55 protein-coding genes (2 of these 55 running past the window's edge) are annotated in these 57,454 nt (G+C 55.5%); 24 read left to right on the forward strand and 31 right to left on the reverse strand.

All coding sequences use genetic code 11. From position 1 onward, the window contains the following. From alsE to ABLV12_RS00565, 3 genes are all read right to left on the reverse strand, one after another. Nucleotides 1-375, reverse strand: partial view of a D-allulose 6-phosphate 3-epimerase gene (gene alsE, locus ABLV12_RS00555; protein WP_004115216.1) — the 5' portion only. Its footprint begins 315 nt before the window's first position; 375 of the gene's 690 nt are visible here — the first part of the coding sequence; it begins with the start codon at nt 373-375; the stop codon falls past the left edge of the window. Nucleotides 376-484: 109 nt separating this feature from the next. After that, entirely contained in the window at nt 485-1,285 is an 801-nt protein-coding gene (locus ABLV12_RS00560) for a DeoR/GlpR family DNA-binding transcription regulator (RefSeq protein WP_004105414.1), read from the reverse strand. Nucleotides 1,286-1,312: 27 nt separating this feature from the next. Then, the gene (locus ABLV12_RS00565) at nt 1,313-1,594 is read right to left on the reverse strand and encodes a hypothetical protein (protein ID WP_348866713.1); all 282 of its coding nucleotides are present in this window, start codon (nt 1,592-1,594) and stop codon (nt 1,313-1,315) included. Nucleotides 1,595-1,648: 54 nt separating this feature from the next. Between ABLV12_RS00565 and deoC the strand changes: the two genes are divergently transcribed. From deoC to ABLV12_RS00590, 5 genes are all read left to right on the forward strand, one after another. Beyond that, nucleotides 1,649-2,398 (forward strand): deoxyribose-phosphate aldolase, encoded by a 750-nt coding sequence (deoC, locus tag ABLV12_RS00570; protein ID WP_348866714.1) that lies wholly within the window; start codon nt 1,649-1,651, stop codon nt 2,396-2,398. A 53-nt stretch (nt 2,399-2,451) separates the two neighbouring features. Continuing rightward, a complete protein-coding gene (locus ABLV12_RS00575; RefSeq protein WP_348866715.1) occupies nt 2,452-3,957 on the forward strand; it encodes an FGGY-family carbohydrate kinase in 1,506 nt (501 codons plus the stop codon). 61 nt (nt 3,958-4,018) lie between these two features. After that, nucleotides 4,019-4,792 (forward strand): DeoR/GlpR family DNA-binding transcription regulator, encoded by a 774-nt coding sequence (locus ABLV12_RS00580; protein WP_348866716.1) that lies wholly within the window; start codon nt 4,019-4,021, stop codon nt 4,790-4,792. A 407-nt stretch (nt 4,793-5,199) separates the two neighbouring features. Next, the gene (locus ABLV12_RS00585; protein ID WP_016809709.1) at nt 5,200-5,931 is read left to right on the forward strand and encodes an arginine ABC transporter substrate-binding protein; all 732 of its coding nucleotides are present in this window, start codon (nt 5,200-5,202) and stop codon (nt 5,929-5,931) included. Nucleotides 5,932-6,607: 676 nt separating this feature from the next. Beyond that, complete coding sequence (locus ABLV12_RS00590) at nt 6,608-8,158, forward strand: peptide MFS transporter (RefSeq protein ID WP_160887162.1); 1,551 nt, start codon at nt 6,608-6,610, stop codon at nt 8,156-8,158. Nucleotides 8,159-8,403: 245 nt separating this feature from the next. Here the strand turns inward: ABLV12_RS00590 and ABLV12_RS00595 are convergent, their stop codons facing one another. From ABLV12_RS00595 to ABLV12_RS00610, 4 genes are read right to left on the reverse strand one after another with little or no spacing between them, the layout of a single operon-like run. Next, entirely contained in the window at nt 8,404-9,888 is a 1,485-nt protein-coding gene (locus ABLV12_RS00595; protein ID WP_160887164.1) for an MdtP family multidrug efflux transporter outer membrane subunit, read from the reverse strand. Continuing rightward, complete coding sequence (locus ABLV12_RS00600) at nt 9,885-11,828, reverse strand: FUSC family protein (RefSeq protein ID WP_348866717.1); 1,944 nt, start codon at nt 11,826-11,828, stop codon at nt 9,885-9,887. The genes ABLV12_RS00595 and ABLV12_RS00600 overlap by 4 nt, the downstream gene beginning before the upstream one ends. A 9-nt stretch (nt 11,829-11,837) precedes the next feature. Next, complete coding sequence (gene mdtN / locus ABLV12_RS00605) at nt 11,838-12,866, reverse strand: multidrug transporter subunit MdtN (RefSeq protein WP_348866718.1); 1,029 nt, start codon at nt 12,864-12,866, stop codon at nt 11,838-11,840. A 6-nt stretch (nt 12,867-12,872) separates the two neighbouring features. Then, nucleotides 12,873-13,145, reverse strand: coding sequence for a YtcA family lipoprotein (locus ABLV12_RS00610; RefSeq protein ID WP_004105391.1), 273 nt, complete (start codon nt 13,143-13,145; stop codon nt 12,873-12,875). A 269-nt stretch (nt 13,146-13,414) separates the two neighbouring features. Between ABLV12_RS00610 and yjdI the strand changes: the two genes are divergently transcribed. After that, nucleotides 13,415-13,645, forward strand: coding sequence for a 4Fe-4S mono-cluster protein YjdI (yjdI, locus tag ABLV12_RS00615; protein ID WP_004105390.1), 231 nt, complete (start codon nt 13,415-13,417; stop codon nt 13,643-13,645). 11 nt (nt 13,646-13,656) lie between these two features. Further along, a complete protein-coding gene (locus ABLV12_RS00620; RefSeq protein WP_004115198.1) occupies nt 13,657-13,929 on the forward strand; it encodes a GNAT family N-acetyltransferase in 273 nt (90 codons plus the stop codon). Nucleotides 13,930-13,976: 47 nt separating this feature from the next. On the opposite strand, the gene ABLV12_RS00625 is transcribed toward ABLV12_RS00620, so the two are convergent. The 11 genes from ABLV12_RS00625 to ABLV12_RS00675 form a co-directional block, all read right to left on the reverse strand. Continuing rightward, nucleotides 13,977-15,413 (reverse strand): EAL domain-containing protein, encoded by a 1,437-nt coding sequence (locus tag ABLV12_RS00625; protein WP_348866746.1) that lies wholly within the window; start codon nt 15,411-15,413, stop codon nt 13,977-13,979. Nucleotides 15,414-15,441: 28 nt separating this feature from the next. Beyond that, complete coding sequence (locus ABLV12_RS00630) at nt 15,442-16,368, reverse strand: fimbrial protein (protein WP_024274666.1); 927 nt, start codon at nt 16,366-16,368, stop codon at nt 15,442-15,444. Nucleotides 16,369-16,418: 50 nt separating this feature from the next. After that, nucleotides 16,419-16,919: a fimbrial protein gene (locus tag ABLV12_RS00635; protein WP_004105386.1), complete on the reverse strand. Its 501-nt coding sequence runs from the start codon at nt 16,917-16,919 to the stop codon at nt 16,419-16,421. 12 nt (nt 16,920-16,931) lie between these two features. Continuing rightward, nucleotides 16,932-17,462: a fimbrial protein gene (locus tag ABLV12_RS00640; RefSeq protein WP_004115193.1), complete on the reverse strand. Its 531-nt coding sequence runs from the start codon at nt 17,460-17,462 to the stop codon at nt 16,932-16,934. Nucleotides 17,463-17,472: 10 nt separating this feature from the next. After that, on the reverse strand, nt 17,473-20,109 hold the full coding sequence (locus ABLV12_RS00645; RefSeq protein WP_348866719.1) for a fimbrial biogenesis usher protein: 2,637 nt from the start codon (nt 20,107-20,109) through the stop codon (nt 17,473-17,475). Nucleotides 20,110-20,182: 73 nt separating this feature from the next. Then, nucleotides 20,183-20,908, reverse strand: a complete 726-nt coding sequence (locus ABLV12_RS00650; protein ID WP_004105375.1) for a fimbria/pilus periplasmic chaperone — start codon at nt 20,906-20,908, stop codon at nt 20,183-20,185. Between the two features lie 35 nt (nt 20,909-20,943). Next, nucleotides 20,944-21,483 (reverse strand): fimbrial protein, encoded by a 540-nt coding sequence (locus tag ABLV12_RS00655; protein ID WP_004105374.1) that lies wholly within the window; start codon nt 21,481-21,483, stop codon nt 20,944-20,946. A 72-nt stretch (nt 21,484-21,555) separates the two neighbouring features. Then, the gene (fimA, locus tag ABLV12_RS00660) at nt 21,556-22,101 is read right to left on the reverse strand and encodes a type 1 fimbrial major subunit FimA (RefSeq protein WP_004105373.1); all 546 of its coding nucleotides are present in this window, start codon (nt 22,099-22,101) and stop codon (nt 21,556-21,558) included. Nucleotides 22,102-22,564: 463 nt separating this feature from the next. Next, nucleotides 22,565-23,191, reverse strand: coding sequence for a tyrosine-type DNA invertase (locus ABLV12_RS00665; RefSeq protein ID WP_004115180.1), 627 nt, complete (start codon nt 23,189-23,191; stop codon nt 22,565-22,567). Nucleotides 23,192-23,632: 441 nt separating this feature from the next. Then, nucleotides 23,633-24,238 (reverse strand): tyrosine-type DNA invertase, encoded by a 606-nt coding sequence (locus tag ABLV12_RS00670; RefSeq protein WP_004105369.1) that lies wholly within the window; start codon nt 24,236-24,238, stop codon nt 23,633-23,635. A 540-nt stretch (nt 24,239-24,778) separates the two neighbouring features. After that, nucleotides 24,779-25,390: a LysE family translocator gene (locus ABLV12_RS00675; RefSeq protein ID WP_004105367.1), complete on the reverse strand. Its 612-nt coding sequence runs from the start codon at nt 25,388-25,390 to the stop codon at nt 24,779-24,781. Between the two features lie 149 nt (nt 25,391-25,539). Here ABLV12_RS00675 and ABLV12_RS00680 point away from each other — a divergent pair, with 149 nt between their 5' ends. Then, nucleotides 25,540-26,001, forward strand: coding sequence for an Lrp/AsnC family transcriptional regulator (locus tag ABLV12_RS00680; protein WP_348866720.1), 462 nt, complete (start codon nt 25,540-25,542; stop codon nt 25,999-26,001). A 268-nt stretch (nt 26,002-26,269) separates the two neighbouring features. On the opposite strand, the gene ABLV12_RS00685 is transcribed toward ABLV12_RS00680, so the two are convergent. Further along, nucleotides 26,270-26,776, reverse strand: coding sequence for a MarR family transcriptional regulator (locus ABLV12_RS00685; RefSeq protein WP_004105364.1), 507 nt, complete (start codon nt 26,774-26,776; stop codon nt 26,270-26,272). Between the two features lie 80 nt (nt 26,777-26,856). Here ABLV12_RS00685 and ABLV12_RS00690 point away from each other — a divergent pair, with 80 nt between their 5' ends. Beyond that, nucleotides 26,857-27,741, forward strand: coding sequence for an EamA family transporter (locus ABLV12_RS00690; protein WP_016808164.1), 885 nt, complete (start codon nt 26,857-26,859; stop codon nt 27,739-27,741). A gap of 207 nt (nt 27,742-27,948) precedes the next feature. Here the strand turns inward: ABLV12_RS00690 and ABLV12_RS00695 are convergent, their stop codons facing one another. Then, nucleotides 27,949-28,158, reverse strand: a complete 210-nt coding sequence (locus tag ABLV12_RS00695; RefSeq protein ID WP_004105360.1) for a YdgH/BhsA/McbA-like domain containing protein — start codon at nt 28,156-28,158, stop codon at nt 27,949-27,951. A gap of 384 nt (nt 28,159-28,542) precedes the next feature. On the opposite strand from ABLV12_RS00695, the gene ABLV12_RS00700 reads away from it, so the two are divergent. The 7 genes from ABLV12_RS00700 (at nt 28,543) to ABLV12_RS00730 (ending at nt 35,764) form a co-directional block, all read left to right on the forward strand. Beyond that, the gene (locus ABLV12_RS00700) at nt 28,543-28,854 is read left to right on the forward strand and encodes an antibiotic biosynthesis monooxygenase (RefSeq protein ID WP_004105358.1); all 312 of its coding nucleotides are present in this window, start codon (nt 28,543-28,545) and stop codon (nt 28,852-28,854) included. A 45-nt stretch (nt 28,855-28,899) separates the two neighbouring features. After that, the gene (locus ABLV12_RS00705; protein ID WP_004105356.1) at nt 28,900-29,622 is read left to right on the forward strand and encodes a winged helix-turn-helix domain-containing protein; all 723 of its coding nucleotides are present in this window, start codon (nt 28,900-28,902) and stop codon (nt 29,620-29,622) included. A 393-nt stretch (nt 29,623-30,015) separates the two neighbouring features. Continuing rightward, on the forward strand, nt 30,016-30,624 hold the full coding sequence (gene mrkA / locus ABLV12_RS00710) for a type 3 fimbria major subunit MrkA (protein ID WP_004105354.1): 609 nt from the start codon (nt 30,016-30,018) through the stop codon (nt 30,622-30,624). Nucleotides 30,625-30,913: 289 nt separating this feature from the next. Then, on the forward strand, nt 30,914-31,615 hold the full coding sequence (locus tag ABLV12_RS00715) for a molecular chaperone (protein WP_064397332.1): 702 nt from the start codon (nt 30,914-30,916) through the stop codon (nt 31,613-31,615). Nucleotides 31,616-31,626: 11 nt separating this feature from the next. Next, a complete protein-coding gene (locus ABLV12_RS00720) occupies nt 31,627-34,113 on the forward strand; it encodes a fimbria/pilus outer membrane usher protein (protein WP_004115165.1) in 2,487 nt (828 codons plus the stop codon). Beyond that, on the forward strand, nt 34,104-35,099 hold the full coding sequence (locus ABLV12_RS00725) for a fimbrial protein (RefSeq protein WP_004105348.1): 996 nt from the start codon (nt 34,104-34,106) through the stop codon (nt 35,097-35,099). Before ABLV12_RS00720 ends, ABLV12_RS00725 begins: the two co-directional genes overlap by 10 nt. Before the next feature lie 14 nt (nt 35,100-35,113). Further along, nucleotides 35,114-35,764, forward strand: coding sequence for a type 1 fimbrial protein (locus tag ABLV12_RS00730; protein ID WP_004115158.1), 651 nt, complete (start codon nt 35,114-35,116; stop codon nt 35,762-35,764). A 57-nt stretch (nt 35,765-35,821) separates the two neighbouring features. Here the strand turns inward: ABLV12_RS00730 and ABLV12_RS00735 are convergent, their stop codons facing one another. The 6 genes from ABLV12_RS00735 to ABLV12_RS00760 all read right to left on the reverse strand — a co-directional run bounded on the left by ABLV12_RS00735 (nt 35,822) and on the right by ABLV12_RS00760 (nt 41,171). Next, a complete protein-coding gene (locus ABLV12_RS00735; RefSeq protein WP_004105344.1) occupies nt 35,822-36,538 on the reverse strand; it encodes an EAL domain-containing protein in 717 nt (238 codons plus the stop codon). 140 nt (nt 36,539-36,678) lie between these two features. Further along, complete coding sequence (locus ABLV12_RS00740) at nt 36,679-37,263, reverse strand: helix-turn-helix transcriptional regulator (protein ID WP_024274662.1); 585 nt, start codon at nt 37,261-37,263, stop codon at nt 36,679-36,681. 4 nt (nt 37,264-37,267) lie between these two features. Then, nucleotides 37,268-37,969 (reverse strand): PilZ domain-containing protein, encoded by a 702-nt coding sequence (locus tag ABLV12_RS00745; RefSeq protein WP_348866721.1) that lies wholly within the window; start codon nt 37,967-37,969, stop codon nt 37,268-37,270. Between the two features lie 387 nt (nt 37,970-38,356). Further along, complete coding sequence (locus tag ABLV12_RS00750; protein WP_348866722.1) at nt 38,357-39,229, reverse strand: aldo/keto reductase family oxidoreductase; 873 nt, start codon at nt 39,227-39,229, stop codon at nt 38,357-38,359. 115 nt (nt 39,230-39,344) lie between these two features. Further along, the gene (locus ABLV12_RS00755) at nt 39,345-40,574 is read right to left on the reverse strand and encodes an amino acid permease (RefSeq protein WP_004105334.1); all 1,230 of its coding nucleotides are present in this window, start codon (nt 40,572-40,574) and stop codon (nt 39,345-39,347) included. Between the two features lie 135 nt (nt 40,575-40,709). Next, nucleotides 40,710-41,171, reverse strand: coding sequence for a multidrug/biocide efflux PACE transporter (locus ABLV12_RS00760; RefSeq protein ID WP_123829931.1), 462 nt, complete (start codon nt 41,169-41,171; stop codon nt 40,710-40,712). Between the two features lie 96 nt (nt 41,172-41,267). Between ABLV12_RS00760 and ABLV12_RS00765 the strand changes: the two genes are divergently transcribed. From ABLV12_RS00765 to ABLV12_RS00775, 3 genes are all read left to right on the forward strand, one after another. Then, complete coding sequence (locus tag ABLV12_RS00765) at nt 41,268-42,140, forward strand: LysR family transcriptional regulator (protein ID WP_004105330.1); 873 nt, start codon at nt 41,268-41,270, stop codon at nt 42,138-42,140. Between the two features lie 290 nt (nt 42,141-42,430). Beyond that, entirely contained in the window at nt 42,431-43,606 is a 1,176-nt protein-coding gene (locus ABLV12_RS00770) for an acetyl-CoA C-acetyltransferase (RefSeq protein WP_064356486.1), read from the forward strand. A 243-nt stretch (nt 43,607-43,849) separates the two neighbouring features. Further along, the gene (locus ABLV12_RS00775; RefSeq protein ID WP_004105324.1) at nt 43,850-44,545 is read left to right on the forward strand and encodes a porin; all 696 of its coding nucleotides are present in this window, start codon (nt 43,850-43,852) and stop codon (nt 44,543-44,545) included. 254 nt (nt 44,546-44,799) lie between these two features. Here the strand turns inward: ABLV12_RS00775 and ABLV12_RS00780 are convergent, their stop codons facing one another. Beyond that, complete coding sequence (locus ABLV12_RS00780) at nt 44,800-45,975, reverse strand: oligogalacturonate lyase family protein (protein WP_004105320.1); 1,176 nt, start codon at nt 45,973-45,975, stop codon at nt 44,800-44,802. 542 nt (nt 45,976-46,517) lie between these two features. On the opposite strand from ABLV12_RS00780, the gene kduD reads away from it, so the two are divergent. Together kduD and ABLV12_RS00790 are read left to right on the forward strand one after the other, a co-directional pair. Then, nucleotides 46,518-47,279, forward strand: coding sequence for a 2-dehydro-3-deoxy-D-gluconate 5-dehydrogenase KduD (kduD, locus tag ABLV12_RS00785; protein ID WP_004105319.1), 762 nt, complete (start codon nt 46,518-46,520; stop codon nt 47,277-47,279). Nucleotides 47,280-47,589: 310 nt separating this feature from the next. Then, on the forward strand, nt 47,590-49,008 hold the full coding sequence (locus tag ABLV12_RS00790; RefSeq protein ID WP_004105316.1) for a sugar porter family MFS transporter: 1,419 nt from the start codon (nt 47,590-47,592) through the stop codon (nt 49,006-49,008). Here the strand turns inward: ABLV12_RS00790 and ABLV12_RS00795 are convergent, their stop codons facing one another. Further along, entirely contained in the window at nt 49,009-50,004 is a 996-nt protein-coding gene (locus ABLV12_RS00795; RefSeq protein ID WP_004105314.1) for a LacI family DNA-binding transcriptional regulator, read from the reverse strand. Between the two features lie 241 nt (nt 50,005-50,245). On the opposite strand from ABLV12_RS00795, the gene ABLV12_RS00800 reads away from it, so the two are divergent. The 3 genes from ABLV12_RS00800 (at nt 50,246) to ABLV12_RS00810 (ending at nt 54,399) form a co-directional block, all read left to right on the forward strand. Beyond that, nucleotides 50,246-51,487: an MFS transporter gene (locus ABLV12_RS00800; RefSeq protein ID WP_004105313.1), complete on the forward strand. Its 1,242-nt coding sequence runs from the start codon at nt 50,246-50,248 to the stop codon at nt 51,485-51,487. A gap of 18 nt (nt 51,488-51,505) precedes the next feature. Next, on the forward strand, nt 51,506-52,939 hold the full coding sequence (locus tag ABLV12_RS00805; protein WP_017145468.1) for a glycoside hydrolase family 32 protein: 1,434 nt from the start codon (nt 51,506-51,508) through the stop codon (nt 52,937-52,939). A gap of 113 nt (nt 52,940-53,052) precedes the next feature. Then, on the forward strand, nt 53,053-54,399 hold the full coding sequence (locus ABLV12_RS00810) for a carbohydrate porin (protein WP_004115141.1): 1,347 nt from the start codon (nt 53,053-53,055) through the stop codon (nt 54,397-54,399). A gap of 219 nt (nt 54,400-54,618) precedes the next feature. On the opposite strand, the gene ABLV12_RS00815 is transcribed toward ABLV12_RS00810, so the two are convergent. The 3 genes from ABLV12_RS00815 to ABLV12_RS00825 all read right to left on the reverse strand — a co-directional run. After that, nucleotides 54,619-55,749: an oligogalacturonate lyase family protein gene (locus tag ABLV12_RS00815; protein WP_032692184.1), complete on the reverse strand. Its 1,131-nt coding sequence runs from the start codon at nt 55,747-55,749 to the stop codon at nt 54,619-54,621. Between the two features lie 68 nt (nt 55,750-55,817). Beyond that, entirely contained in the window at nt 55,818-57,104 is a 1,287-nt protein-coding gene (locus tag ABLV12_RS00820; RefSeq protein ID WP_004105307.1) for an ABC transporter substrate-binding protein, read from the reverse strand. Nucleotides 57,105-57,120: 16 nt separating this feature from the next. Then, nucleotides 57,121-57,454 carry the 3' end of an ABC transporter ATP-binding protein gene (locus ABLV12_RS00825; protein ID WP_004105304.1) on the reverse strand. The gene runs 794 nt beyond the window's last position, so the window shows 334 of its 1,128 coding nt (coding positions 795-1,128); the start codon falls outside the window, past its right edge; it ends in the stop codon at nt 57,121-57,123.

The raw sequence follows: 57,454 nt of genomic DNA on the forward strand, positions 1-57,454 counted from the left end.
CTGGATGCTCTCAACCGGCGTGGCGGGATTGAGCACCACGCCCACCTCTTTCCCCGCCTGGCGAAGCATATTGATGAGCCGGAAGGCTTCGCGGCAGATGGTTTCCGGATGCAGTGAAATAGCGTCAGCGCCGGCTTCTATCAGCGACGGGATAAACGAGGCGGGCTCTTCGACCATCAGGTGGACATCGATGGGAAGCGATGTGTAGGGACGAATTTGCGCCACAAAGCTGGCCGATAGCGCCAGATTTTTGACATAGTGGCCGTCCATTATGTCGACATGCAGCCTGTCGGCTTTGCCGTTTAAAAAGTGCAGCTGTTCCGTCAGCTTCATCATGTCCATACACATGAGCGAGGGAGAAAGGTAATAACGCATAAGGCCTCATTTATTCCGGTAGTGGCTGATTTCAGGCAAAGTCTGGCCCTGCCGCGGGAAGCAGCGTTTCGACATTGCGCGTATTAACCGTCACGTCATGACGGCGTACTCAGGCGATTTGTAGGCCGACGTTATGCCAGGTCATCTCTTTTTCCAGCAGCGGATCGACAAACTTTTCGGTCACCAGACAGTCCAGCTCGCCCAATCCGCCGATGCGCGCGACGCCTGTTCGCCCCAGCTTACTGCCGTCGACCAATGCCACGGTCTGACGGGCCGCCAGCATCATCTGTTTCAGCAGCGCAGCGTGGGCTTCCGTACCCGCATATAAGCCGCTATCGCGCTCCAGACCCTGGCAGGAGAAAAAGAGCGTATCGATGGCATACTCGCGCAGCGTTCGTGAGGCAGTTTCACCGAAGAACGACTCTTCGGTCGGGGAGAAGTCGCCCCCCAGCCCCACGAGATGCAACGAGCGTCGGCTCATCAGGGTTTGTAAGATGCGGATGGAGGGCGTAATAACCGTTAACGCCATCTCCGGCATCTGCCGGGCCAAAAACCAGCTGGTGCTGCTGCCGTCCAGGACGATGGTCTTTCCCGGCTGGAGAAACTGCAGCGCTTTACGGGCAACGCGCATTTTGCCTTCGCTGTGCAGCAGCGTTCTTTGCTGAAAGCTTCCCTGGCTATCTTCGACCGGCAGGGCGGACGCTGCCGCTCGGGTCGTCGGCAGCGGGTTTTCCGCCGCCAGCGCTCCGCCGTGGCTCCGATTTAAGATCCCTTTCCGTTCCAGCTCGCTCAGATCGCGGCGAATCGTTTCCCTTGAGACCCGAGTCGCTTGCGCAATCTCATTCACCCGCATCACGCCGCGTTGGCCCAGCAGTTCAACAATCAAACGATGACGTTCCAGCGGCAACATAGCTCTCTCCTGAAGTACATAATCAGATTACCTTTCCCTTGCGCAGGGCGTTGAGACCTCGGGAATGTCCGGCGAAGGCGAGCTTTTCGCTGCCGGACAGTGTGATAGCGCACGCATTTCGGCTGCACTGCCGCCAGCGTTTTTGCTATCTCGCCCGCTATTCAGGCATAAACAAAAACAAACAAAAATAAATGCAATATTGCCTTTGCGCCCGTTTATGACCGTTTGCGCCCGCTCTGCGAGGGCACTGTTCATTTCTTGCCTGCTAATTAAAAGCAAATGAAAATAAAAAAATGCTAAATCGATCACGTTATTTTCATTTGATGCGTTTTTAAATGGATTTAAGCCGAATAACAGCATTAAATGAAAGCAATTAAAAACAAAGAGCAGGATAAGACCATGAATGAAACAACCCGTCGTTTTACACGTTTAGTTGACCTGAGCGCAGTCCAGGCCACCAGTACCGAAGCGGACGTTCGCGCCTGCGCCGAGCTGGCTGCCCGATACAACATTATTTCCGTCCACGTTCTGCCCTGCTGGACGCGTTTTCTCAGTACGTTGCTGCCGCAGCAGGGCACGGGAGAGGTGATGATTGGCGGGCCGGTCGGTTTTCCCGGCGGCGGGCATGCCACCGACACCAAGGTTCAGGAGGTGCGCCAGCTGATTGCCGACGGCGCCCGCGAAGTGGATATGGTGGTGAATATCGGCAAAGTGTTATCCGGCGATTATGACTATGTGCGCGAAGATTTGCGCCGCGTGGTGGAAGCCGCCGCCCCGGTACCGGCTAAAGTGATCCTCGAAACGCACTATCTCAATGAGGAGCAGATTCGCCGCGTGTGCGATATCGCCGTAGAGGTGGGGATGAAGTGGGTCAAAACCTCTACCGGCTGGGCGCCCACCGGCGCCACGGTGGAAAAAGTCAGCATCATTGCCGACCAGCTTAAAGGCCGAATCGATATCAAAGGGGCCGGAGGCATTCGCGATCTGGCCACGGTGCGCGCGCTCTACCAGCTTGGCGTCCGCCGCTTTGGCATGAGCCATGGCGCAGTAACAAAGGTGCTGGCTGAACTGGAGCAGCATCCGGAACGTTTTCCCGAGCTGAACGCCGATTAAACTGAGAGACCGCGGGCCTGATGGCCCGCTTTAAGACGTCACCGGAGTCAGTGATGAAAGATAAAATACTCACGATTGATGTTGGCACTGGCAGCACCCGCGCCGCTATTTTGCGCATTGACGGCGCGATGATCGGCTTTGCGCAAAGAGAGTATGAGCAAACCACGCCGCGTGCGGGCTGGTCAGAACAGGCCCCTTCTCTATGGTGGCAGGCCGCCTGCGACTGCATACGCGAGGTGCTTTACCGCTATCCTGAAACGGCTGCGCAGATTGCGGTTATTGGCGCCTGCGGGCAAATGCACGGCACCGTTCTGCTGGACGATCGCGGCGAGCTGGTGGAGGACAGGGCGCTGCTGTGGAATGATAAGCGCAGCCAGGCGCAGGTGGATGCCTTTAGCGCGCGCGAAGGGCGGGAGAAGTGGCTGGCGCATTTAAATAATCCACCCGCGGCGGCGTGGCCCGCTTTCAAATTAGCCTGGTGGCGTGAACATCACCCGGAGCGCTGGCCGCAGCTCGCCAAAGTGTTAATGCCGAAGGACTATATTAATTTCATGCTGACCGGCGCCCTGGCGACCGACTATAGCGAGGCGTCCTGCTATTTCCTGATGGACAGCGAAACCCGCGCCTGGTCTTCGCAAGCCTGCGAAACGTTTGGTCTGCGGGTCGATCAGCTACCGGATCTTAAACTTTCCAGCGACATAATCGGCCAGGTGACCCCACGCGCAGCCGGCCTGACGGGCCTGCCGGCGGGTATCCCGGTGGTTGCCGGTACGTCGGATATGGCGGCCTCTTTACTGGGTTCGGGAGTGTATGAACCGGGGATGGCGTCCGACTCTACCGGCACGTCGACGCTGATTACGGTGGTATCGCCGCGGCCGTTGCGCCATCCGTTGGTCAATAACCTTCATCTGGCTAACGCGGCCTGGGGCGGATTTACGATTCTCGACGCCGGCGGCGATGCCGTCCGCTGGGCGCGGCTGGCGCTGGCCGATAACCAGATTACGCATCCGCAGCTTTTGCAGGAAGCGGCAGCGGTGCCGGCGGGCGCGGAAGGGCTGCTCTTTCTTCCCTATCTGACCGGAGAACGCCTGGCCGAACACACGAACTCGCGGGCGCAGTTTTTCGGCCTGCAGCGTAAGCATCGCCGCGGTCATTTATTCCGCGCGGTCCTGGAAGGGGTGGCCTTTGCGTCCTGGCGCAATCTTCGCCAGCTGCAGGCGTGCGGGCAATATCCGCAACAAATGATCGCTTCCGGCGGCGGCGCGCGCAGCCCGCTGTGGCTTGAAATCAAAGCCGCGGCGTACAATCTTCCGATATTATCTACGCGCAATCAGGAGAATGGCGTCACCGGATGCGGTATTATCGCCGGGGTTGGCGCGGGGCTGTACGCCGATTTTGCCAGCGGCGTGAGGCAGACGGTGCAGTTCGACAAACTGATTTCGCCAGATCCCCGTCTGCGGGATTATTACCACGCCTGCAGCGAGCTTTTTGATACGCTGTACCGGCAATCCGCTGCCTTATACGACAGGCTGGATGCGCTCAGCGTGGGACCCGACTGATACGCAAAGGTAAGCCAGCGCCGCATCGCGCGTAACGTGCCGTAAATAAGAGAGAGGCAGAATGTTTGCAGAAGAAAGACAGGAGAAGTTGCTCAGTATTCTCAGGGAAAAACGCAAAGTGGCTGTTTCTGAGATGTGTGACGTCTTTAATGTATCTGGCGCCACCATTCGTGCCGATCTCCGCCAGCTGGAAGATGAGGGGCTGCTGACCCGTACCCACGGCGGCGCCGTTCTTCGGACGCGGGCGAGCTTTGAACAGGCCTCGGACGCGCGCGAAATTGTTAACCTCAGCGCGAAAGAGCGGATCGGCCAGCGCGCGGCGGCGCTGGTTGAGGATGGCGACATTATCGTGCTGGATACCGGTACCACGACTTTGCATATCGCGCGCAATATTCGCGACCGACAGAACGTTACGGTGGTCACCAATGATTACCAAATCGCCCGCGAGCTGGAAGCCAGCTCCTCTATTCAAACCATTCTGCTGGGTGGGATCGTCAAGAAGGGATACCACTGCGTGGTGGCGATCAACGGACGTTCCATACTTGATACCCTGAACGTCGATAAAGCGTTTATGGGCGCCAATTCGCTGTCGCTGAAACACGGCGCCTGCGTGGCCGATATCATGCTGGCAGAAACGAAACGCGGCATGGTTGAACACGCCAGTCAGGTGATTATCGTCTGCGACTACAGCAAGCTGAATAATACCTCGCTTGCCCAGTTTACCGCCGCGGATCGTATTGATACCGTGGTGGTGGATCGTCTGCCTGATGACGTTCAGGCGTATCGTAATGCCGGCATTCAGGTGATCTCTCTGGATGAAGAGGCGCATCTCTAGCGTGCGGTTCCGGCGGCGCTAATTTAGCGGGAGAAGACGTTTTATTTTACGCGTTGCCTCTGTGGTAAAACTTTTCTCTTTATTAAATGCGTAACGACCTGTCTGGGTTGGGGGCAGCGCCTCTTCTCTGGCATATTCTGCTGTGATGCCTGCGGTAACCCACGGATATGATTAACGAATTTCCTCCGAAAAGCCGGGGGTAATCTACAGAACCCGCGCCACTTCATGTATGATTTTTCTCCCCGTTCGGGCGGCTGCGCTGATTTTCACCGGCCGCGCGCCGAGCGGTCGATCATTGCGGATAATGATTCAGGCGAAGAATATGATTCATCGCCAACGATAAATAACAATCCCGACCATCTTTCAGAACGCTGAATTATCGTGAGGGCATCACAGGGAGCATGACTATGAAAGGCGCTTATCTCGCACTTGCGCTCGGTTTATTTACCGGTTCGGCGCTGGCGGCCGAGCGGGTGATCCATTTTGGCACCAGCGCAACCTATCCGCCGTTTGAATTCGTCGACGGCAATAATCAGGTGGCGGGTTTTGATATTGATATCGCCAGAGCGGTATGTAAGGAGCTACAGGCTACCTGCAGCTTCACCAATCAGAGTTTTGATAGCCTTATTCCGGCACTGCGTTTTAAGAAAATGGATGCGGCGATCGCCGGGATGGATATCACGCCGCTGCGTGAGAAGCAGGTGGATTTTTCGACGCCGTACTTCAACGAACTGTCGGCGGTGGCGGTCGTGCGCAAAGATACCTTCCACACCTTTGCCGATTTAAAAGGCAAGAAGCTTGGTCTGGAGAACGGCACTTCCCATCAGCGCTACCTTCAGGATCGCCATCGTGAGATTGCGTCGCAGGCCTATGACAGCTATCTGAACGCGCTTGTCGATCTGCGTAACGGACGGCTGGACGGCGTGTTTGGCGACGTATCGGCGATGAAAAACTGGTTAAAGGAAAACCCGGATTTCGTCATCATGGATGAGCGCGCCACCGACCCGGAGTATTACGGCAAAGGGCTGGGCATTGCGCTGCGTAAGGGCAATCCGCTGCTGGCGGAGATCAACCAGGCGCTGGAGAAAGTGATGGCTTCACCTGAATACAGCGAAATTAAAGATCGCTGGATTAAATAATCCAGCCGATAGCGACGGGGAGTCTTAACCATTCTGCGTCACGCCCGTTCTTCGCCAGGAGCGGGAGCGATCCGTGACGCATTTGTTTTATATGCCAGTAAAACCTCTTTCTGTCGCTTAAAACGTCGTAATCCCTTCTTCGCCTTTCTGGCGCCCGGAATAGCGACTTTATAGCCGAATTTATTCTTCTCTTCGCCACGCGGGGACGGGCGGTGCGCCACTTTCGCTTGCTGGCAGCGGATAGCGGATTATTCGTTCTTGCGGGTAACGTTTTCTTCACAATGACAATTGTGCATTTTATCGCTCTTTCCCCTCGTTGAGCATCTCAGGCATGTATTTATTAAGGTTATTGGTAGACAACAGCGTCGGCTGAACGGCACGGATAGCTATAAAAATAATTATATTTAACTGTTTGTTTTATAAATAAAAATATATCTAAGATGCTCTGTTTTATGATGTCAATCACATTTCCTCTCCCGCCAACTTTAAATCTGTAAAAGTAGACGTTTGTCGACTTTTCATCTAAAAAGTTGGGGGAAGGGACTAGACAGGACCATTATTAGGTTATCAAATGGTTAAATAACGTCACATTAAATGTGAATGATTGGCCTTGTGTATAAAAGGCCAACACGCTTTCCGCTGCGCTAAAGCGCTGCGGACATCTTTGGGAGAAGTTATGCATTCCTCTGTTAATAAAAATGAATCTCGGACCTTTTTCGGTCATCCTTACCCGCTCGGTTCGCTGTTTTTCACCGAAATGTGGGAACGGTTCTCGTTTTACGGCATTCGTCCATTACTGATCCTGTTTATGGCGGCCACCGTCTATGACGGCGGGATGGGGCTGGCGCGTGAGAACGCTTCGGCCATTGTCGGGATTTTTGCCGGGACCATGTATCTTGCCGCGCTGCCCGGCGGCTGGCTGGCGGACAACTGGCTCGGGCAACAAAAAGCGGTCTGGTATGGTTCGATACTGATCGCGCTGGGCCATCTCTCCATCGCGCTGTCGGCGGTGATGGGCGATAGCCTGTTCTTTATCGGCCTGATGTTTATCGTGCTCGGTTCCGGCCTGTTCAAAACCTGTATTTCGGTGATGGTTGGTACGCTGTACAAGAAAGGCGATGCGCGCCGCGATGGCGGCTTCTCGCTGTTCTACATGGGCATCAACATGGGCTCGTTTATCGCCCCGCTGATCTCCGGCTGGCTGATCAAATCCCACGGCTGGCACTGGGGCTTTGGCATCGGCGGCATCGGGATGCTGGTCGCGCTGATAATCTTCCGCGTCTTTGCCGTCCCGGCGATGAAACGCTATGACAGCGAAGTCGGCCTCGATTCCACCTGGAACAGCCCGGTAGTGAAACGAAACGGCGTCGGCGCATGGCTACTGGCGCTGACGGTAGGCGTAGCGGTTATTGTCGCGTTGATTGCCCAGGGCGTTATCGTGATTAACCCGGTGGCGGTGGCCAGCGTGCTGGTCTACGTGATTGCGGCGTCGGTGGTGCTCTATTTTATCTACCTGTTCGTCTTCGCCGGGCTGAGCCGTAAAGAGCGCGCCCGCCTGCTGGTATGCTTTATCCTGCTGATTTCGGCGGCCTTTTTCTGGTCAGCGTTTGAGCAGAAACCGACCTCGTTTAACCTGTTCGCTAACGACTATACCAACCGTACGATCGGCTCGTTCGAGATCCCGGCGGTGTGGTTCCAGTCGATCAATGCCCTGTTTATCATTCTGCTGGCGCCGGTATTTAGCTGGGCCTGGCCTGCGCTGGCGCGCAAAAACGTACGTCCGAGCAGCATCACCAAGTTTGTTATCGGTATTTTGTGCGCGGCGGCGGGCTTTGGCCTGATGATGCTGGCGGCGCAAAATGTCCTGAGCAACAACGGCGCGGGCGTTTCGCCGATGTGGCTGGTGGGCAGCATTCTGATGCTGACGCTGGGCGAGCTGTGCCTCAGTCCGATTGGTCTCGCGACCATGACTCTGCTGGCGCCGGAAAGAATGCGCGGCCAGATGATGGGGCTGTGGTTCTGCGCCAGCGCCCTGGGGAACCTGGCTGCGGGTCTGATTGGCGGTCACGTGAAAGCCGATCAGCTGGATATGCTGCCTGACCTGTTTGCACGCTGCTCCATTGCGCTGCTGATCTGCGCCGCGGTGCTGTGCCTGCTGATTGTTCCGGTGCGACGGATGCTGGAAAACACCAAATTCAGCGAGCAAAAACCGGCGGCGAATACCTGACGGCGAAAGCGGTAAATAAAAAGCCGGCGCTCTGCGCCGGCTTTTTATTGGCCAAACCCCGGATTGCGGCGCGAAGCGCCTTATCCGGGCTACCAGACCTGCAGGCGGCGGTGAATGGGGCTCGCAGACGGCGGTGAATGGTGGGGGTTACCGGTCCGCAGACGGTGGTGAACCTGTAGCCCGGGCAAGGCTCGTTAAGCGCCGCCCCCGGGAGCAGAGCCTGGCGCGAGTAGGGAAATTCACGGCTATTGCGCCACTTCTTTCCCTGCGGACGCCACCGCCGGGCCGCGGTAATCGCCGCCCAGGGCTTTAATCAAGGTGATATCGGTGCTGAGCCGCTGGGCCTCGATATCCAGCAGCAAAAGCTGCTGCGCGATGGCCGGACGACGCGCCTCCTGCGCCGCATAGTAGCTGACCAGTCCGCGCTGATGGTGCGCGCTGGCGCTGCGGGTGGTCATCATCGCCGCCGCGACTTTCTGCTGCTGCAGCGCGGCCTGCTGGTTCAAATCGTTCAACTGGCTGGAGCTAATCGCCACGTCGCGCACCGCGTCCAGCACCGCCTGGTTGTACTGCTTAATTAAAATATTGCTCGCCGTACGCGTCGATTTCAGGTTGGCGTTTAAGCGCCCGCCGTCAAACAACGGCAAATAGAGCCCCGGCAGCAGGTTGATCTGCTGGAATGAGGACTTAAACAGATCGCCGACGCTCAGCGCGTTGTAGCCCCAGAAGGCTTTGATATCGAAGTGCGGGTAAAACGCCGCTTTTGCCGCGTCCACCTGGTTCATCGAAGCGCTGACGTAGCCGCGCAGCGCCTGCAGATCCGGGCGACGGGCCAGCAGTTCAAATGAAAGCGAATCCGGGAGCGTTTCCTGCAGCGCCGGCAGCGGCACGGGATGAATCTCCGGCATGCTATGCGCATCGGCGCCAATCAGCGCCCGCAGCGTTTCCCGATACTGCGTCAGCGTCCCCTGCGCCGTAATCACCTGCTGCTGCGCCGCCAGCAGCTCTGCCTGGGCGTTGGCGACATCGACGCTATCCTCCACGCCGCGCGCGGTACGATGCTCATGCGCCTGCACCGAGAGCCTGGCGATGGCCTCCAGCTGATTAAGTAATGCGATTTTCTGGAAAGTTGCCTGCATCGCGAAATAGAGCTGGGCCACGCTGCTGGCAAGATCCAGCTCGATGCCGGCGGTCTCCGCCTGGCGGGCGTTCTTTTCGCCAATCGCGGCGGCAACGCGGGCGCGGTCGGCGCCCCATAAATCGATATTCAGCGTCGCCCCGACGCCAACCGTATTCAGCGTGTACCAGGGGCCGTTTTTATCCACCGGCAGGGAGAAGGAGTAGGGCCAGGTGAACTGTTTATTGGTGACCCGCAGACGGTTTTGCGCCGCCACGGCGGTGGCCTGCACGCCCATTGCCGACTGCGCCAGCTCGACCGTGGACTGCGATTGCGAAATACGCAGCCGCGCCGCCTGCATGGTGGGGGAGTTCTGCAGCGCGCGATTGACCAGCATATTTAGCTGCGGATCCTGATAGCCTTCCCACCAGCGCGCCGTCGGCCAGCCGCTATTCGCCAGATGGATCACCTGCGCCAGCTCGGCCTGCTGCGGATTGACCAGCGAAACCTGGCCGGGATCGTCCTGAATTAATGCGCACCCGGTTAACAGCGTCAGGGCGAAGGCAAACACCGGGGAGTGCACGGCGTGCGGGAGAGTAGAGGTTTTAATCATGATTGCATTGCCTGTCGCGGAATATCGGAAGACGCAAATGGCCACGCCGGCAGAGCGGCCAGCGCGTTGACCAGCGGCGCGCCAAATGGATTCGCCGGGTCCGGGAGAAGCGCCTGAGGGCGTTCTACGGCAGTTTGCTGCGCGTCGATATCGGCAGCGTAGCCTTCAAGCCGCCGGGCGCAGCGGGGTAAAAAAGTATCCCCCGGCGCGGCGTACAGACGATAGCCTTCGCTGAGGCGCAGGATCTCTTCCGCCTGATGGAACGTCGCCCGCACCGGCCAGTTTTTGGCTTCCGGCCACGGGTGGGCGTAGGTTCCCAGCGGCTCGGCGGCTACCCGGTTGATTAAGGTTTCGCTCTCGGTCAGCGCGGCAAATAGCGGTACCAGCTGAACCTCATCGTCGCTTGAGGAGAGGGTCTGCGCCAGCTGGCGATAAAGCTGCGCCAGACGCGCTTTGAGCTGCGGGGCTTCGCTATCCGGCCATAAATAGAGATGTACAATCGAGGAGACCAGCACGCCGAGCAGGATACCGATAACCCGGTCGCGCAGTTCGGTAAGGTTGCTGAGCGGGCCAAACCAGCTGAGGAATGCCAGCGCAAAGGTGAAACCTATCTGGATCCCGGCGTAGGCGATGCGCTCTGAGCCTGCCGCAATCCACGCGGCCAGCGCGAACACCGGCAGGGTCATCGCCAGCAGGCCGCTCAGCGAGTCGGTCCAGGGCTGCACAAAGACGATCAGGAGCAGCGCAATCAGCGTCGCCAGCAGCGCGCCGCCGATGCGCAGCCACGTTTTCTGCATGGTAGCGCCCAGACCCGGCTGGGCGACAATGACGCAGCTCAGCATAATGGTGTGGATGCCCTGCCAGTCTGCGGCGGTATAGAAAACGTAGCACAGCAGCGTCGCCAGCAGCGTTTTCAGGGCAAAGTGCAGATAGACCGGATTGGACCACGCGTCCGGCAGCAGCAGCGGCGCTTTTTCCACTTCACCCTGCGGTAACGCGATGGTTTCGCCGCGCGTCAGCCGCGCCAGCACCTCGGCGATCTCCTGCAAAATAGCGCTGTTATCGCTATCGCGCGGGACCATCAACGGCTCCATATCCGCCGCCGTGGGGCTGGGCAGATTATCCGCCAGCGCGTTCAGCTCGCGGGCTATCCGCTGGCGCGCATCGGAATGGTCGCGGCCCGGTTGTAGCAGCGCCGTTAAATGGTAGCAGCGCAGCGCGGCGGCCATCAGCGATTGCCAGGCCTGCGGGCTGGCGGCAATCTCCGGCGTGGCGCGGGCGGCTTGCTGGTACAGGGACTGCAACTGGTTAAACTGGCCGGCGATCACTTTAAAGGAGGGTTGCGGCGCCCCGCCATCCGGTTGGCTAAGAATCCGCGCCGTCTGGCGCAGCATGACCACCAGCCGGGCTTTAAACTGATATCCGGGGAACGCCTGTTGGAAACAGGCGTTGACCAGCAACGTCACCAGAATAGCGGTGTTAATCGCCACCCATAGCCACAGCAGCAGGCGTACCAGAATTTCGCTCTGGCTGGTCATCGACGGGAAGGTCTGGGCGTAGATGACTGCCAGCGCCACCACGAAAAACGCCAGCCCCAGCTTGCCGAGGACCCGCATCAGGTAAATCGCACAGAAGAACAGGATCACCGAGGCAACCAGGCGAATTAGCGGATAGTCATAGGTCCACTTAATAATCAGCAGTACGCCGCCCAGGGCGACGCTGACGGTCACCACGAAAACCACGCTGACCAGCTTAATCATCAGGACGTTAGGCTGGCTGACGTAAAACACCACGATCAGCGCCACGGCGAGGAAGGGAATATGCAGCGTCATAAACAGCACAATCAGCACCGCACAGCTGAGCGTCAGGCGCAGGGTATAGTTCGCCCGCCCCGGCGCATCGCGGAGTTCCCGGGTCAGAAACGGCCACAAGCTTTGCATGCCGTCTCCTTATTGCGGCTGGAGAACGGCGCTGGCGGAAGCGCCCATGCGAAACAGGTTCGGGTCGGGATCTTTGACGGCGATTTTAACCGGGAAGCGCTGGGAGACATGGACCCAGTTGATGCTCTTCTGAATAACCGGCAGGCCTTCAATGACGCTGCCGCCGTCGGGCAGAACGCCGGTGCCGACCGAGTCGACTACGCCCTCGAAGGTGCGGCCATGGTTGGTCATTACGGTAATTCTGGCCGGAACGCCGGGCCGAACACTCTGCAAGTCGGTTTCGCGGAAGTTTGCCACCACGTACCAGTGGTCGTCATCCAGCAGGGTAAAGACCGGCTTAAGGGCCGAGGCGTACTGGCCGATCGTCGTCTTCAGCGCCACCACCACGCCGTTAAACGGCGCGCGCACTTCGGTAAATTCGAGATGTAGCTCGGCCAGCGCAATTTGCGCCAGGATCCCCGCGCGCTGCGCCACCATGGCATCAACGCCGGTCACGGCCGCGGAAGCCTGTTTCGCCTGCAGCAGGGTGGCCTCCAGTTCGGCGCGCGCCGCTTTTTCGGCCGTTCGCGCCTGATCCAGATCTTCTTGTGAGGCAAACCCCTGCGGTACCAGCGGCTCAAGGCGTATGCGTGAAGAGGTGGTCTGCTTAACCAGCGCTTTAGCGCGTTCAACGGCGGCGTTGACCGACTGCGCGTTGTACTCCTGCGCTTTGATCGTGCGCTGGGTCAGCATAATCTGCGCATCAAGCGTGGTCAGCCGCGCCTTGGCATCATCAAGCATCGCCTGGTAGGGACGCGGGTCGATGCGGAACAGCAGATCGCCTTTTTTCACCCGCTGATTGTCGCGAATCGGCATTTCGACGATCCGCCCGCTCACTTCCGGCACCACGTCGATGGTGTCGGCATAAACGTAAGCATCGTTGGTTTCCGGCGAGGTTTGCAGCTGCCAGATAACCAGAATCAGCGCCACGATCGCGGCGAGAACGAGCGCCAGCAGGGGCCATTTTTTGCGGATAACGCTTGAGCGGGATTCGGTCATAGGGATCTAGTTTACGAAGAACAGGAACCACAGAATCGTGGCGAACAGGAACATCAGCGCCAGATAGCTGAAGACCAGTGGAGAAAATCGCGATTGCCATCCTTGACGCACAATCAGGATATGGCAGGGAATAAGTAACAGCGCGGCGCCTAATAAGCAGAAGAACCAGCCGGGAAATGCTGCGCCTAAAACCGGAATCGCCGGGGATAATGAGCAGCCGGAGAGCGTAAATAGCGAAAATAAGAGCGCAGGGCCCGCCAGCTTAACAATGCGATTCAAGACGAAATACCTGAGTGCTCGGATTAAGGTGAAATGAGTTTAATCTCACTGTCGGGGAAATAAAAGGCGGAGAGAACAGAAGCGTCTGTATTCCATCGATAAACAGGATATTTTCTATGGATAACACCTGCATAGAAAATCATTCATTCTGCATTAACGACCAGCGGTGGGCGAAATAAAATTTCGCGTGTCGCCGATAGTCGGCGGTGGCTGGCAGGGCTATGCTTAGAGCCAGGACTATAAAAAATAGTCAGAACTGAGGCAATGTCATGGATAAAGAATTACTGCAAGCGGGCTACCGCGCCTATACCGGAGAGAAAATAGATGTCTACTTTAATACCGATATCTGCCAGCACTCGGGTAACTGCGTACGCGGTAGCGCGAAGCTCTTCAACCTGAAACGTAAACCGTGGATCGTCCCGGATGAAGTGGACGTGGCCACGGTGGTCAAGGTTATTGATACCTGCCCGAGCGGCGCGCTGAAGTATCGCCAAAAATAAGCGAGGAAATGATGGAAATACTGGAAGGTCATAACAAGTTTTACGTCAATGACGCCGACGGGAAGCAGGTGGCGGAAATTGTTTTCGTGCCTACGGGCGAGCACCTCAGCATTATTGAACACACTGACGTCGACCCCAGTCTGAAAGGCCAGGGCGTGGGAAAAAAGCTGGTGGCGAAAGTGGTGGAAAAAATGCGCGGCGAGCAGCGTAAAATTATTCCGCTATGCCCGTTTGCCAAACATGAATTTGATCATACCCGCGAGTACGACGATATTCGCGCCTGAAATAAATGCGCCAGCGCGCTGGCGCCACCTTTTTATCTGATGCCGTGTTACCCGGCGATAAGGTTCAGATCGCGGCCGGATAAAAGCTGGTGGATAAGGTCACTGACGTTTTCCCGCTCCACCGGCGGCGAGATGAAATAACCCTGAAAACGGTCGATCCCCAGCGCCTTCAGTCGGTTGAATTTATCCAGACTGTCCACGCCTTCGGCAACACAGCGGCTACCGGTTAGCTGACAGTAGTAGAGCAGACTTTTGATTAGGGCCAGGGCGTGAGGATCGCGCTGTATGTCGTTGACGATGCTCATATCCAGCTTATAGGCGCTGAACCTGACCGATCGTACCGGAAACATGACGCTGCTTTGTGAAAAGCAGTCATCCAGCATAATGGTAAAGCCCTGCTTGCGTAGCCGGGAAATATTGTCGGCAATTTTACTCTGCAGGTTGAGGTCCAGGGTTTCAGCAAATTCCAGTACCAGCCTCGAAGACATATGGGGCTGACGCAGCTGCTGGCGCGCGGTCTCCACCATCCGGAGCAGGTTGTCATTGCTGGCGATAGCAGCGGGAATATTGACCGAGAAATAAAACTCTCCGGAGTGCAGATTAATATTCTCCACGGCCTCGCGAATCACAAAGGCGGTCAACACCAGCCAGGCATACGCGGAATGTACCTGCGGCAAAAACTCGCCCGGCAGCATAACCTGTCCCTTTTGCCGCCAGCGACAGAGGATCTCCAACCCTTTTAGCTGCATCCGACCATCGGTGATGGGCTGGAATACCGGGAAAATTTGCCGACAGTGAATGGCGTGGACAAATTCGCGCTCGAAGGCGGAAAGCGCAGCATCCGGTTGGATCTTCTGGCCTTTGGTCTGGCTGCCGGGGAATCGGGTTGCCAGCTGAGGATGATGTTCCACCATTTTTTTCAGTCCTGCCGTTCGCTGGTTATAAAGCGTTTTGTGGCTAATGCCGCGGCGCTTTGCCTGGGCGTTGACGCTGTATCCGCTGAGTAGACCGAGAATGGCATTTAGCTCCGGCCGGGTGAGCCCGCCAGGGCGCTTTCCGCCGAGGCGAATCTCTTCGTCGGCCAGCTGTTTAAGTGAAGGATATCTTTGCAAAATATAGTCCTGCAGCACCGCGGTCAGGCTGGGGACGGGCAGGTCCGAGGCGGCGGTGCGCACTTCGGCAAGCAAACGGTGATCGATGACCTGATGCAGCAGCGTATGCCACAGCCAGCTGGCCGGGCTGCGGCTGAGGATCAGCATCGGCAGCGGCGTCGCGGAGTGTTCAAGAAACGCAGCGGCCTGCTGCAGGGTGGTGAGCAGCCTGGCCGGGGTTTCCGGCAGAAAAACGATAAGGCGGCGAATGCCCGTGTCGCCGGGAAGCATCTGCGTATCCGACGGCAGCACAACGGGCCGCATGCCGCTGGCCATCATCACTTTGACTAATCCATCGGCGACCAGCGAGCAGGGCGAAAGGATATAGTCCACTCCCGCTCTGCCGCGCGCCGCGGGCGCGTTACTGGTAAACAAAGGTCACCCCAATAATGGATTGCACGTTGCCCGCGGTGACCTGGCCGCTGGTTCGCGCATAGGTTGCGGTGAGTCCGAGGTTGACCGCGGAGGTACCCACGGTTCCCATAGAGACGGTACTGTTTGAGCGCAGAATAGTGCCATTGCGCAATAGCTGAACGCCTATCCCCTGGGCCGGTGAGGCGGAAGAGGTATTGGTGAACACGCTGTTGGCGCTATCCGCCGTGGTGCCGGAGAGGTAAAAACCTATCTTTTGATTTTGCCCGCAGCGTACCGTGAGCGGAACAGCGGTCGAACCCGGGTACTCAGGCAGCGTTACCGTGACGTTGCGAGCGGAAACATCGCAGCCGCCCGTGGGGATAATCACGCTATTGTTGGCATAGATGTTCCAGGTAAATTTAGAGGTACGAACGTTACCGCCGCCGTTGATATCGGAACCCACCTGATACATAACCAGCGTGGCGATATGCGAGCCGGCGCTTATCGCCAGCCCGGAGGCGGTGGATATTGGCGTCAGGTAGAGCTGGGTATTCCAGCTGGTGTAGTTGCCGGAAGTAAAATTATGGCTGGCGGTCGGGGAGTTTAGCGGGAAGCTATAGCTAACTCCGTAGTACTTTAAAGAACCGGTAAAATTGGTCAGCAGGCCGCTATAGGCCGAGCCCTGTAGCATGCTTACCATGTCGTTTCGCCTGTCCGGCGCGTCATTTTTACAAAAAATCGAGCTGGATAAGTCGACGACAAGGTTCTGCCCCGCTCCGAGGCTTGGCTGCAGGTTAACGTAGACGTTGGATACTTTCCCGCCGGTATCGCTGTTTAATATGGTGCCGGTGGAGTCGTAGCAGGTATAAGCCCTGACGCTGGTGGAAAAGCCCGCTAACACAAGCGCCAGCCACAGCGCGTTGACCAGCGCCATACGACATCTACGGGGAGCGGTAATCCGCTGATTCATAACGTTCTCCTGCCTTATAGCCAGGTGTAGGTGACGTTAATCACCGCCTGGATTGTTCCTTGCGTTGGTCCGCCGTTAACCGTCAGCGCCCTGACGCGCAATGGAAAGCGGGTGGATTGCGTGGCATCGTTGACGGCCACCGTTTTGCTTGTGCCGTTGTTAAACCGGGCGCCGCTGGTATCCTGCAATTCCAGCTGGAGGTTGCCCGCCGTTCCCTGATTTTTGTAGTAGCCCGTGCTGTCCGCCGTTCCGCTGAAGGTGGCGGTGACCCGCGAGGTGCCGACCGGACAGTTGCTGAGATCGAGGGTGACGTCATGCCAGCCTGATGCCGAGCCGGGTGAAAGCATGTTAAAGGTGTATAAATCACCAAGGTCAACGGTGGCCTTCGGCGTGGCGATGGTGCAGGGTTTGGCCACCACTTTACCGTTAACGGTAATGGTCACGTCGGCGGCGCGGGGGGCGCTGGCGAAGGCCATCATTACCGCCAGCAGCCAGGGTGCATGAGTCCATTTCATTTCAGCCTCCGGTTACTGAAATTCAAGCGTGAAGGTTGCGGTGGCATTAACGTGTCCTGCCGTAATCGGGACGCGCGCGGCCATCAGCCTGGCGTAGAAGTTGAGGGTGTTGGTCTGCCCGGGTTTCAGCGTGGTCCACGCGATGTTTGACGAGGGGGCGTTGAGTACCAGGGGCGCCCGGCTGCCGTTAAGGATCTGCACGCCGATGCCGGACGCTGCCGATACGCCACTGTCCAGCTTAAGCAGGCTGGTGTTGTCGCTGTCCGCTATGCCGGTAAAGCCGACTTTAACCGCGGTGACGGAGCCGCCGCAGGGCGACAGCACGATGCGAAACGGCACCAGCGGCGTGGTCGTGCCGACGGCATTAAACTGTTTGGCGGCGTTATTCATCAGATCGACGGTAAAATCTTTTGACTCACCTGCGACGGCGCAGGTGTTATCCCTGACATATCCGCTAATCGTGATGGTGCTATCGGCGGCAGGGGTGCTGAAGGAGACCAGAGAGAGTATGGCGCCCAGCAGATACAGGTTTTTTCTCATCATCATGGTTTCCTTAGCGGCACGCTGCCGACAGCTGGCTTAACGCCTGGTTCTGGCTTTCCGGCGGCAGGCTGTAGCTGGCCTCACAGCTGGCGTTCGGACCTTCGCCCCATTTCGCCCGCACCTTGCCCGCCAGCGGCATCCCGCTCAGGTAGACCTGGCCGTTATCGGCGACGATACTGCTGGCCTGGCTATCGACAGCCGAGGCTATGGCGCCAAAAGGAACCGGTTTACCGTTGTGAGTCAGCGTCATCAGCAGCTTCATGCCGACGCTGGCCTTAAATTCGGCGCGCGCAATCGCCCCGTGGGTGGGCACAATACTGACCACCGCATCATCAAGGTCGACGTTATTGGCCAGCGTATTGGTGTCCAGCGCCACCCGGTTTTCCCGGTATTCGGTGGCGTAGGGCAGAACGGCGTAGCCGCGCCAGTCGGTCCGTACCCCGGTCTGGTTTTCTACCTTCACGCCATCCGCGCCGGGGGCTTTGATCAGCACGACCGTGTCGTTCATCGGCTGGCTCAGGGTGACGCCGTCAGCGTGGGCCAGCACGCCGCCGCTCAGGCCGTAGTAGAGCTGTTTGATACCGTCGCTGCGGCTGTAGCCGACGTTGGCGTTACCGTAGCCGCCGCGGTAGTTCAGCGCCGCGTATCCGGTGCCGCCGCTGTTGCCATCGCCGCCGCCGGCGTAGCCGGTCTGTACGCTGTAGCTCAGGTTGTTGTCCTCCAGCAGCGTGCCGTACAGGCCGGCAAGGCTGGTGGTCCTGCCGTTCAGATCGTTGGACATGCTGTAGCTGGCGTTACCGTTTCTCCAGGCGGAGGTGCTGTCGGAACGCATCCAGTGGCTGAACGGGATACTGACGTTGAGCGCCAGCATCTGGTCGCGGCCCTGCTGCCAGGCGTTTCTGGTCAGGCTGTAGCTCAGGGTCCAGTTGATATCGTCGACGGCGGCGTTAAGCCCGGCCTGGAGCTGCTGGTCGGCGCTGCTGGTTCCCCAGTAGGTCTGGTGGCTACCGCTCAGGTAGAGCGTGGCGGTACGCCCCAGCTGCTGGGTGACGCTGAGCTGTACCCTGCCGCGCTTGTTGTACGCGAGGTTGTAGTAATCGGTGAACTTCGGCTTCATCTGCACCACGCCGTCCTGGGTCTCGACGTTGTAGCCGCTCATCCGGTTATAGGTGGTGTCGGCGACGCTGAAATAGCCGCGCGTCGAGTAGCGGTAGCCCACCAGCTGAATGTTGGTGCCGGTATCCGTCAGCGACTTGTTATAGAGGAAACGCACCGACTGCCCTTGATGTTCGCTGTCATCGGGCAGGGTGGCGTTGGCCTGGGTGATATCCATCGATAGCGCCCCCAGCTCCCCCATGTTTTTGCCGACGCCGAGGTTAAAGGCGCGGTAGCGGTCCGCCAGCTGGGTGCCGCCGTACAGGGTCCAGCCCGCCGGAAGACCGCGCATTACGGTGCTCTGGAAAAATTTCGGTTTTTCCTGCTGATTGCTGCCGCTGCGGTACTCCCCGGCGGTGACCGCATAGCGGGTATGGCCCTCGCGCTGGAGCACCGGCACGGACGAGTAAGGGACGGTGAAAACCTGGCTGCTGCCGTCGGCCTCTTTGATGGTCACCTGCAGGTCGCCGCCGTTGCCGGCGGAGTAGAGATCGTTGATGGTGAACGGGCCGGGGGGCACCGTGCTCTGGTAGATCTCATAGCCGTTCTGCTTCACCGACACCTGAGCGGTGCCGCGGGCAATCCCGTGGATAACCGGGGCAAATCCCTTCTGGCTGTCCGGCAGCATGTTGTCATCGGAGGCGAGCTGCGCGCCGCGGAAGTTAATGCCGTCGAAGACGTCGCCGTTGGTGTAGCTGTCGCCCAGGGTCAGACGCGAGCGCAGCGCGGTGATGTCGCGCTCCAGCCAGGTATTGACGTGCTGCCACTTGTTTTCACTGGTCGACGAACTGCCGCTGCTGCTGTAGCTCCAGGTGGTGTTATCGCGCAGACGCCAGGCGCCGAGATTCAGCCCGCTCTGCAGGTTCAGGTACGCGTAGTTGCTGCTGCCGCCGATGTCGTTATGGACGTTGTTGCCGGTGAAGTTGTAGTTCAGCAGCCCGGCGTTAATCCCGTGGTCCCAGAGTTCGGGCGGAATATAGCCGCGGGCGCGGTTGCCCATAAACGCCTGGGGTACGGTCAGGTACAGCCGCTGCAGGCCGACATCGAAGCGGGTAGTGGCGTCCTTGATGGTTTCGGTTAATGGTACGCAGGCATCGGATGCCAGAGCGCCGATCCCTTTAATGGATGTCGTGTTGACGCCCATCCCGGCCAGCTGCCCGCGCGTCAGGCAGGGGACCAGCGAGCGATCGCTTTCGCTACTATTAAAAGTGACATCGCGGGTAGTCATAAACCCGTCATTGAGGTAAATATCGACGCGATAGGTTCCCGGAGGGACCTCCTGGCCGTTGGCAAATCCTGATAAGTCCGCCACGGCGGCAGGGTCATCCGCTAAAAAACGTGGATTAAAATAGAGCTCCGCCTGCACGGAAAAGATCGGTGCCGCAAGTAACAGAGCCAGCGTGATTTGAGCGAAAGCGCGCGCATTCCCCGGCCCGTGGCTGCTTTTACGTCCGGAGCCCAGATCGTCGAGTCCATATTTCAGATGTGACATAGTCCCTCCGGTCCAAAGTCGCCCGGCTGTCAGTTCTTATTTTTATTTCCGGGAGAACGCGGTCTCCCGTCAGTTATTGCGTAGCGCCCTGCATCCGCGGGGTCAGCGCGCCGTAGTCGTTAATCGTCCGGTATGTAATCTCGCGACCTGCATCGGCGGGTAATTTAACGCTGGCTTCACCCATCGGCGGAACCAGCGCATTTTCCAGCACCCGGGTACCGGCGTTGAGTTCGGTGACCGTCAGGTAGTAGGGGGTGGGGTTGATCAACGTAAGCGTGCCTGCGCCGCGGCGAAATTTCAGCTTTTCCGCAGCCTGATCCGGCGGCAGCGCCAGCTTTGCCGGACGGTAATAGAGCTTGATGCGGCTGATGATCGCCAGCTGGAGAGTGTTGTCGCTGAGCTTTGATTTATCCATCGACGGGATCGCTTTGACGTTCATCCAGAACAGCGTTTCCCGATCCTGCGGCAGCTGGTTGCTGGTGGCATCAATGATGCGCAGGGTATTCTCTTTTTTTCCCTGCATGGCGAACAGCGGCGGGGTGATGACAAAGCGGCCGTCCTTCGCGCCGTCGGCATTCTCCACCCATGACTGAATCAAATAAGTGCTCTTTTCGTCGTTGTTGGTGACCGCCAGCTGAACCTGCTTTTGCCCGGCAGGATAGATGACGCGGGTCGCCCCCAGCGCCACGCCAGCCTCGGCGCGAGCGGTAAATCCCATGGCGGCTATCATCAGCGCTCCCGCCAGTAAACCGCGCGTTATCGCCAGTGTTGTTCTCACGTTTACCCCTTTTATCGTCACCGTCGTTTCCTGTTTTCGGTTCGTTTGCTGATTAATTACTGGTAGGTCAGGGAGAACCAGGCCTGAGCGTTGGCCGCGCCTCCGGTGACCTGATGCCCTGTTGCCCGGTATTTCGCTACAAAATGCAATGTGGTTGGCCCGGTATACAATCTTGTCCAGGCGGCGGGAGGGCCGTTCAGTGGGATTGGCTGGTCGTCTTTATCAAACAGAGCGACGCCCACGCCGGTCGCTATCCCCGGTCCTTCGCCCACTGAGAGCACGTCCGGGTTTTTACCATCGGCGACGCCGTGAAAGGCCACGCCAACGCGCTGGCTGACGGCGGTACTGCACTCCTGCAGGTGGATATCGAAGGGGACGGGATTGGTGTCTTCTCCGGCCGAATGAAACCGATTGCTGCTGATCTGCCCCATGTTGACCGTCATCTGCCGGTCGCCCGCTTCAACGCGGCAGGACTCGGCAATAATGATCCCCTGAAAGCGCATGTTTCCGCCGGGCAGCGTGACGTTCCACTGGTTACCGGCCAGCGCCAGCGGCGGGAGCAAAAATATCAACAGACCTGACTTCATCCTTTGCATCGTTATCACCCGAATTCCGTTATGGATAACGGGCCTTCCTGGCCCGGCGCGCGTCCCTGCCTGATGAAAAAATTACTGGTACTGCACTTTAAAGGTGGCGTCAGCGTTAGCGGTACCGGCAGTGGCAGCGGCAGTCGCGTAGTAGCGAGCCTGGAACGGAATGATGTTGGTGCCATCGTTCAGGGTGGAAGCTGCGCCGAAGGTTGCGCCATCCAGCGCCAGCGGTGTACCGGTACGGTCAAGGATCTGCACGCCGACGTTAGTCGCGCTGCCTGCCGCCGAGCTTTGCAGCGCCAGTACGGTGGTGTTGGTGCTGTCAATCGCGGTGCCGGTGAAGGCGACGGAGGCCTTGGTGGCAACGGTGGTGTCACAATCGTTCAGCTGGATATTGAAGCCGACAGCCGTGCTGGTGCTGCCCGCAGTCGCCAGTTTCGCCGAACGTACCTGGCCCATTGGAACGGTTTGATCGATTGAACCCGCGTCAATGGCGCAGGCTGCGTTGACGACTTCCCCTTTAAAATGCACCGTGCCGCCATTTACCGTGGTGTCGGCCAGCGCCGCCGCGGAGCTCAGAGACAGGGCTGACAGAACAACGATTGCCAGTGATTTGATTTTCATGTTGTTTTCCTTTGAACAATATCGGGATTACGAACCGATCTGGCCGTCATCATGACCTCCAGGTATTTCATATTTCAGCCGATATATTCGGCTGCGGTTCTGCATGTTTTTCACCCAAAAAATGAGACATTTGGGGCCATTTTGACTCGTTGACGTAATTGACTGAAATTATGATGATTTGAGTGTTTATTTGGTTTTTTAATCTGTTTTATTATTTTTTAACGACATAAAAATCGATATCGTTAAGGCTTGATAAGCCATGGATGGCTATCGGCAACGCGTGGCCGGGAAGGATGGGCAGCGGAAAGAAGGACGTTTCTGGAAAAGATTAAAAATAAAAAAACATTGTTAATCAAAGTGATATTGGTTTTTACCCCCTATTTGATGCATTCGATGGTTGCAAAAGGTTACTGAATATTTTTATGATGCACACAGTTTGGCCCCAATTGACCTGTTCGGTAAGTTATTTCCCTTTATTTATCAAACACTTATTTTCCATTCTCTGATTTTGTAAATTCCACTCCATCAGGTTGTTGCGCTCCCAGAGTCCGGCGAATCGCGCGGCGTTGCTGGCCGTATAGCGTACGGTATGGCGAATGTTTCGATGGCCGAGATAGTCCTGAATAAGGCGGGTGTCGGCCCCTCTCTCCGCCAGTTCGTAACCGCAGGCATGGCGCAGCATATGCGGGTGAGTATGGGTAGCCGTGCCAGCGTCTACGCCAGCGGTGCGGATGATGCGGTAGGCCTGCTGACGCGAAAGCGGCGTACCGCGTCGCGATATAAACAGCGCATCGGTTTTTTGCGCGCCTTTCCAGGCGCCGCGTACCTGACTCCAGCGCCTGATAGCGTCACATTCATCGACCATCAGAGGATGTACGGTGGAGAATCCATTCTTCAGCCGTCGAATATTGATGCGGCCTTCGACAAGATCGAGGTCGCGGTAGTGCAGATCGAGTAATTCGCTAATGCGCATACCATGACGAAAAGCGAGCAGGATTAGACAGTAATCCCGCTCTCCCGTTTGCCCGTGGCGGGCTGCCAGCATCATCGCCTGAACTTCTTTACCAGTAAGAAAACGACGTCGGTTCACAATAAATAACTCCTGATATGATCTTGAAAATTAACACGACCCTGCTGACCGCAGGGGGCGCTCACAAATAATCCGCAAGGTTAATCGCGTATTATACGAAGGGGCTTAAGCATAGTTGAATAATGACATTGTAGCGGCTGTGGTGCAGAATATTACAGATGATAAATCTTATTCTTATAGATTTTATTGATGGCGACAACCTCTGGACCGCGGTTCTTTTTCAGGTGCATAAAATTAAAAGGAAAAAAGCATGGTTGCGGCTATTTTAAACGGAAGGGCGTTGATGCATTTATATGCAGGGCCATGCCCGGGGGTAATAAGATAAATCATCGTTGCGCTGTGAACTTGCCGGAACAATAATCATAAACACCGCATGGTTAATTTTTTTTAATGTTTACCGCTGCCTGACGGTTATTTTGACGCCCTCCCTGGCATCGAGCATTACGGCAGAACAGGGCTCCGCTGTCTGTCTCTGCTTTCGTCCCAGATACCATAGAAACGGCCAGCGTTACTGGCGGTATACCATACGGTATGGCGAATGTTGCGGTGGCCCAGGTAGTCCTGGATAAGGCGGGTATCAATGCCCATGTTGGCCAGGGCGAAGCCGCATGAATGACGGAGCATATGCGGATGAATTTCGAGCGATAGCCCGGCATTATCACCAGAGGCGGAAATAATCTGATAAAACTGCTGGCGAGACAAAGGATTACCTTTTCGTGAGAGAAATAACCATTCGCTGTCGGACTGCGGGTACGAGGCGCGGACCTGTAGCCAGTTTTTTAATGCGCGGATTTCTTTATTTAGCAAAGGATGCGTTGTCGAAAATCCATTCTTAAGCCGGTGAATATAGATACATTTAGAACTAAGGTCGATATCGGAAATTTGCAGGCGGCATATTTCACTGGCGCGTAATCCGTGAATAAAACACAATAATGTCAGGCAATAATTGCGCGTGGCATGTGCACCACTGTTGGCCGCTTTGAGCAATGACTCTATTTCATTGTGAGTCAGGAAGTTCCTTTTTTTTAAAATAGCATTGCTTTTCATTGAGTTCCCTTTATTATACAGCCGGCGAGCGCACTTTTTGGCCATCATAAGATAATGATAAGATTCGGCTGCATGTGCATTATTTATTGCTGCTGCTGGCAATATTTAAGCGATATGACTTCTTTTGGACAGGCAGTTCTTATTTTTATATATATATTCGGCGTTGCGGTTTGGGGTAGGGCCCATATCCTGCTCATTCTTTTTCTCCTTAACTGGGTAGGCAGCAGTATATAACTTCTAATAATGTTAACCATACTGCAAAAACCATCTTATGAATAGGGAAAACAGGAAGCGCAACAATTGTGGGGAGCGTTAAGAATTGTTTTATTTCATATGAGATAAACCTTAACTGCCGCTAAGAGGGGGGTATATCGGAGGGTTGCGTAGCCAAAAAATCTGGCTGATAAGGAAGCGAGAGATGCGCATTGGCTAATTTAGAGTGGGGTGATGACGAATGCAAAATAACCGTACAGCAATGCGTTTTTGCCGTAATAATGCCGTGGCGCGAACAGGACACGCGCTCGCGCCTTATATGGCAGGCTACCTCAGCTGCTCCAGAAACAGCAGGGCGGCTATGGCGACCATCATCACCCCCGAAGCGATGCTGACCTTTTGCGCGATTTGAGGCCGGGTCGCTAACAGCGCTTTGGCACCGTAGCCGACCAGTAAATAGACCAGCGTGCAGGTGATAAGGTGAATACCGCCCAGCGCCGACATCTGCTGCGCGACCGACCAGCTTCCCTGGGGGTCGGTAAACTGCGGCAGCAGGGCCAGAAACAGAAGAAAGACTTTTGGATTGAGGCCGCTAATGCATAGCCCCTTAATCGCCCAGCGATTCCAGCTATCCGCGCTGTATTGCTGTGTGCCTGGCGTTGGCGGATGGCGCAAAATAGCGATCCCCAGCCACATCAGATAGCCCGCGCCCAGCAGGGTAATCGTCGATAGCGCCAGCGGGTGGCCGGCGATTAACACGCCGATTCCGGCGACGACGATCAGCGTGGCCAGCAGGTGACCGGACATCAGTCCGGCGACGGCGGGTATCACGCGCCGACCGTTGATCCCTGCGCTGATGGTGTAGGCCCAGTCAGCCCCCGGCGTGATGATCAGCAGAAAGGAAACCAGCCAAAAGCTGGCGATAAAGCTCATTTCCATGGCCAGCGCACCCCTGCGTGTTGATGGCAGTTTCTCATCGTTTTCCCTCGTAAAGCGGCGATTATTTGAGGAAAAGAATATCGGGTTTATTGCGCAATGAGCTTTCAATGTTATGCTCTGGAAGGGAAATCTGAGGGAAAATATTCCAAATGGATAGCATCGATCGAAAAATTCTTGCTGAGCTGCAGGCCGACGGGCGACTATCGATAACCGAGCTGGCCGAACGGGTGAATCTCAGTCTTTCGCCCTGTCATCGCCGGCTGCGCACGCTGGAGCAGGAGGGGGTGATTACCGGCTATCGGGCCAACCTTGATCCGGCCAAAATGGGCTTCAACTTTTTGGCCATCGTCTTCGCGACGCTAAAAGAGGGGGACAAAAAAGCGGTAAGCGCGTTTGAGGAAGCGGTCGAAGATATCCCGCAAATCGTGCTGGCGCAGCGTCTGTTTGGCGATCCGGACTATCTGATGCATGTGGTGACGCGCGATCTTCCGGCCTTCCAGAAGCTGTACGATGATAAACTCTCCGCAATGCCCGGCGTGCAGCATTTACGTTCGACATTGGTCATGAAGACGGTCGTGCAGGATCGCCCTTTTCCGCTCGGTAATGGGTAACCGCAGCCTGGACAGATGCGTAGCATCGCCTCCGGGGAAATTCAGCCGTTCTGCATGCAGCCCCGGGGGCGGCGCTCACGCGCCTTGCCCGGGCTACAGATTCATTGCCGTCTGCGATCCGGTAGCCCGGACAGATGCGCAGGTTCATTGCTATCTGCGGGCCGGTAGCCCGGACAGATGCGCAGCATCGCCTCCGGGGAAATAACGGTGATGCGTCATCAAAGGTGAGCCGGCAGCAGTATGAGCACCCTGTCAAAGCAGAGTGGTATTACTCTTTTTCCAGCAGACGCATAAACACCGTCAGCGCTTCATCAAGCTGCTGGCGCTGCCCCGCAGAAAGGCCATCCAGCAGCTGCCGTTCATTTTCCACGTGGCTCTCCACCGCTCTGTCGATTAACTTCCGCCCCTCAGGCGTCAGCGCGACCAGCATGCTGCGCGCATCGTCCGGGTTTGGCAGTCGGCGAATAAACCCTCGTTTTTCCAGCGCCTTAAGACGATGGGTCATGGTGCCGGAGGTGATCATTAACGTTGAAAAGAGCTGGGTTGGCGACAGCACGAACGGATCGCCCGCCCGTCGCAAAGTCGCCAGCATGTCAAACTCCCAGCGTACTAAATCATGGCGAAGAAAAGCCGCTTCAATGCGCGGTTCCAGCAGCAGTGCGCAGCGCTTCAGACGACCGAACGGTCCCATTGGAGTGCAATCGAGATCGGGACGTTCCCGTTTCCACTGTTCAAGAATGCGATCCACGGCGTCGGTCTGCGGTGATTTGTCCATTAATGCCTACTTGTCTTGATATCAAGATAAATATCGATACATACTTAGGCCATAATTTACCTTGATATGAAGATAAAATCATGGCCTTTGTTTCGCGCAACCTTGTTGTAGATCTATTCTTAACCGCGCTGGCGCCCGCCATCTGGGGCAGCACCTATATTGTCACCTCGCAGTTCCTGCCGCCCGATAGACCGTTTATCGCCGCGCTGCTGCGGGTGCTGCCGGCCGGGATCGCCCTGCTGATCTGGAGCCGTCGCCTCCCGCTGCGCGGCGAGTGGTGGAAACTGATTGTCACCGGGATCCTGAATATCGGCGCGTTCCAGGCGCTGCTGTTTATTGCCGCTTATCGGCTGCCGGGCGGACTGGCGGCGGTGATTGGCGCTATCCAGCCGCTGCTGGTGATGCTGCTGGCATGGTGCGTCGATCGTCAGCGATCGCCCTGGCTCGCGGTGCTATCAGCAATGACGGGGATCGTGGGAATGGCGATGTTGCTGCTATCGCCGCAAATGACGCTCGATCCGCTTGGGATCGGCGCGGCATTTCTGGGGGCGATGAGTATGGCGCTTGGGACCTGGCTGTCGCGGCGCTGGGCGATCGCCTTGCCGGTTATTGCCCTGACAGGCTGGCAGCTGCTGATTGGCGGTATTGTACTGGCGCCGATTGCGTTATTGGTCGATCCGCCGCTGCATCAGGTAACGCTGACTCAGGCGGCGGGTTATTTGTGGCTGTGCGTTGCCGGGGCAATGCTCGCGTATGGCCTCTGGTTCCGCGGTATTGGCCGTCTTTCTCCGGTAGCGGTATCGGCAATGAGCCTGCTGAGTCCGGTGACAGCGGTACTATTAGGCTGGGTTTTCCTCGGACAAAAAATTGAGGGGCTGGCGCTGGCGGGATTGGTGATTGTGCTATTCAGCGTGCTGTCGATTCAGCGCGCGTTATCGAATAAGAGAGCTGCAGCGGGTCGGTAAATCCCGGAGGCGATGCTGCGCATCTGTCCGGGCTACTGCACCGCAGACGGCGGTGAACCCACAAACCGGGCTGCGGGTTCACTGTTCGCCAAAAACAAAAAAAGCCCCATCAAGGGGCTCGACATTGCTGGGTGCTTATTATGTGGCGGGAGCCAGACCAGCCGCCTTCAGGCGACCTGTCCGGCAGCTCCCTCTGCAACCATTCGGTTATTTAGACAGCTCGGCGGTCATATGTACCTGGTTACCGGTATAAGCTTCGGTAATGTGGTAAGACTCACCCTGGTCTTTAGCAATGGCAGCGATTTTGGCTTCGGCGTTGTCCAGAGTATCTGCGGTTACGCTAACAGGCTGAGCGAAGCTAGCAAAAGAGACCAGAGACAGCATACCGGCAGCGGCAAGTAATTTTACGTTTTTCATGGTGTTTATCCTTTTAACTTTTATGGTGGAAAGCGTGGTTGCTTTCGATGGACTTATAATAAGTCTGCTAACTATAACGCGCGTTGCAAAAAGTGCGATTTAGATCACACTTTTGTGACGGTATGATGATGAATTAGCTGATTTTGGTTTTTTTATTTTCAATAAAAACATATAGATGCTCTCTTTTTGGACCTGTTTCAGGCCTTAGAAAATAGTTTCAAAAGAGGCGCGATTAGCTTTCTTCAGGTTATTAACTATTGCTTTTGTGAATATGTAGGGCGTTTTTCGCGCAATAAAAGCCATCATACTTCGCCCATCAGCGAAGCATTGAGCCCGGCAAAGAAGATATCCTGGCCTTTACACTGATTGCGTGAGGACGACGGTATGATTGCAGTACTCTTTGAAGCTGAGGTTACCCCGGCGAGCCAGGAGCGCTACTTAAGGCTGGCGGCGGAGCTGAAGCCGCTGCTGAGCGATATTGACGGTTTTATTGCCATTGAGCGTTTTCAAAGCCTGACTGCGGCAGGCAAAATTCTGTCGCTCTCCTGGTGGCGGGATGAGGATGCGGTACTGGCGTGGAGGCGCAACCTTTGCCATCAGGCTGCGCAGAAAGAGGGACGGGAGAGCATCTTCGCCTGCTATCAAATTCGGGTTGCCCGGGTGCTGCGCGAATATCGTTCTCAACATGCCGATTAACGTAATATGGCGGCAGTTTGCCGTTGGGAAAATAAGCGAGGCGCTATGTTAAAACCTGTTGAGCGGATTGAAGACGATGAATCGCTGGCCCTGGCGATGGCGGCAGTGGCGTCGGCAATGGCGGATGCCTCGCGGTTGAAGATACTTTGCGCCTTGATGGATGGCCGGGCGTGGACGGCTACCGAGCTTTCCACCGTGGCCGACATTTCCCCCTCCACCGCCAGCGCGCATCTTAGCCGGCTGGTCAGCAGCGGTTTGCTGATGTGTCTTGCCCAGGGCCGCCATCGCTACTACCGCCTCGCCGGTAGCGATGTTGCCGGATTGCTGGAAAATATGATGACCATGGCCGGCAAGCGTGCGGTGGCGCTGTCCACCGCAACGCCGGTTAATTTACGCGTCGCGCGTACCTGTTACGATCATCTGGCCGGCGAAGTGGCGGTATCACTGTATGATTTTCTGCTGCGCGAAGCGTGGATAGCGCCTGATGGCACTGCTCTGACGCCCGTCGGCGAAGCGCAGTTTGCGCGCCTGGGGATAATGACGAAGAGCGGCTCCCGGCGCAAAGCGTGCTGCGGCTGCCTGGACTGGAGCGAACGTCGCTTTCATCTCGGTGGGGCGGCAGGCGCGGCGCTGCTGCAGCACGGTCTGCAGAAAGGCTGGTTTACCACTACCCCGGGATTCCGCGAAGTGACGATTACGTCAGCAGGATGGCGAGCGCTACATCAGCATTTTCAGCTGGCGAAAAATACCCGATCAGCGAGCGATTAAGAGTGTTCTGACAGGGGGGAAATAGTTTTTATGCCAATATAGGTTGCTATATTGTTAATTCCATATCGTCTTTTCCCCTTCCGTGTAAATAACAATAACTTTGTTTCTTGCTATCAATCCTGAATTATTAATAGTTGTCAGCTATCTGTTACATTGATTAACAGCTCGTGAACATATGTATATTTGTCAGCGAAAAATAGCATTCTTTGACGCCGACAGCCTTGACGATTTCTTTATTAGAATTCGTTCCTGACGCCTTAAATATTGCGGCTTCCGGTCAGTCGAAGTTTCTATTAACAGTTGCACAAGTGAGCATCGCAAATCGCTTCTGACTTTTGTGCGAATTAACTGTTTGCTCATCGATACTTAATTCACTCTGACAAGGAAATGGCAATGAAAAAGGTTCTTCTCTCTGCTGCAATGGCGACTGCGTTTTTTGGTATGGCTGCAGCAAATGCTGCTGATACCAATGTAGGCGGCGGTCAGGTTAATTTCTTCGGTAAAGTTACCGATGTATCTTGTACTGTTTCCGTAAATGGCCAGGGCAGCGATGCAAACGTTTATCTGTCACCGGTGACTTTAACTGAAGTTAAAGCCGCCGCTGCGGATACCTATCTGAAACCGAAATCTTTCACTATCGATGTGTCTGACTGCCAGGCCGCTGACGGTACCAAACAGGACGATGTGAGCAAACTGGGCGTGAACTGGACTGGCGGTAACCTGCTGGCCGGCGCTACTGCTAAGCAGCAGGGCTACCTGGCGAACACCGAAGCCGCTGGCGCGCAGAATATCCAGCTGGTTCTGTCCACCGACAACGCGACCGCGCTGACCAACAAAATCATCCCGGGTGATGCCACCCAGCCTAAAGCGACCGGCGATGCTTCTGCCGTTCAGGACGGCGCGCGCTTCACTTACTACGTTGGCTACGCTACCAGCACCCCGACGACTGTCACCACCGGTGTGGTTAACAGCTACGCGACTTACGAAATTACTTATCAGTAATATCGACTGAGAGATAAAGCCGCCTCGTGCCGGGGCGGTTTATATCCGTAATCTTTCGAATAGCACAGGCGCTGGCGACGCTCGCTCATCCCAGTCACTTACTGGAGGAAGCTCCCGGGGATTAATGAGAGGCTCCTGCCTCTCAGCGAAGGCCAGCCTTCGGCTGGACAAATTCGTCGGGAACGCATTTGTCACGCTCTTGCCGCCTTTCTGCAATTCGAATTATTGAGGGTATACAACAATAATAAAGCGGCCACTGCTGCCGCTTATTTTTTATTCTGAGGTCAGCATGAAGCGTATTGCCCTTTTTTTCTGTTTCATTTTTAGTTTTGCGGCCCATGCCAACAATATTATTGTTAACGGCACCCGTTTTATTTACCCAGGAAATGAAAAAGAAATAACGGTGCAGCTCTCTAACACCGCCGACCGTCCGGCGCTGGCGCAGGCCTGGCTGGACAACGGTAATGCCGATGCGACGCCGGATACCATTACCACACCATTTATTATCACGCCGCCTATTTCCCGCGTTGATGCGAAAAGCGGCCAGACCCTGCGTATTAAGCTCGGCAGCAATGCGGGACTGGCTAAAGATAAAGAGACGCTATGGTGGCTGAATCTTCTGGAAATACCGCCGGTCGAGGCCAGCCAGAAAAATGAAGGACAGAATATTCTGCAGCTGGCGATTCGTTCGCGCTTTAAGTTTATTTATCGTCCTGCCGGTTTAGGCAATCGCGACGCGGCGGCAGACAAATTAGCGCTCTCCGCTAACGGCAGCAGCCTGTCGATCGGTAATCCAACACCCTTTTATATCACCGTAAGCCGTATCTCCCGTAACGGCGGCAAAGCGCTGAATAGCAAAACGGTCATGCTTGCCCCGCAGTCCATTCAGACCATCGCCCTCTCTTCTGCGGTGAGCAAAGGTGAGACCCTGACCGTTAACAATATTAATGATTATGGCGCAGACGTCGCAGTGAAAGTTACCGTCAAATAAGGGAAACGATCATGAAGCAGAGGTCAATCTGCCCGGGAAGATTAAGCACGACGATTGCGGTTGCGCTGTGCTGCTTTCCGCCATTTTCCAGCGGACAGGAAAACCCGGGAACGGTCTATCAGTTTAACGATGGTTTTATCGTCGGTAGTCGCGAAAAGGTCGACCTGTCGCGCTTCTCGACCAGCGCTATCAGCGAGGGCGTCTATTCCCTCGATGTGTATACCAACGGCGAATGGAAAGGGCGCTACGACCTGAAAATCACCGCCGGTAAAGATGGCAAAATGGGCGTCTGCTACACCAAAGCGATGCTGATGCAGTACGGGATCTCGCCGGAAAAGTTTAACCCGCAGCTCAGCGAAAAAGAGGGATTCTGCGGACGTCTGCAGGAGTGGCGTAACGAAGATAATGTTAAAGACACGCTGATTCAGTCCTCTCTGCGACTGGATATTTCCGTACCGCAAATCTATGAAGATCAGCGCCTGAAAAACTTTGTCAGCCCGGAGTTCTGGGATAAAGGCGTTGCGGCGCTGAATTTAGGCTGGATGGCGAACGCCTGGAATAGCCACACGTCGTCGAACAACGGCTCTGATAACAGCAGCGCGTACCTTGGCGTTAACGCGGGCCTGTCGTGGGACGGCTGGCTGCTCAAGCATATCGGTAACCTGAACTGGCAGCAGCAGCAGGGGAAAGCTCACTGGAACAGCAACCAGACCTGGCTGCAGCGTCCTGTTCCGCAGATTAATTCGATAGTCAGCGGCGGGCAGATTTTTACCAGCGGCGAGTTCTTCGACACGATTGGCCTGCGCGGGGTCAACCTGGCGACCGATGACAATATGTTCCCGGACGGCATGCGCTCTTACGCTCCCGAAATTCGCGGCGTAGCGCAAAGCAATGCCCTGGTGACGGTGCGCCAGGGCAGCAATATTATCTATCAGACTACGGTACCGCCGGGGCCGTTTACCCTGCAGGATGTCTATCCTTCCGGCTACGGTAGCGATCTTGAAGTATCGGTAAAAGAGGCCGACGGTTCGGTTGAGGTGTTCAGCGTGCCTTACGCCTCAGTGGCGCAGCTGCTGCGTCCGGGAATGACCCGCTATGCGCTTTCTGCCGGTAAGGTCGACGATAGCTCCCTGCGTAATAAACCGATGCTTTACCAGGGAACCTTTCAGCACGGTTTGAATAACCTGTTCACCGGCTATACCGGCGTCACCGGCTTTGATGACTATCAGGCCTTCCTGCTGGGAACCGGGATGAATACCGGCATCGGCGCGCTCTCCTTCGACGTTACCCACTCGCGGCTGAAGAGCGATACCCTTGACGAGCAGGGGCAGAGCTATCGCGCCACCTTTAACCGTATGTTTACCGAAACCCAGACCAGTATCGTGCTGGCGGCGTATCGCTACTCCACCAAAGGCTACTACAACCTGAACGACGCGCTGTACGCCGTCGATCAGGAAAAGAACCACCGCAGCAGCTACACCGTATGGCGGCAGAAAAACGGGATGACGTTTACCGTTAACCAGAATCTGCCGGACGGCTGGGGCGGTTTTTACCTTAGCGGTCGGGTGGCGGATTACTGGAACCGTTCGGGAACGGAGAAGCAGTACCAGTTTAGTTACAACAACATGTACGGTCGGCTCTCGTGGTCGGTCAGCGCCCAGCGCGTCTATACCCCGGATAGCTCCGGCCACCGTCGTGACGATCGCGTTTCACTCAACTTTAGCTACCCGCTGTGGTTCGGCGAAAACCGTACGGCTAACCTGACGTCAAACACCTCGTTTAATAACTCGCGCTTCGCCAGCTCGCAGATTGGGGTCAACGGTTCGCTGGATAGCGAAAATAACCTCAACTACGGCGTGTCGACAACAACCTCGACCGGCGGCCAGCACGATGTGGCGCTGAACGGCAGCTACCGTACCCCGTGGACCACGCTGAACGGCAGCTATAGCCAGGGCGAAGGGTATCGCCAGAGCGGCGTGGGCGCCAGCGGAACGCTAATTGCTCATCGGCATGGCGTCGTGTTCTCGCCGGAAAGCGGCACCACGATGGCGCTGATTGAAGCAAAAGATGCCGCAGGCGCGATGCTGCCTGGTTCGCCGGGGACCCGCATCGACAGCAACGGCTATGCCATCCTGCCGTATCTGCGGCCTTACCGGATTAACTCGGTTGAAATTGATCCCAAAGGCAGCAGCGACGATGTCGCCTTCGGCAGTACCGTGGCGCAGGTCGTGCCGTGGGAAGGGAGCGTGGTTAAGGTCTCTTTCGATACCACGGTGCAGAACAACATCACTCTGCAGGCGCGCCAGGCAAACGGCCTGCCGTTACCGTTCGCCGCCACGATATATGCCCCATCCGGGAAAGAGATTGGCGTGGTGGGCCAGGGCAGCATGATGTTTATCAGCGACGCCAGCGCGCCGCAGGCTACGGTCAAATGGAGCGGTGGACAGTGTTCGGTAGAGTTAAGTCAGCAAAAAACAAAGGAAACGCTATGTCGCTAATGAAAAAACTGACGCTTTTTATTGGCTTAATGGCGATGGGAACCACGTCGGCATGGGCGTACTGTACGCGTCTGTCGCAGCCGACCGTTAACCTCGACATGGTGGTGGGGAGGGTGGTGGTTCCACCGGACCTGCCGGTAGGATCGGTGATCGTTTCCCGTAACTGGACTATGTCGGCGCCGGGCGGGGCCAGCTATAGCTGCAGCAGCGGCAATAACCGCTTTGCGGCCAAAATCGTTTCCACCGGCGCGACGGATCTGGGAAATAAAATTTACTCTACCAACGTGCCCGGTATCGGCCTGCGCTTTAGCCGCGGCGGGGCGACGGTGAATATTATCTACCCGGATGTTTACTCGAGCTACGCCAGCAGGACCACGAATTACTCGCTGGAAGGCTCACGCTTTACGCTGGAAGTGATTAAAACTGCCAGCGTGACCGGGAGCGGTACTCTGGCGGCGGGGAAATATACCTCTTATGACTGGGAGAACGGTAACAACCCGATTCTGGTGACGTACCTGAGCGCCAACGCGATCACCGTGGTGTCGCCCTCATGCACTATCCTGAGCGGCAAAAATATGAACGTTGATGTTGGCACCATTAAGCGCAGCGATCTTAACGGCGTCGGCACTACCGCCGGAGGTAAGGATTTTAATATTGAGCTGCAGTGCAGCGGCGGATTAAGCGAGTCGGGGTATGCCAATATCCAGACCTCATTTTCCGGTACGCTGGCGACCGGCACCACGAACGCCCGAGGCGCGCTGCTGAATGAAAAATCCGGTAGCTCGCTGGCGAAAGGGATTGGTATTCAGGTTTTGAAAGATGGCGTGCCGCTGGAGTTCAACAAAAAGTACAGCGTCGGTACGCTGCGCACGCAGGAGACCCGCTATATCACCCTGCCTCTGCATGCGCGTTTCTATCAATATGCGCCGACCACCAGTACCGGTGAGGTGGAGTCGCACATGATCTTTAACCTGACGTACGATTAATTCGGGAGGCGGGTATGAGTGATGCAGCACGATTCAAAATTAGCAAACGACTCATTCAGCTGACCCTGATAAGCGGGGCGCTGATGGCCTCAACGGCGTGGGGTTTCGAAACCAATTACGATCGCGGGCGGGTGGATTTTGCCGGACGAGTGACCGATATTTCCTGTAGCGTGGCGCTCAACGGCGGTCACAACGCGGGGAGCGGCAGCGTCTGGCTGGCGCCGGTCAGCCTGGCGGAAGTGCACGATCGCGGCGCCGGCGCATTTATGAAACCGCAGCCCTTTACCCTGGAGCTCTCTAACTGCCAGCTACGGTACGACGGCGGCGCGGCCGATAAAGATGAGATCCGCCTGGTCAGCGTACGCTGGGTTGATGGATATATGGTCAAGGCGGTCAGCAATGAAAATGCCGGTTATCTGGCGAATACGCGAGCGGACGGGGCCAGCCATATCTTCCTCGCGCTCTCAACCAACGACAATAATACGTTGGATAAAAGCAATAAAATTGTTCCGGCCGATCCTCAACAAAACCGCGTACCGCTGGTAGAAAAGGCGGTAGATGGCGGCGTATTTACTTATTACATTGGCTACGTGACGCCAGCGCCGGAAAAAGCCACCAGCGGTCCGTTGACCAGCTGGGCGACCTGGGAGCTGGTTTATAATTGAGTCGCCGGTGGGATGGCCCGAGGGATAATATTGATGCCGGAATTTTCCGGCATTTTTTTAAACTGCGATCTTTTCCTGGACCAGTTGTTCAATGCTGACTTCCTGCCAGTAATGGCCCTGAATAGCAAACCACTCCATACCCTGTAACCATTTCTTATGCGCTTCGCTTTCTACGCCCTCAATAATCACGTTATGGTGGTTACGGGAAAGGAACGTGACCAGCGCATCCATTAATGGCCGACCAAACTCTTTATGCATTAAATGCCAGAAAAAATCTTTATCGATTTTGACATAATCAAAGTGATAACCGCAAATAGCGCTAATACCCGCGTTGCCTGAACCGAAATCATCGAGCCAGAGCGTGGTGCTTTGCGGATCATTCCAGGCGGCGAGAGCATTATTCAATAATTTGTTGGAGTTCTCGGTAACTTCAAAATGAACGCAGCCGATATGGTCGACCAGCGTTTTAATCTCCGGCCTTAGCAATACGCTAAGAATATGGTCATCAACATTGATGGTTGCCGAGATGCCGTTTTTATTAAACCACTGTTTATGTTTTTCGATAAGCGCCAGTTGTTCCATAAAAATGCTTTCACGTAAACCAGTATTGGCATAGCGGAAGAAGTTTTCCGGAGATATCGCCAGGCGGTCAAAACGACTCAGGCATTCAACGGCGACGAGCGTGCCTTTTGGGGAAAACATCTTTTGAAAGACATAACGCACGGATATATCGCTACGTGATAGATTATGGCTGGTAAACAGAGTTGCGTTCATTATCTCTCGTCAAAATGGGGTCAGAGGTCAGGAGAGGGTAATATTATTATAGGTGACCTTTCTGCCAATGGGAATGATTATTAAAGGCTGATTGCCAATAAATGATCGGCTTTTGATTGGTCACCCACATATTTTTAGTCTCAGCAGTGATACATATTGACTATGCTTTTATGCATTATTCGTGAGCTATTCATTCCCAATTTTTTCATAATATGTACCCGGTGGCTGTGTACCGTTTTGTGGTCAATATCAAGGAGCGCTGCGATTCGTTTGCTGTTGTTGCAGGCGATGATTAACTCAAGTACCTGAAGCTCCCTGGCGGTCAGCCTGCGTTGGGTGCATAACGCCTGGCAGCCTTCGGCGGTCAAGGGTTTGCTGAGGATAGCTGAATAGTCTGACAAAGAAGATTTTTCTGTAAGAATCATAAGGTTGTCCATATCAATCAGTTCCCGAAACAGGCTGGAGAGCTCGCTTTTTACAATCAGCACCAGCAGCGCGCAGTGCGTCAGGCGCTTTCGTAGAGTGTTGAGTAATGCGACCGTGGTGGCCGCAGAGATATCTTTGTGAATAATATTGATAATGACCGTCGCGGTAGGTGGGGCGCAGATACCTTTGACAATATCCTGAAAGTTCAGGGTCGTGATGCGCCTGGCGCGATCGATCATATAATCGTGAATGGCTTGTCCAATGATATTGTCATCAGTGTAGAGTAATATACTGTCCAAGGGTTCAGACTCTCTTTTTTCTTTTGGCTTCCATAATCAAGTCGAGCAGCACTTTCTCAATTCTCTTCTTGTTATCGAGGTTACGAAATTTAAACTGACAAGAAATCTGGTAGTAGCTGTCCGGCTTCTCGTTATCATCTAAAGTCACCATGACAACGTTTTTTATGACTAAATCTACGGTAACTTCGCCATATTTGGCGAGGGCGAGGATCGCATTCTTGAGAATGGCGTTATGGCTGAGGAATTTCAGATTAGGGCTTTGGGTCATCAGCGCGCAGCCGCCATCCGAAATGTCTTTGATTTCGAAAAGATAATTTTCTCCATTTTTGTGCCTGCCGTGACAGAAGAATTCATGCTCGTGGCGCAGACGGAATCGGGGATCGCGGCGGCGCTGGACCACCTGGATACATTCAGGCAGGGTAAACGCGACTTTATTGCCTTTCCCTTCGCTGCTGGCATAGATTTTCTTTAGCGTAGAGCAAAATTCGATTTTCCCTGAATCGCTATGCAGAATAAATTTAACTTTATGCCCGGCGGGGATTTTGCAGGTGGTGGTGATATGAAACTCGGCAAAATCCACCCGCGTCAGCTGGGTTATCGTGCTTTTGTTATTAACAAAAACTTCTATCTCCGCCTGCTTTCGAAGCTCTTCCCTGAAAATAGCAATGATTTCATACTTACTCGTCTTTATCGTTCCCTCTGTCATGTGAAATCCTTGTAAATTGTTATTGTGTGGTTGATTTTTTATATGGCAATACAAACATTCTGATTGTGTTAACCAGATGTTTTTATGAGCGTTTGATGTTGTTAGCTATCTTTGCAGCTAAATTGATTTGTATAAACTTTGAATGCGATATTGTTTTTCCTGTAATCAAGAGTTCAAAAAGTTTGGCGAGACAAAAACGACAGAAGCCTCCATTTAGGAGGCCAGTCGGAAAAGGATAAAGCTATGCTTTGCATAGGGGTTATCCGTGAAGGAATAATGCAGATAACACCTAATTGTAGGATGTATAGTGCCAGTGGCGTAAAGGTAATTCCAGGCAAATATTGAGGAGCAGGCTTCTGCGAATATCCATTGGCAGAAGCCTGAGAATCAGGCGTGAGGCTGGAGGTTATCCAGAATGGCTAACGCATCGGCCGGAAGGGTTAATTCCGCGGCGGCAAGATTTTCGTGCAGGTGCTGTAGCGAAGAGGTGCCCGGAATAAGCAGAATATTTGGCGAGCGCTGGAGCAGCCAGGCCAGCGCTACCTGCATCGGCGTGGCATCCAGCGAAGCGGCAACTTCATTAAGCTCCCGGGCCTGGAGCGGGGTAAAGCCGCCCAGCGGGAAAAAAGGGACCCAGGCGATATTCTGCGCCGCCAGCTCGTCGATAAGCGGGTCATCCTGACGGTTTGCTACGTTGTACTGGTTCTGAACGCAGGCGACAGGCGTCATTTTTTGCGCATCGCTTACCTGTCTGGCGGTGACGTTACTCAGTCCGATATGGCGAATCAGTCCGCGTTCTTTCAGCTCCAGCAGGGTGGTTAAAGGCCCTTCCAGCGACCCCTCAACCGGGCCGTGAGTGCCGAGCATACTGCGCAGATTCACCACCTCCAGCACGTCGAGACCCAGATTGCGCAGATTATCCTCTACCGCCTGAGTGAGCTCCGCGGGCGACATGGCGGGTAGCCAGTTGCCTTTATCGTCCCGGCGGGCGCTGACTTTGGTCACGATACACAGATCGTCGGGGTAGGGATGCAGCGCCTGGCGAATAAGCTGATTAGTGATGTGGGGGCCGTAAAAATCGGAGGTATCGATATGATTAACTCCCGACTCGACCGCTTCCTGCAGGACGCGGATAGCGGTTTGCGGATCTTTTGGCGGACCGAAGACGCCGGGTCCCGCAAGCTGCATCGCCCCGTATCCCAGGCGATAAACCTGACTATCGCCTAACGTCGCGGTACCGGATAATTTTACGCTGGACATAGCCATCCTCGCTTTCATTGTATGCAAAGGATAAGTGTATGCCGTCAGGGAGAGTGGTGGGATGAGAATATTGGCAGAACGTGCGGCGCATAAATAATTAGCCGCACCTCAGGGACTAGCTAAAAAACATCACCGATACGCAGAGCAAACCGACCACCAGGGTGATGAAGTTACCCACTGAACGGTAAGGCTTCAGCGCCGGAATAAGATACGTGGACAGGGTGGGCATGATGAACAGGATCATCGCAATAAGCGGGCCGCTGATCGCATAAATCATTGAGATGGCGTTGGGATTGATAAAGCACACCGCGAAGGTCAGCGTCGAGACCAGCAGGATCGACATCGCCCGATTGAAGGCGCGGCTTTTACGAATCCCCGCCTGGGCGAGAGCGGTTTTGACCATTTCGCTGGCGCCTTCAATCACGCCAAAATAGGTGCCGAGGAACGATTTCGACATCGCTACCACCGCCACAATAATCCCGGTGACCGCCAGCCACGCCGGTGAACCCGGCATCATCGACAGCGCGGAAAGAATCGTGACCCCTTCATCACGCGCGGTTTGAATATAGGTGGCCGGTATCGACAGCAGGCAGCTGAAGACGAAAAACAGCACGCTGGCGCAGATGAGGGTGTAGGCCACCTTCATGATTTTTTTGCATTTACCCATGGCCTGCTCGCCGTATTTCTCCTGCTGATCGATAGCAAAAGTCGAAATGATCGGCGTATGGCTAAAAGCGAAAACCATCACGGGAATAGAGATCCAGATTTGGTGGAACGTGTGCGAAGACAGCTGCATCTGGCTGGTCAGGTAGGCTGGCTGCCAGCTGCCCATTAAATAGATGGAGAGAAACAGGAAACAGGCGATCAGCGGAAAGACCAAAAAGCCCATGACTTTAATCGTGACGTGGCGGCCCATTAAAAAGATCAGATTCAGCACCAGCACCACGCCCAGACTGAGAAGCGCGCGTATTTGCGAAGTGATGGGCACGTGTCTGGCAAGCTGTTCCGCAAGCGAGTTGGTGATGGCGACGGCGTAAATCAGCACGACCACGAAAAAGGCGAGAAAATAGAGACCGGTGATCAGGCTGCCGATCTTTTTACCGTAATAGTGATTAACGGCGCCGGTGATCCCCGCGCCCGGAGCGATGTTAGCGGAAAGAATGAACTGGCTCAGCGCTTTATGCGGCCAGTAGGTCAGCGGCCAGGCGACCAGCGCGGTGATGAACAGAACGATGGCGCCAGCGGATCCCAGTTGGATCGGCAAGAATAACGTGCCAGCGCCTACAGCAGTGCCATATAAGGCGAAACTCCACAGAGTTTCTTCTTTAGACCAAATTTTAGACATTATGCGACTTTATCAACCAGAAAACGAACAAAAAGGAGTGCAATTTATCACATTTATGGATGAGCTGGGGCGATAGTTTCTGGCGAAGAAGTGAAGCCGCGGAGCGCCCGTTACCGGCCGGGCGCGTTGCAAAAATTACTGGCGGGCGGCGATTCGCTGCTGGCGAACCTTTATGACGCGTTCGCGCAGCATATCCCAGACCCAGTTAAACGCCATGGTGTAGGGAAGGAAAAACAGCATAAAGCCAATTTCCAGCATAAACGCCTGCATCAGCGAGACGCCCAGCACCAGCGCGACCATGGTGACGCCAATAATAATAAAGCCTGACTCGAAGCCGATAGCGTGCAGCGCGCGGACCCGCAGGTTCCGCACGACCCGGGAGGTCGGCCACAGGCGGTCGAATAGGGCGTTATAGATAATGTTCCAGACCATCGCCAGCGTGGCGAGCAGGATACTCAGTCCGCCCATTTCCACGACCGAGCGCTGCATAAGCCACGCGGCGGTAGGGGCGAGGATCAGCGTCGCCAGACCTTCAAAGCTGATAGCGTGGATAACCCGTTCCGTCAGCGTTTTGCGCTGGGCGTTAACTTGTTGCATGGCTTGTTGCCTCCGGACTTTATAAGAAATTACCCGGCATTTTATGGATAAATATGATAAACAAAAGATAGTATCCATCGATAAAGTAGATAGTTCATGCGCTATTCTCCCGAAGCCCTTACCGCTTTCGTCGAAGCCGTCGCCTGCGGTTCATTTTCTGCCGCGGCGCGGCGGCTGCGCAAAAGCCAGTCCACCATCAGCACCGCGATCGCCAACCTGGAAGCCGATCTAGGTGTGACGTTGTTCGATCGTACCGCCAGACAGCCCGCGCTGACGCCGCAGGGCGAGCAGGTGCTCAGCTACGTGAAAGCGATTCTGGCGGCCAGCGACAGGCTTGATGAGCTGGCAATTTCGCTGTCCGGTAAGACGGAAGCGCGTCTGACCTTTGTGCTCTCCGATACGCTGCATCCCGATGTGCTGGAAGATCTGCTGGCGCAGTTCGATCGCCATTTTCCGCATACCGAATTTGAGTGCCTGATTGGCGAAGATGACGATGTTATCGACCTGCTACAAAAGGAGCGGGCGCAGGTGGGGCTGATTGAGGCCAGAGATAACTACCCGACAGAAATCGGCAGCATCCGGCTGCCGATGCAAACCGAAATGGCTATTTACGTGGCTCCCCGGCATCCGCTGGCGGCCCAGGGCAGGGTGACCCGTGACGAGCTGTTTAGCTGGCGCGAGCTGCGACTGAGCACCTATCTGGAAAACACGACGGAACCGGCACGCGGGCTGGTATGGTCGGCGCCTAACTATCTTCTGCTGTTCAGCATGGCGGCTCAGGGGCTGGGATGGTGTATTTTGCCCAGCGCGCTGGTGGAGGAGTTTGCCGGTAGCGGCAGTCTGGTGGCGCTGGACATTGCCGGTTGGCCGCGGGTGATATCGACCGATTTGCTGTGGAATAAAAAGGCGCCTCCGGGAGAGGCGGGAAGCTGGCTGCGTCAGCATCTGCAGGGTCATCGGCGTGAATAGCGCCCATTATTTTCGCATCGCCCGGCGGCCGATACCTTGCGGGGCTTCGGTGCCGCTAGCTGGCCCGATATTGATTGCGCGGGGCTGCTTTTCGTCAGGCAGGTAAGGCGCCACCTGCCAACAATGCCTGCACGATGCGTAACAATGGCGTTGTCGCCAGCCGCAAGCGCTAAAATCGCCCACAATCTTTGTGATTCTCCTCACTTTTTTTAAACAATTGCGAAATTTTTTGATAACAATTCACTACTATGATGCTGTTTCTTTGCGCAGAGGCGGAGCAGAGGTAGAGGATGAAAGATGTCGTAATTGTCGGCGCGTTGCGAACGCCCATCGGCTGTTTTCAGGGCACGTTATCGCGTCATTCCGCGGTAGAGCTGGGCAGCGTGGTCGTCAAGGCGTTAGTTGAGCGCAGCGGCGTCGATCCCCAGAGTATAGATGAAGTGATCCTCGGCCAGGTACTGACGGCGGGCACCGGCCAGAATCCTGCGCGCCAGTCGGCAATCCGCGGCGGGCTGCCCAATACCGTTTCTGCCATTACCATTAATGATGTATGCGGTTCCGGGCTCAAGGCGCTGCACCTGGCCACGCAGGCGATTCAGTGCGGCGAAGCGGATGTGGTTATCGCCGGCGGGCAGGAGAATATGAGCCGCGCTCCGCACGTGCTGACCGACAGCCGTACCGGCGCGCAGTTGGGCAATAGTCAGCTTATCGATAGCCTCGTCCACGACGGCCTGTGGGATGCGTTCAATGATTATCATATGGGGGTGACAGCGGAGAATCTGGCGCGCGAGTACAACATTAGCCGTGAACTACAGGACGCCTGGGCGCTCAGCTCGCAGCATAAAGCGCGGCGGGCGATTGATTCCGGTCGTTTTCGCGATGAAATCGTGCCGGTAGCCAGTGAACTCAACGGTACCCCCCGCCTGGTGGACACCGATGAACAACCGCGCGTTGACCCCAGCGCTGAAGCGCTCGCCAGCCTGCTTCCGACCTTTGACCTGCAGGGCTCGGTCACCGCAGGGAATGCCTCAAGCATTAACGATGGCGCGGCGGCGGTAATGATGATGAGCGAAGCCAAAGCAGAGGCGCTGGGGCTGCCGATTCTGGCGCGCATCCGCGCCTTCGCCAGCGTGGGCGTCGATCCGGCGCTGATGGGCATCGCGCCGGTCCATGCCACCCGTCGCTGCCTGGAACGTGCGGGCTGGAAGCTGGATGAGGTCGATCTTATCGAAGCCAACGAGGCTTTTGCCGCTCAGGCTATTTCGGTCGGCAGGGTTCTGGAATGGGACGAGCGGCGGGTGAACGTGAACGGCGGCGCGATTGCGCTGGGCCACCCCATTGGCGCTTCCGGCTGCCGTATTCTGGTTTCACTGGTGCACGAGATGATTAAACGCGATGCCCGCAAAGGGCTGGCTACGCTGTGCATCGGCGGCGGTCAGGGCGTGGCCCTGGCGGTTGAACGTTAATAAGCCCTTTCTGATGTAAGTAAACTGAGCCTCCCGATGGAGGCTTTTTTGTTTTTACCGCCAGGCATTTCCCTCCTGAAAATTCCTTTGTAACGCTCTATTTTGTTGAGCTTTGTCACGTCTTTTTGTGCCACCTTTTTTGAAACAAATAATTACGATCGCGATCACTAAAACATTATTGCCTAAAAAATAAAATGCGGTTTTATAAAAACGAAACGATATTTTAATTATGAGGGGTAATTTATGTTCGCAAGATCTCTGGCCCTTGCTGCACTCTGTGGCATGTCTTTCGCAGCTTCGGCAGTCACGGTAGATTTACGTCACGAATTCATTGATGGAGGCAAAACGGATAAGACCAACGCTGATCGCGTCTCCGTCTCCCATCGTTTCGCTAACGGCTTTGGCTTCTCCGTTGAGGCGAAGTGGAAGTCGGGCGGCGATAACACCAGCCAGCCTTATTCTGATTTCGTCGGTAATGGTCATGAAGAGAGCATTAGCTGGCAGTGGAAGGCTAACAAGAACTTCTCGGTCACGCCGGGGTTCAATATTGAAAGTAACGATAGCCGCTCAATCTACAAGCCGAATCTGCGCGTGCAATACAGCTTCGATAATGGTTTCTACGTTGCTGCCCGTTATCGTTATGACTACACCCGCTACCCGGCGAATGCAGGGAAAGAGGATGATAAAGTCAACCGTGGCGATGCGTGGGCCGGTTACGTGTTCGGCGACTGGCGTGCCGAGCTGAACTATGTTTATGCGCGCAGTACCGAAGGGGTTAAACGCAACGACAATAAACCTTACTCTCAGGAGTACAACCTCAAGGTTGCCTACAAGCTGGATAAAAACTGGGCGCCGTATGGCGAGCTCGGCAACGTCGGCGTCAACGATCGCAGCGATCGCCAGACCCGTTTCCGCGTAGGTGTTGCCTACTCGTTCTAACTTAAAAAATGTCCTCATCGTTTACCCCGGAGCGGTCAGCCGGGGTTTTCTGTTGGTATTAACTCCTCTTCCCGGAGGCGGTGCTGCGCACCTGTCCGGGCTACCCCATATGCACATCATGTAACCCGGACAGGCGCATTGCGCCGCCTCCGGGACAGGTACCGCGATCCGGGGAAAACGCCCGGGCATAAAAAAGCCCTCCAAAAGGAGGGCAAGGCCAGTTACAGAAACACTAACTCAAACAGTGGCTAACGCTATGCCTTCAGCATTTCGGGCTGCGGCGGCAGTTTCGCGATATATACGGCGGGTTTACCGTCTTTATCGGAACTGAACAAAATGGCGCTGTCGTCCGGCGTAAAGGACGGGTGCGGGTGGGTAACCTGGCGGCTATTAGCCACAGTTGCCCATGACGTATCGTGACGCGCGACGCGGAAATAAGCCTGCTTCGCGACATCGAAAGCGTAGAGATACGGGTCGTTATCAATGGTGTAGCCGCTGGTATCTTTGACGTCCACCGGCGTACCGGAGCCATCGCCCACCAGCAACGTGCCGTCGAAGTTACTCATCAGATGTGAACAGGCCGGCATCTGCATTACCGCTTCATTAACGCCGGTATCCGGGTTGAAGCTATAGATCGTGCGACCCTGCTGCCCCTTCAGATATGAGACGTACACCAGCGCCGAGCCGTTCGGTACCCAGAATTCATGGGTGCAGCTTTCGCCTTCCGCATGCTCTTTAACTTTACGCACGTTGCTACCGTCTTCATTTACCATCCACATCCGCGCATCGACCAGGTCATGCGGCCCTTCATGGCAGAAGGCGACGGTATGGTCATCGAAAGGACGATAAATCGGATGGCCAAGCCATTTCTTCTCTTCGTGGATCACGCTGCTTTCGCCGGTTTGCAGGTCGACGCGCAGCAGGCGGCAATGGGGGCCTTTGTGGAAGAAATCGTGGAAAATCTGCCAGTCGTTAAGCGGCGTCCAGTCGCTTTTGGCTATCTCAATGCCAACCAGTTTGGTGCAATCGCTGTTGGCCACCCAGGTGCCGTAGCCCACCCAGTCATCGGCCACGCGATAAACTTCACGTTCTTGCAGGGTGGTGAGGTTAACCTCCAGCAGCGTACGGTCGTTCTTCACGTAATAAAGAGATTTATCATCCGGGGAAAGGAAGCCCCCAAACGTGTTATCGCCGGCGCCTTCCGTTAGCTGCACCGCCTCGGCTTTGGCGAGATCCAGCAGATAGTAGTTCCAGTTGCCGTCGAACTCGCCGGCAAACAGCAAATGGCTGCCATCGTTAAAAAAACACTTCTGATAAAAATAGTTACGATGACATGTCACTTCCGGTGGGGTTAAACGGGTGATCTCCGCGCCAGTGTCCGGATCGCGGCTGACTTCATAATTCAGTTTAACCCGCATGCCTTTAGCCATGATGTACTCCTTTTCCTTCCTGAGGTATCGCCCGCCTGCGTTGACCGGCCAGTGGAAGTAGATTTAAAAGATGGGTGTTAATTTATCAAAACATCGTTTCATTATTTGTGATGACGGGCGCAATTCGCAACAACGATTTGCTCTGGATCGCACTTTTTTGCCGCCGCTTTGGCTCTCGCCAGAACGATCTTTGTTTTCCTGCCGTTTTTTTACGATCCTTCGTCTTTTTTTTAAGTTTATCTAACTAATTGTATTTTATTGAGTTAAATAGGGTTTTCACGGTTTATCAATCACCGCTTCGTGATCTGTTTTGCATTTTTAACATTTAACAGTCTTAAAATTGAAACGATGTTTTAATAATAATTGAAAATGACTTTAGCCGGGGCTAAGATGTGCTCACTGTAAAACGGAACTCTGTTTTATTTTTAGAAGGGTAAATCCCTGAGAGTTCTTCAAACCGTAAGGGTCTGCGTAAGCAGCAGGCTGAACTATCAGAACCTTGCCTGTGCCTACACAGGCTCTGAAAGATTAAGGAACCAAGTATGATTCTTGACGCATTCTCCCTGCAGGGCAAAGTGGCCGTTGTGAGCGGTTGTGATACCGGTCTGGGCCAGGGTATGGCGGTCGGCCTGGCGGAAGCCGGCTGCGACATCGTCGGTATCAATATTGTTGAACCGACCGAAACCATTGAGCGCGTAACGGCGCTGGGCCGTCGTTTTCTCAGCCTGACCGCCGACCTGCGTCAGATTGACGGCATCCCGCAGCTGCTGGAGCGCGCGGTAGCTGAGTTCGGTCATATCGACATTCTGGTTAACAACGCCGGTCTGATTCGTCGCGAAGACGCGATCGAATTCAGCGAGAAAAACTGGGACGACGTCATGAACCTGAATATTAAGAGCGTGTTCTTTATGTCTCAGGCAGCGGCGAAACACTTTATTGCCCAGGGCACCGGCGGCAAGATTATCAATATCGCTTCCATGCTCTCTTTCCAGGGCGGTATCCGCGTACCGTCTTACACGGCGTCCAAAAGCGCGGTGATGGGCGTGACTCGTCTGCTGGCGAACGAGTGGGCTAAGCACGGCATCAACGTTAACGCGCTGGCGCCCGGCTATATGGCGACCAACAATACCCAGCAGCTGCGCGCTGACGAACAGCGCAGCAGCGAAATCCTCGACCGTATCCCGGCGGGACGCTGGGGCCTGCCGAGCGACCTGATGGGGCCGGTGGTATTCCTGGCTTCCAGCGCGTCTGACTACGTCAACGGCTATACCGTGGCGGTGGACGGCGGCTGGCTGGCGCGCTAATTTTTGCCGCGATATCCGCGCAATGAGAAACCCTGCTTCGGCAGGGTTTTTTATGTCTTAATGAGTATTGTCCATATCGTTAAATGAGAATAGTCCATATGGGTTATTTGTTTTTCCGGTGATCATCTATGTATGCCAGGGGTTTCTGAGATTGAAATGCTTATTTTCTGTTCTTTGCAAAGTTGAATGTCCATCACAAAACCACTGCCTGTAGCAACTTAATCCATATCTTTGGCTTGTCCAGCCTGACACTTTAAGCCGCCGATCCCGTAGTTTCATCGTATGTCTTACTTCGTCTGGCAGGAAAAAAATGACCTCTATCAGTCACGACTCTACAACCATGCCGCGTTCGCAGCGCGATACCCGACGTATGAATCAGTTTGTCTCCATTGCCGCCGCGGTGGCGGGTCTGCTGTTTGGCCTCGATATCGGGGTCATCGCCGGGGCGCTGCCCTTTATCACCGATCATTTCGTTTTATCCAGCCGCCTGCAGGAGTGGGTGGTGAGCAGCATGATGCTGGGAGCCGCTATTGGCGCGCTATTCAACGGCTGGCTCTCTTTCCGCCTCGGGCGTAAATACAGTCTGATGGTTGGCGCGGTGCTGTTCGTCGCCGGCTCCGTGGGCTCTGCATTTGCGACCAGCGTTGAAATGCTGCTGGTGGCGAGGATCGTTCTCGGCGTTGCCGTGGGGATCGCCTCGTATACCGCGCCGCTGTATCTGTCGGAAATGGCGAGCGAAAACGTGCGCGGGAAGATGATCAGTATGTATCAGCTGATGGTGACTCTCGGGATTGTGATGGCGTTTCTCTCAGATACCGCGTTTAGCTACAGCGGCAACTGGCGCGCCATGCTTGGCGTGCTGGCGCTGCCTGCGGTGGTGCTGATTATCCTGGTGATCTTCCTGCCAAACAGCCCACGCTGGCTGGCGGAAAAAGGGCGTCACGTGGAAGCGGAAGAGGTGCTGCGAATGCTGCGCGACACGTCAGAGAAAGCCCGCGACGAACTGAATGAGATCCGTGAAAGCCTGAAGCTGAAGCAGGGCGGCTGGGCGCTGTTTAAGGTCAACCGCAACGTGCGTCGGGCGGTATTTCTCGGCATGTTGTTGCAGGCGATGCAGCAGTTTACCGGTATGAATATCATCATGTACTACGCGCCGCGCATCTTTAAAATGGCGGGCTTCACCACCACGGAACAGCAGATGGTCGCGACCCTGGTGGTAGGCCTGACCTTTATGTTCGCCACCTTTATCGCCGTCTTTACCGTCGACAAGGCCGGACGTAAACCGGCGCTGAAAATTGGCTTTAGCGTGATGGCCATCGGTACGCTGGTGCTGGGCTACTGTCTGATGCAGTTTGATAACGGCACCGCTTCCAGCGGCCTCTCCTGGCTGTCGGTGGGGATGACCATGATGTGCATCGCTGGCTATGCGATGAGCGCCGCGCCGGTGGTGTGGATCCTGTGTTCGGAAATTCAGCCGCTGAAGTGCCGCGATTTCGGTATTACCTGCTCCACTACCACCAACTGGGTGTCGAATATGATCATCGGCGCGACCTTCCTGACGCTGCTGGATGCTATTGGCGCGGCGGGAACCTTCTGGCTCTATACCGCGCTGAACGTCGCCTTCATTGGCGTGACTTTCTGGCTGATCCCGGAAACCAAAAACGTCACTCTGGAACATATTGAACGTAAGCTGATGTCCGGCGAGAAACTGCGCAATATCGGCAATTAATTATAATGAGTCGCGCGGCAGCCAGGGGCTGGCAACCCGAACTGTCTCCCGATGGCTGTCGCCGTTAATAATATGCAGGGCGCTAAGGCGCCCGATATCATAGTGCGGTAGCTGCACCGTTGAGAGCGGCGGTAAAAACAGATCGCCAATTCCCACCATATTATCGTAACCCACAACCGCCACATCCTGCGGAATGCGAAGCCCCTGCGCCAGCAGCGTTTGATAAACCATAAACGCGATGCGGTCGTTGCCGCAAATCACTGAATCGAACTGCGGCGTTTGTCGAACGATGTGCGCCAGCACGATGGCGGGAATATCGCGATAGTGCTCATCGCCGTAGGCCATATAGCTGTGGTCGAGCGTATCGGGGTCAATACCCGCTTCCCGGCAGGCGCGCTCCAGTCCCTCGCGGCGGCGGACGGTGGCCAGATGATTGGCCGGAAGATGCAGGCACAGCGGGCGGCGATAGCCAGCGGCCAGCAGCGCCTGTACCGCCGTATACTGGCCCTGTTCGTCGTCCGGAATATAGCTGGCGACCGGATCGTGCAGGCTTTCGCAGTTGGCCAGTACGCAGGGGAGGGTTAACAGCTTGGCCGGAAGCGGCACCTGACGCAGGCCCATCGTGGTGTAAATAATGCCATCCGGGCGATGGGAGAGCAGCAGGTCGACAATGGTTTCCGGGCTATCATCAGAGAACATATTGACCACGAAGCTGTTCCAGCCGTGCGCCCGCGCGGTTTCTTCGATGGAGAGCGTAATCTCTACTGAAAATGGCGTGGTAACGGTATCCAGCGCCAGCACTCCGATAGTGTTTGGCGTCGCATGAGCACCTCGGATTTTTTTCGCCGACAGGTCGGGGACATAGTTGGTCTGTTCGATTGCCGCCTGGACGCGCGCCAGGGTCTCCGGCTTGAGCCTTTCCGGGCTATTGAGCGCCCGGGAGACCGTCATCAGCGATACATTCGCCAGCTTTGCCACATCTTTCAGAGATGCCATATTTAAGTGCTCCACCCTTGCCGTCGGCGGCGGGTATTACTAAGTTACTGATGTAAAAGGATCATACGATATTCTATCGTACCGCTGGCGCGGGCGCAGGCGATGAATATTTGATCGCGATCGCATTCCTATTATGTTAACGTTAACTTTTGTGATTAACATCATGAATCTCAGCAAAACGAAGTGAGTTTCGCTTTTTGTTAACGTTACCATAATAACATTACTCCAACATGAGAATGTCATGATGAAAGCGCATCACTCTCACAGCTATCCGTTACTCAGTGCGTTACTGTTTTTCTTTTTCGTGACCTGGTCCTCTTCAGGCTCGCTGCTCTCTATCTGGCTGCACCAGGAAGTGGGCCTTAAGCCGGGGGATACCGGGATTATCTTTTCGGTGCTTTCGGTCTCCGCGCTTTTTGCGCAGGTGTGTTACGGCTTTATTCAGGACAAGCTCGGCTTGCGGAAAAATCTGCTCTGGTACATTACCGTACTGCTGATCCTCTCCGGGCCGGCCTATATGGTGTTTGGCTATCTGCTGAAAATTAACGTGTTACTCGGCAGTATTTTCGGCGGGATTTATATTGGATTGACCTTCAACGGCGGCATCGGCGTGCTGGAGTCCTACACCGAGCGCGTCGCGCGCCAGAGCCAGTTTGAATTTGGTAAAGCACGGATGTGGGGGTCGCTGGGCTGGGCGGTGGCGACGTTCTTCGCCGGATTACTGTTCAACATTAACCCGCATTTAAACTTCGCCGTCGCCAGCTGCTCTGGCCTGGTATTCTTCATTCTCCTGGCGCGCCTGCGGGTCTCTTCTGCGCCGCACGCCATGCAGGAAGCGGTATCGGGCGGTAAAGTGACGCTGGAAGATGCTCTGCGTCTGCTGACCCTGCCGCGCTTTTGGGCGCTGGTCTTCTTCGTGATTGGCACCTGTATTTACGGCGTATATGACCAGCAGTTCCCGGTCTACTTCTCCTCCCAGTTTCCGACGCTGCAGGAAGGTAATGAGATGTACGGCTATCTGAACTCGTTCCAGGTGTTCCTGGAGGCCGCCGGTATGTTCTGCGCGCCGTGGCTGGTTAACCGTATTGGTGCGAAAAACGGCCTGATCTTCGCCGGGATGGTGATGGCCATGCGGATGGTGGCTTCCGGACTGGTGGAAGGGCCGCTGCTAATCTCCATCACGAAACTGCTGCACGCGGTCGAACTGCCGGTGCTGCTGGTCTCCATCTTTAAATACAACAGTTTAAACTTCGATAAGCGTCTTTCATCCACGCTCTACCTGGTCGGCTTTGCCTGCACCAGCTCGGTTATCGCCACCGTCCTGTCGCCGCTGGCGGGCTATAGCTATGAGAAATACGGCTTCGCCCAGTCCTATCTGATTATGGGACTGCTGGTGTTCTGCACCACCTTTATCTCCATCTTCTTGTTGCGTTCAAGCAAGTCCTCTGCGGACCCGCTGATGCCGCAAACTTCCGCTATCTGAATCAAAAGAGTAATGAATATGACCTATTCTATTTCCCGGGCTGAGCAAGAACTGCAGGCTAAACATGAAAAGCTGAACCTGCGCTGGTATCCGCGCTACCACCTGGCCGCCCGCGCGGGCTGGATCAACGATCCTAATGGCCTGGTCTGGTTTGACGGCTGGTATCACGCGTTTTACCAGCACCATCCGTACTCTACCAAATGGGGGCCGATGCACTGGGGCCACGCGCGCAGCAAGGATCTGGTGCACTGGGAGCATCTGCCGGTGGCGCTGGCCCCGGAAGGCCCGGAGGATAAAGACGGCTGCTTCTCCGGCTCGGCGGTGGTGGATGGCGATACGCTGGCGCTGATTTATACCGGGCACAAATTCCACGGCGACCCGAGCGACGAAGCCAATCTTTATCAGGTGCAGTGTCTGGCGACCAGTCGCGACGGCATTCACTTCGAACGTCAGGGGATTGTGGTCGACACCCCGCCGGGTATGCACCATTTCCGCGACCCGAAAGTGTGGCGAGAAGGGGAGAGCTGGTACATGATCGTCGGCGCTCGCGATGGCGATACCGGTCAGGTGCGGCTGTATCGTTCAGCCGACCTGCGCCAGTGGCAGGATGCCGGCGTCCTCGACGAGGCGGAAAAAGAGATGGGCTACATGTGGGAATGCCCGGACTTCTTCGCCCTCAACGGCAAGCATATTCTGATGTTCTCTCCGCAGGGGCTGGCGGCTAAAGGCTATCAAAACCGCAACCTGTTCCAGAGCGGTTATCTGCTCGGTGAATGGCAGCCGGGACAGGCGTTTGTGCGCGAGGGGGCGTTTGTGGAAATGGATCACGGGCATGATTTTTATGCCCCGCAAAGCTTCCTCACTCCCGACGGCCGCCGCATTGTCATTGGCTGGCTGGATATGTGGGAATCGCCGTTGCCGGAGCAGCAGGATGGATGGGCGGGCATGCTTTCGCTGCCGCGTGAACTGAGCCTGAGCGCGGATAATCGGCTACAAATGCGTCCGGCGAAAGAGGTCGAGAGCATGCGCGGCGCCAGCTTCCCGTGGCCGGTGACGACGCTGAAGAACCAGCAGACCACGATGGTGGAAAACTGCGAGGCGATGGAAGCGATCCTCCACTGGGACTGCGCCAGCAGCAACGCAGAGCAGTATGGCCTGAGCTTAGGCGATGGTCTGCGCGTTTACGTGGATGCGCAGATGCAGCGCCTTGTGCTGGAGCGGCATTATCCGCAGTATGGCCTGTGCGGCACTCGCAGCGTCCCATTGACCGAGGGGGCCGATCTGAAGCTGAGGGTATTTTTCGATAGCTCTTCCGTCGAAGTGTTTGTTAATGATGGCGAGGCCTGTCTGAGTAGTCGTATATATCCGGATGCCACTCGCCGTGAATTATCGCTATTTGCCTGGAGCGGTTCGGCGTATTTAACTGAAGCAGGGGCGTGGCAGCTGGAATAATAATTATTGAATGATCGTTAATAACCCGTCTGCGAGGATGGACGGGTTATTATTATCGTGCTTTACCCATAAAATAAAAAATATCATTTAACTAAATAATAAAGGGTTTTCCGATGAATAAAATCTGGGTCGGGTGTGTTCTGACGTCTTTATTTACCCCTCTGGCTAATGCACAGGCGCCGTTATCTCTTGAGGAACGGCTGGCGCAAATGGAACAACGGCTAAAGGCGACCGAGCAGCGGGCGGCCAGCGCGGAGGCAGAAATCCGCGCGCTGAAAGGTCAGGAAACGCCAGCGGCCACGGTGGCCAGCGCCGCACCGGCTAAACCTGCTTTACAGCTTAATGATTATGGTGAATTAAAATTCTATGGCGACGTTGAGTTTAATATGGACGGCGCCAGTCGTACCGGTAGCCTGACGTCGGTGAAAACCAGTGCCAATAAAAACTGGGCGCCGGGAGATAAAGAACGCTGGGATATTAACGGCCGCATTCTTTTGGGCTTTGATGGATTACGCAAAGGGGCTAACGGTAAATATGCCGGATTCAGCGTGCAGCCGCTGGCGGATATGAATGGCAAAATGAATCTTGATGATGCCGCATTTTTCTTCGGTCAGCAGGATGACTGGAAAATTAAAATCGGTCGTTTTGAAGCCTACGATATGTTCCCGCTTAATCAGGATACCTTTATTGAATATTCCGGCAACACGGCCAACGATCTGTATAGCGACGGCTACGGCTATATTTATATGATGAAAGAGGGGCGCGGACGCAGCAGCAGCGGCGGCAATTTCCTGCTGAGTAAAAATATCGATAACTGGTATTTTGAGGTGAATACGCTGGTGGAGGACGGCAGCTCGCTGTTTGTCGATCAGAACTATCACGGCAACGCGCTCGATAATCGTAAAAACGTGGTGTACGTGCGTCCGGTGGCGTCCTGGCAGTCTGGCCCCTGGTCGGTGGCGGCAGCAATGGAGAGTAACCTCGTTAACAATGCTTACGGCTATCAGAATCAGAACGGGCGCTGGGTCGATCAGTCCAGCCGCACCGGCTACGGTATGACCATGAGCTGGAATACGCTGAAGACTGATGCCGAGGACGGAGCGGTGGTGAACCTGAGCACCGCGTATCTGGACGCGGCGGATGAAAAGGATTTCAGCGCCGGTATCAACGCTTTATGGCATCGCGTGGAGCTGGGCTATATCTATGCGCATAACAAAATCGACCAGTTTAATCTTTCCGGCGTGAGCGCGGAGTGCGATGGCGACTGCGCGATTCTGACGCCGGGGCGCTACGACATCCACACTATTCATACCTCCTGGCAGCTGCCGAATATTATGGATATGCCGAACTTTAATATTTATCTCGGGGCCTATGCGTCATGGCTCGATTCATCGGCGGCGAAAAGCGGTAATACCGATGAACGCTACGGCGCGCGGGTGCGATTTAAATATTTCTTCTGACATCTTCCCGGGTCGCGGCGTAAACGCCTTACCCGGGCTACGGGATCGCAGAGGGCTGTTAACCTGTAGCCCGGGCAGGCGCTTTGCGCCGCCCCTGGGAGCAGCGCGCAGAGTGGCATAATTTCCCGGAATCGACGCTTGTGCATCTATCCGGGCAGCGGGATCGCTGACGGCGGTAGCCCGGCTAAGCACCGCGCGAGCCGGGACGTTGCCGAATCACTACACCTCCGCCAGATACAGCGCGGGCATACCCTCTTTATCGGAGGTAAACAGCACCCAGCGGTTATCCGGTGAAAACGACGGATGCGGATGCGTCGCCTGGCGCTCGCCCTCAATCACTTTCCACGTAGAGTCATGGCGGCACACGGCGGTCTGCCTATCGGCGGCAATATCAAACACCCAAATAAACGGATCGTTAAGCTGGATATCGCCGGTGCTGTGCGGCGCGCCGTCGCCGACCACCAGGCTGCCATCGTGATTGCTCATCAGATGCGAACACGGAGGAATCGCCATCAACTGGCGATTTTCCAGCGTTGCCGGGTCGGCGCGATACAGATAGCGATGCGGATCGTTTTCCTGATGCGCGACATAGTAAAGCGCGGAGCCATCCGGTACCCAGAATTCGTGCGTAAAGCTCTCACCCGGCTGGTGCTGGCGAACCTTGCGCATGTTGCTGCCGTCAGCGTTGATAAGCCACATTCTGGCATCGATAGCATCGCGCGGACCTTCATGGCAGAAGGCGATGGTGCTGTCGTCAAACGGGCGGTAAATCGGGTGGCCGAGCCAGCGTTTTTCCTGCAATACCACGCGCTGTTCGCCGCTGCGCAGATCGATATTAATCAACCGGCACTCCGGCTCGGTGAAGTAGAATGCGCGGAACTTGCCCCAGTCGGTCAACGGCTGCCAGTCGCTTTTTTTGATTTCGATTCCGACCATCTGACTGCAATCGCTGTTGGCGACCCAGGTTCCGTAGGCTACCCATTGGTCATCCACCTGATATACGACCTGTTCCTCCAGCGAGGCCAGATCCACGCGGCGCAGCTGCTGGTTGTTTTTCACATACCACAGCGACCGGTCGTCGGCGGAAAGGAAACCGCCAAAGGTGTTATCGCCCGGCCCGTCGGTGAGCTGGGTCGCCTGCTGGCCGGCGATATCGAGTAAATAGTAGTTCCAGTGGCCTTCAAACGCGCCGCCGAAAATCAGCTTACCGCCATCCCGGGTAAAGCATTTTTGATAGAAATAGTTGCGATGGCAGATAACATGCGGTGGCGTCATCCGGATCACCTGGTGACCGGTTTCGCTGTCCTGCGTGTGCAGAAAGCTCAGCGGGATGATTTTGCCTTTCATGATTCACTTCACTCCTTGCTAAAAAAATACCCCGCAGCCGGAGCTGCGGGGTAGGTTCCGATAACAGGCAATTAGCGCATCGCGCGGCGCAGGATGCGGTCAGACTGACGCTGGAAGTCAATTGCCGTCTCTTCCACGGTTTTCTGCCCGTAGTCGATGTACTGCAGAGAGGTGCCGAACTGGGCGACGATCTGCGGGTCATCAAAGTACGGCGACACCGAGAGTTTGGCCGGCAGGGACTGCGCCAGGCGCAGGCCCGATACCGCCGGATCGTCCTCTTTGATCGCGCCGTTTTCGGTCAGGTATTGCACCGCCACTTTGCTCAGCGGCACGCCGCGCTCAAGACCCAGCGTCTCAACCCCTTCTTTACTGTTCAGCAGGAAGTTGATCACCTTCGCCGCCGCTTCCGGATTTTTGGTGGATTTACCAATGGAGAGCATCTGCGCAGGTTTAAAGAACAGACCTGCGTCGGTAGCGCCCGGCAGCATCGGATAGCTGCCCAGCTCCAGCTTCGCCGGCGGCTTCAGGTTGTCGGAGTATTTGTTAATAGTGGAGTTCCACATATAGGTCCCCGCCCACTCGCCCTGAATCCACGGCTTCATTTCATACATGTTGCTCTTACCGAACGAGGCATAGTATTTGGTGTCCGGCATCACGTGGCTGTCGATAAGCTTTTTATACATCTGGAAGAATTCGACCCACTGCTCTTTGCTGTAGGAGAATTTCTTGGTTTTTTCATCGATAGCCGGCTGGTTGTACTTCTGAATCATATATGAATTGAGCAGCGCCAGAGTGTCCTGGTGCTCCAGCACGACCGGGTAATACTGTTTACCCAGCTTGCTCTCAAAGGTTTTACCCGCCGCCATCAGCTCGTCCCAGGTTTTCGGGTACTCGACGCCCGCTTTTTTCCAGGTTTCATCGTTAAAATAGAAGACGCGCGCGGTCACGGAAATAGGTATACCGTTAAGCTTGCCGTCTACCGTGGTGGTTTGCAGCTCTTTGGCATCAAACTGGCTCAGGTCGATCACGTCCTTCATCTTGTTGAGATCGTAGAAGCCTTCGCCGTTTTTCGAAAAGATTGGCAGCCAGTTCCAGTTAGTTTGCATCACGTCCGGCTCGGTACCGCCGGCGATTTGCGTGGTCAGGCGCGAAAGATGGCCGTCCCAGCCGGTATATTCCGCTTTAACGTTGATATCCGGGTTTTGTTTATGAAACTCTTCCAGCGCCTTGAGGGTCACCTGGTGACGGCCGTTGCCGCCCCACCATGACATACGCAGGTCGACATCCTTTGCCATAGAAGGCAACGCGGTAAGGCCCAAAGTGGCGGAGATTGCGGCGCTTAAAAGCACTTTTTTCATTTTAATACTCCAGGGTTCACAGAGAGATGTTCTGTTCAGTTTTGGCGTCAAAGATATGACACTTGTTGAGATCGAATTTGAAATGCACCGTGCGATGAAGTCCTTTCTCAATCATTGGCTTCGCTTCATCTGAAGGCACGCGGGCGGTCAGTTCATAATCGGCCACCTTCAGGTAGACGAAGAATTCATGGCCCATGTTTTCCACGCGCACCATCTCGCCAGGGCAGGAGCCTTCAGCAAACGGTTCATCGGAGATAGAGACAAATTCCGGACGCACGCCAAAGAACACCTGTTGGTTCTTATGGGTGTCGACCTTGCTCTGCAGTCGGTCGTTTAGCGGCAGCAGACCG

Source organism: Klebsiella sp. CN_Kp100 (genome assembly GCF_040065315.1).
GTDB lineage: Bacteria > Pseudomonadota > Gammaproteobacteria > Enterobacterales > Enterobacteriaceae > Klebsiella > Klebsiella oxytoca.

Coding starts and splice junctions, on each gene's coding strand:
- mrkA (WP_004105354.1), top strand. CDS start 30,016: ATGAAAAAGGTTCTTCTCTCTGCTGCAATGGCGACTGCGTTTTTTGGT.
- ABLV12_RS00775 (WP_004105324.1), top strand. CDS start 43,850: ATGTTCGCAAGATCTCTGGCCCTTGCTGCACTCTGTGGCATGTCTTTC.
- ABLV12_RS00795 (WP_004105314.1), bottom strand. CDS start 50,004: ATGGCATCTCTGAAAGATGTGGCAAAGCTGGCGAATGTATCGCTGATG.
- ABLV12_RS00575 (WP_348866715.1), top strand. CDS start 2,452: ATGAAAGATAAAATACTCACGATTGATGTTGGCACTGGCAGCACCCGC.
- ABLV12_RS00790 (WP_004105316.1), top strand. CDS start 47,590: ATGACCTCTATCAGTCACGACTCTACAACCATGCCGCGTTCGCAGCGC.
- ABLV12_RS00725 (WP_004105348.1), top strand. CDS start 34,104: ATGTCGCTAATGAAAAAACTGACGCTTTTTATTGGCTTAATGGCGATG.
- ABLV12_RS00755 (WP_004105334.1), bottom strand. CDS start 40,574: ATGTCTAAAATTTGGTCTAAAGAAGAAACTCTGTGGAGTTTCGCCTTA.
- ABLV12_RS00760 (WP_123829931.1), bottom strand. CDS start 41,171: ATGCAACAAGTTAACGCCCAGCGCAAAACGCTGACGGAACGGGTTATC.
- ABLV12_RS00635 (WP_004105386.1), bottom strand. CDS start 16,919: ATGAAATGGACTCATGCACCCTGGCTGCTGGCGGTAATGATGGCCTTC.
- fimA (WP_004105373.1), bottom strand. CDS start 22,101: ATGAAAATCAAATCACTGGCAATCGTTGTTCTGTCAGCCCTGTCTCTG.
- ABLV12_RS00750 (WP_348866722.1), bottom strand. CDS start 39,229: ATGTCCAGCGTAAAATTATCCGGTACCGCGACGTTAGGCGATAGTCAG.
- ABLV12_RS00580 (WP_348866716.1), top strand. CDS start 4,019: ATGTTTGCAGAAGAAAGACAGGAGAAGTTGCTCAGTATTCTCAGGGAA.
- ABLV12_RS00730 (WP_004115158.1), top strand. CDS start 35,114: ATGAGTGATGCAGCACGATTCAAAATTAGCAAACGACTCATTCAGCTG.
- ABLV12_RS00745 (WP_348866721.1), bottom strand. CDS start 37,969: ATGACAGAGGGAACGATAAAGACGAGTAAGTATGAAATCATTGCTATT.
- ABLV12_RS00645 (WP_348866719.1), bottom strand. CDS start 20,109: ATGTCACATCTGAAATATGGACTCGACGATCTGGGCTCCGGACGTAAA.
- ABLV12_RS00810 (WP_004115141.1), top strand. CDS start 53,053: ATGAATAAAATCTGGGTCGGGTGTGTTCTGACGTCTTTATTTACCCCT.
- ABLV12_RS00700 (WP_004105358.1), top strand. CDS start 28,543: ATGATTGCAGTACTCTTTGAAGCTGAGGTTACCCCGGCGAGCCAGGAG.
- ABLV12_RS00670 (WP_004105369.1), bottom strand. CDS start 24,238: ATGAAAAGCAATGCTATTTTAAAAAAAAGGAACTTCCTGACTCACAAT.
- ABLV12_RS00690 (WP_016808164.1), top strand. CDS start 26,857: ATGGCCTTTGTTTCGCGCAACCTTGTTGTAGATCTATTCTTAACCGCG.
- ABLV12_RS00675 (WP_004105367.1), bottom strand. CDS start 25,390: ATGGAAATGAGCTTTATCGCCAGCTTTTGGCTGGTTTCCTTTCTGCTG.
- ABLV12_RS00705 (WP_004105356.1), top strand. CDS start 28,900: ATGTTAAAACCTGTTGAGCGGATTGAAGACGATGAATCGCTGGCCCTG.
- ABLV12_RS00620 (WP_004115198.1), top strand. CDS start 13,657: ATGGAAATACTGGAAGGTCATAACAAGTTTTACGTCAATGACGCCGAC.
- ABLV12_RS00720 (WP_004115165.1), top strand. CDS start 31,627: ATGAAGCAGAGGTCAATCTGCCCGGGAAGATTAAGCACGACGATTGCG.
- ABLV12_RS00655 (WP_004105374.1), bottom strand. CDS start 21,483: ATGCAAAGGATGAAGTCAGGTCTGTTGATATTTTTGCTCCCGCCGCTG.
- ABLV12_RS00560 (WP_004105414.1), bottom strand. CDS start 1,285: ATGTTGCCGCTGGAACGTCATCGTTTGATTGTTGAACTGCTGGGCCAA.
- ABLV12_RS00640 (WP_004115193.1), bottom strand. CDS start 17,462: ATGATGAGAAAAAACCTGTATCTGCTGGGCGCCATACTCTCTCTGGTC.
- ABLV12_RS00585 (WP_016809709.1), top strand. CDS start 5,200: ATGAAAGGCGCTTATCTCGCACTTGCGCTCGGTTTATTTACCGGTTCG.
- ABLV12_RS00780 (WP_004105320.1), bottom strand. CDS start 45,975: ATGGCTAAAGGCATGCGGGTTAAACTGAATTATGAAGTCAGCCGCGAT.
- kduD (WP_004105319.1), top strand. CDS start 46,518: ATGATTCTTGACGCATTCTCCCTGCAGGGCAAAGTGGCCGTTGTGAGC.
- yjdI (WP_004105390.1), top strand. CDS start 13,415: ATGGATAAAGAATTACTGCAAGCGGGCTACCGCGCCTATACCGGAGAG.
- ABLV12_RS00630 (WP_024274666.1), bottom strand. CDS start 16,368: ATGGCGCTGGTCAACGCGCTGTGGCTGGCGCTTGTGTTAGCGGGCTTT.
- ABLV12_RS00800 (WP_004105313.1), top strand. CDS start 50,246: ATGATGAAAGCGCATCACTCTCACAGCTATCCGTTACTCAGTGCGTTA.
- ABLV12_RS00770 (WP_064356486.1), top strand. CDS start 42,431: ATGAAAGATGTCGTAATTGTCGGCGCGTTGCGAACGCCCATCGGCTGT.
- ABLV12_RS00715 (WP_064397332.1), top strand. CDS start 30,914: ATGAAGCGTATTGCCCTTTTTTTCTGTTTCATTTTTAGTTTTGCGGCC.
- ABLV12_RS00735 (WP_004105344.1), bottom strand. CDS start 36,538: ATGAACGCAACTCTGTTTACCAGCCATAATCTATCACGTAGCGATATA.
- mdtN (WP_348866718.1), bottom strand. CDS start 12,866: ATGACCGAATCCCGCTCAAGCGTTATCCGCAAAAAATGGCCCCTGCTG.
- ABLV12_RS00680 (WP_348866720.1), top strand. CDS start 25,540: ATGGATAGCATCGATCGAAAAATTCTTGCTGAGCTGCAGGCCGACGGG.
- ABLV12_RS00595 (WP_160887164.1), bottom strand. CDS start 9,888: ATGATTAAAACCTCTACTCTCCCGCACGCCGTGCACTCCCCGGTGTTT.
- ABLV12_RS00820 (WP_004105307.1), bottom strand. CDS start 57,104: ATGAAAAAAGTGCTTTTAAGCGCCGCAATCTCCGCCACTTTGGGCCTT.
- ABLV12_RS00590 (WP_160887162.1), top strand. CDS start 6,608: ATGCATTCCTCTGTTAATAAAAATGAATCTCGGACCTTTTTCGGTCAT.
- ABLV12_RS00805 (WP_017145468.1), top strand. CDS start 51,506: ATGACCTATTCTATTTCCCGGGCTGAGCAAGAACTGCAGGCTAAACAT.
- deoC (WP_348866714.1), top strand. CDS start 1,649: ATGAAAGCAATTAAAAACAAAGAGCAGGATAAGACCATGAATGAAACA.
- ABLV12_RS00695 (WP_004105360.1), bottom strand. CDS start 28,158: ATGAAAAACGTAAAATTACTTGCCGCTGCCGGTATGCTGTCTCTGGTC.
- ABLV12_RS00765 (WP_004105330.1), top strand. CDS start 41,268: ATGCGCTATTCTCCCGAAGCCCTTACCGCTTTCGTCGAAGCCGTCGCC.
- ABLV12_RS00600 (WP_348866717.1), bottom strand. CDS start 11,828: ATGCAAAGCTTGTGGCCGTTTCTGACCCGGGAACTCCGCGATGCGCCG.
- ABLV12_RS00685 (WP_004105364.1), bottom strand. CDS start 26,776: ATGGACAAATCACCGCAGACCGACGCCGTGGATCGCATTCTTGAACAG.